Source organism: Halorhabdus sp. BNX81 (assembly GCF_029229925.1).
Taxonomy (GTDB): domain Archaea; phylum Halobacteriota; class Halobacteria; order Halobacteriales; family Haloarculaceae; genus Halorhabdus.
The window spans coordinates 227,876-281,904 of sequence record NZ_CP107254.1; the positions used below are offsets into that span (position 1 = coordinate 227,876).

A 54,029-nucleotide genomic window follows, 5' to 3' on the forward strand; every position below is an offset into this window, starting at 1 on the left:
GCTCGGTGGCTTCGAGTTCGTCGATCGGGCGCGTCAGGAAGCCCTGGCCCAGCGGCCCCCACGGGATGACGCCCATGTTCTCCTTCTCGGTGAGGGGGAGCATCTCGCGTTCTTCCTCGCGATAGGCCAGGTGGTAGTGGTTCTGCATCGTCTCGTAACTCACGAGGTCCTCGCGCTCGCTGGTCCGGAGTCGCTCGGAGAGCTGGTGGGCGAACATCGAGGAGGTGCCGACGTGGCGAACCTTGCCGGCGCGGACGGCATCGTCAAGCGCTCGCAAGGTCGTCTCCGGCGGGGTGTTCGGATCGACCCGGTGGGTCTGATACAGGTCGATCGTGTCCATGCCGAGCCGATCCAGGCTCGCGTCGAGTTCCTGCTGGATCGTCTTCCGGGAGAGCCCGGCGGCGTTGGGCGTGTCCTCGCCGACGGGGAAGCGAACCTTCGACGCGACGACCTGCTCGTCGCGGTCGTAGTCGGCGAGGACGTCCCCTAGGATCTCCTCGCTCTCGCCCGCTGAGTAGGCGTTTGCGGTATCGAAGAAGTTCACGCCCAGATCGATCGCCCGCTCGATGATCTCGCGACTCTCTTCTTCGTCGAGCATCCAGGGCTCCTCGCTGCCGAAGCTCATGGCCCCGAGACAGAGCTGACTGACCTCCATCCCCGTCGAGCCGAGTGTGGTGTATTCCATGCCCTCTGGAATATGAGCGGGCAGTTCAAATGATTTATGCCTGCTGAACTGTCTCTTCGCACGTTTCGGCGGGATCTGTTGTCATCTCCTGGCGCTGTCGAACATACGACACTCGAAGTGAACGTTAAGTCCGCCGGCGACGTACTGTCGGTGAGACGATGCCTTCGAAACCCAACCCCTTCGACGAGATCGAGCGGATGTTCGACCGGATGAGCGACCAGTTCGAAGCCCTGGATCCGACAGAGGTCGCCGGCGCGGTCACCGGTTCGGCCGGCGGGATCGCCGTCGATGTCGTCGACGAGGGCGACCGGTTCGTCCTCACGGCCGACGTGCCGGGTTACGACAGCGACGACATCGACGTGACGCTACCGGACGCGACGACGATGCGAATCAGTGCCGAGCGCACCGACGCGACCGAATCCGAGCACAGCGAGCCCGATGACGGCGTGTTTATCCGACGCGAGCGCCGCCGGACGGCGACGAGTCGAACGGTCTCGCTGCCGGAACCCGTCGACGAAGACGGCACGGCGGCGAGCTATCAACACGGCGTCCTCACGGTCGAACTCCCGAAGGAGCGACCCGACGCCGGTGACTCTCGGACGATCCCGATCGAGTGATCCCGGACCGTCGAAACCGTCTGGATCCGGTCTCTCCGCGTCAGGGAGCCGGTGGATCGCCGTCGTAGGCGTCCATGTCGGCGTAGAAATTGAGTAACCCGAACTTGAGCTTTCCCGGGTCGACGTCGATCATCTCGCCGCGCTCGACCGGCGGGAAGGTGCCCCGGACGGCGTACTCCGGGGACTCGATCTCGGCTTTTTCGGTGTAGCGCCGATCGACCAGCACCCGTGCGCCGAAGTCCTCGGGCGAGCGGACGACCCGCCCCATCGCCTGGCGCGTCTTGCGGATCGTCGGGATCTCGACGGCGTAGCGCCACCCGGCTTCGTCGGCGTCGAAGGTCGCGTCGTAGGCGTCCTGGACGGCGTCCATCCGGTCGTCGAGGTAGGGGTAGGGCACGCCAACGACCAGGACCGTCCGGGCGTCGTCACCGTCGTAACTCACGCCCTCGCCGAGGGTGCCCCACAGCGACGTAAAGAGGACGCCGTCGTCGCCGTCGGTGAAGGTCTCGCGTAATTCCTGGGCGCGGGTGCCCGGTTCGTCGAGGTATTTCGTCGCCTCGACGTCGACCCGATCGTGGTAGCGCTCGGCCTCCGCATAGCTGGGGAAAAACGCGAGCGTGTTCCCGGGCGTCAATCGGACGGCGTCCTCGACGACACTCGCGACGGTGTCCTGGAGGTCGGGGTCGTCCCGCTGGCTGGCGAACAGCGACGGGACATCGACGGTGTAAGTCCGACGGCGCTCCTCGGGAAACTGGGGGCCGTAGGCCATCGTCTCCGGGTCGTCCAGCCCCAGTACGTCCTCGGTCACGTCGAAGGGGCGTAGGGTTGCGCTCATCAGCACCGAGGCGTAGAGATCGTCGAACAGTGTCCGCGTCACCCGCTCGGGGATGGCCGTATACAGTTCCGCCCTGCCGTAAAGATCGCCGTCCCCGTCCTCCCGCCGGACACTGACGACTGGATACAGGCCGGTCTGCTCGCCGTCTTCGAACCACCCGTCGAAAAAGGTGGCTGCCTGGAGGGTGGGACACTCCTTGCGGACACTCGTTTCGCCGTCCTTGTAGGCCTCGTCGTACTGCTGGTCGAGTGCCTGCCCGAGCGCGACGGCCGCCTCCAGATCTTCGTGGACGCCTTGTCCGGTGTAATTTTGCAGGATCGAGAGCGTGAGGTCGTCCCGGCGGTCGTCGTTGTCGATCGCGAGGTCGGTCCAGTCTTCGTCGATCGTCTCGCGCTCGCCGAACCCGAGCGCGTCGTCGTAGGTCTCCCGGAGGGCGGTCAGAATCGTCTCGAGGACGTTTCCCGCCGGGCCGGCACGGGGATCATCGACATCTTCGAGTTCTTCGAGTGCGCGTGCGAGCGTCGGTTCGGCTAACGTCCGGCGGGCGTGTTCGCGGGCCGCATCCTCGACGTTGTGGGCCTCGTCGAAGACGGCGATCACGTCCTCGGGGTCGCGGCCGAGCCACCGGAAGAACTGCTCGCGGATGAACGGATCCAGCAGGTGATGGTAGTTACAGATGACCAGATCGACGCCGTCGATCCCCTCTTTCAGGAGCTCGTACCCACAGAGTCCCTGGCGTTCGGCGTACTCATAGACCTGATCGGGCGTGCGAACGTCGTCGTACAGCCACGCGTAGAACTCGTCGGTATCGGTCGTGAGATTCCGATAGTAGTGGTCGCAGGTCGCCTGCTCTTCTTTGAGCGTCTCGATCTCCTCGGCGACCGCGTCGAGTTCGTCCATGACAGCCGAGCGTGCCTCGGCAGCCTCGCTGTCCCCGTCCTGGCTCGCCTCCAGGAGCTCGCGCTGGCGACGCTCGAGGTCTGCCTGTTCGGCTTCGCTGTCGACGAGATCGCGAGTCGTCTCCCGCAACGCCTGACACTCCTCGTAGCCCACGTCGATGTGACACATCGAGCCTTTCCCGCGGAAGACGGCCGCGCGGATCGGCTCTTGTTCCGTGATCTGGCGCGCGTCCGCGACGAACTGGCGCATCTGCTGGTGGACGTTTGTCGTGATCACGACTGTCTTGTCCGTCCGACGGGCGAACTCCAGAGCCGGCGTCAGGGCCGCGAGGGTCTTGCCCGTCCCCGTCGCCCCCTCCAGCAAGACGTCCGATCCATCTTCGAGTGCGTCCCCGATTCCTTCGATGGCCTCACGCTGGTGGTCGTATGGCTCCTCGTAGGGGAAGAACCGCGCGTAGTCGGGATCGGACGCCACGGGCAGGGGTTGGTCGCTAAGGGCCAAAAGCGTTCGCTCGGGAGGGACACCCGACCCGCCGACAGCCTCCACACTTGTCTGGACTGTCACGGAATGCGGTCGTCGGTACGGACCACCCCTCGCGACCACAGTTTATATTATCGTGAGTATATTACGTACGCGTATGACCCGGCTATTCTCGGAGGCCTCGCGCTGGTGGTCATAGAATCCCTCCCCCGCCCAGTCAGATTATCAGCTACGATATTCTCGGGCGAACGCTTATTTTAGCACTCTGAGAACTGCCGACTATGGCAATGGAAGTGATCGAAGAGACGGACTGGTACCGGATCGAATACGACGACGACCTTGACGCGCTCATCCACACCTGGACGATGTTTTCGAACGGCGAGCAGTTCCGGGAGGGAGCGAACGCGCTGTACGAGGCCCTCAAAGAGTACGACGTCTCAAAGGAGATCATCGACACCCGGGAGGTCAAGGCACACGACGAGGAGGACAAGCAGTGGCTCCAGGAGGAGTGGATCCCGAAGATGGTTGATGCCGGCATGGAGTACTCCGCGAACGTCCACCGCGAGAGCGTCATCGCCGAGATGGACATGCAGGAGACCGTTGATCCGCTCTCCGATCTCCCGTTCGAGAACATGATGACCGACGACATGGCCGAAGCCCGCGAGTGGATCGCCGAGCAGTAGACTGGCCACCCTTTACTCCTCGGGGTCGCAAGCGATCCGCTCGTCGCAAAAGCTGGACCAAAAACTTCCTGCTCGCAAGCAAGGCGAGCGAGCAGCGAAACGGGGCTTCGCGCCGTACGATCACCGCCTTTCCCGCAACGCCGCCCGCAAGTCCTCCAGATCCATATCCTTCATCGCGAGCAGCACCAATAAGTGATAGACGATGTCGGCGCTCTCGTGGGCGATCTCCTCGCGATCGTCGTCCTTGGCCGCAAGCAATAACTCGGTCGACTCCTCGCCCAACTTCTCCAGAACGGCGTTCTCACCTTTCTCGTGGGTGAACAGCGATGCGGTGTAGGAGTCCTCGGGCAAATTCTCCTTGCGGTCCTCGATCACCGCGAACAGTTCGTCGAGTATCGCCTCGTCGTCGGTCATGCCCGAGTTCACGCGGGGCCGGCCCCTAAGCGCGTCGAAGCGGCCGTCGGGTCAGCACAACCACTCCACTCGTTCAACTCCGCCAGAACGACGGCGTGAAGATCACCAGCACCGAGAGCACCTCCAGGCGGCCGATCCACATCAGGAACGTCATGTAGAGCTTCCCGAGGTCGGAGAATCCCAGGAAACTGTCCATCGGCCCGACGTCGCCAAACCCGGGACCGACGTTGCCAAGCGTGGCGATGGAGACACTCATTGCGTCCAGCCCCGACAGCGTCACCGCGGGCGTCCGGAGGCTGTCCAGATACAGCAGGACCGTCGAGACGACGAAGATCCCCAAGAACAGCGCGATGAACGCGAAGACGTCCCTGACGGTCTCGTCGTCGATGATCTCACGACCCAGTCGGATCGGCCGGACTGCCTCGGGGTGGATCGACGTGAACAGCGACCGGTCGATCCCCTTCGTGACCAGCACCCACCGGACGATCTTGATCGAGCCGGCGGCCGAGCCCGCCGACCCGCCGAGGAAGTACGCGAACAGCAGGGTCGTTTGGGCGACAGGGTGCCAGGTGTTGACGTCCATGCTGGCGTAGCCGGTCGTCGTCACGACGGCGATCGCCTGGAAGAGGCCCTGACGGAGGGCATTCTCGACATTGCCGACGATCGTCCCGACGTTTTCGGGCGTCCCGCTGAGGCCGACGCCGGCGAACAACAGCGCCGAGATGAGGGCTCCCACCCCGGCGACGGCGAGCAGATACGACCGGAACTCGGTGTTGTCGATCAGTTCCCGGGGGTCGCCACGGAGGACGTACCAGAACAGCGCGAAGTTGGTCCCGGCGACGAGCATGAACACCATCACCGCCCACTGGACGGCGGGGACAAACGCCTCCATGCTCTTGGCTTCCGGCGAGAACCCGCCGGTCGGCAGCGTCGTCAGCGCGTGGGCGACGGCGTTGTAGAGGCCCATGTTCGGCGCGATTCCCGCGAGGTTAAGCCCGTAGTAGACCAGCGCCGCGAGCACGGTGAACCCGGCGTAAATCCCCCACAGCGCCCGGGCCGTTACCTGAATCCGTGGCGTCAGCTTCTCCAGGGACAGCCCCGGAGCCTCCTGATCGATGACCTGCGCGCCACCGACCGACAGTTCGGGGAGGATTGCGACCATCAGGACGAGGATACCCATGCCGCCGAGCCACTGGGTGAGCTGTCGCCAGAGCATCATGGCGTGGCCGTGGCGATCGACCGAGATCTTTTCGAGGACGGTCGCGCCGGTCGTGGTGAAGCCACTCATGCTCTCGAAGAGGGCGTTGACGGGGCCCGCAACCGATCCCGTCCCCGCGACGAGATAGGGGATCGTTCCCGCGAGCGGGACGACGAGCCAGGCGAGACTCACCAGCAGGAACGCCTCGCGATTGCCGAGGTCTCCCCCTGAGTCGACCGCTTCGAGTAGCCCGCCGCCCAGTACCATGACGACGCACGCGACGACGAACGGAAGGGGATCCTCGCCGTAGAACAGCGACAGGACGAACGGCAGCGCGGGCGCAACGCCGATGAACTTCAGAACGGTCCCGACGTAGGCGACGCTCACCCGGTAATCGACGTACGTTCGCACTGACGTGTGTCCCATCGGACGTTCGACATCCTCGGGCGGGGGATAAATGGCCGTTTCGAACCCGGCGGTTCGGCGACTGCTGTGTCCCGCCCTATGCGCCGTACCCCTCAGCCTCGATCGGCCCGCTGAACACGCCGTAGAGGAACTTGAAGTACCACAGCACGACGACGAGCACCGGGAACCCGAGGACGGTCGTGAGATTGAGCGCCAGCGGCGAGACCACGGCCGTCTCGACGGTCAGCTCCGCCCCCGACGCCGTCGCCGGATAGATCGCGGGGTACAGCAGGAGCGCGACCAGCGCGCTCAACAGTGTGGGGAGGGCAAGCGCGCTCACGAGCCACGCCCGGTAACTGTCACGGAGCGCGAGCACGATCCCGCCGAGGCCCGCGACCACGGAGAGGCCGACGATGGCGACGCCGGGGATCGAGAGGATCGTCCCGGCAGTCCCGCCGGCGTCGGTCACGATGACGACTGCGAGCAGGACGACCACGCCGGCGAGGTATGCGACTGTCGCAAGGATGCCGAGGTCGCGCATCTCGCCGGCGAGGGCGGGGCCGGTCTTGGCCGCTACGAACGCCGCGCCGGTGACCGCCGAGACGGCGACCAGGCCGACGCCCGTCAGGATGGCGGGCAGCGAGATCGCGCCCACGTCGAACACCCACGAGCCAGCCAGCACGCCGAAGAGGAACGGCGCGAGCGTGCTGCCGCCGACGAACGACCAGTCACAGGCCCGCTGCCAGGACTCGTCTTCACGCTGTTCGCGCAGTTCCGGGCCGACGCCGCGGAACAGGAGGGCGAGCACGAACCCGAGTGCGATCAGGTAGTTGTCGGCGAGCAGCCGCGAGTAGACGTCCGGGAACGCCGCAAGCAGCATCGTCCCGAACGCGATCAGCCACACTTCGTTGGCGTCCCAGATCGGCCCGAACGCCGCGAGTAACGTCTCCCGGTCGTGATCGTCATCGCGGGTCGCATACAGCATCCCGATCCCGAAGTCGAAACCGTCCAGGACGATGTACATCGTCAGCGCGAACATGACGACGCCGAACCAGACGTCCGGGAGCGAGTCGACGAGGTAGGTATCGACCGGCAACAGCAGCGGTTTAATCATCGCTGGTCACCCCCGGGATCGGCCCGTACCAGTGATCGTCCGGGGCCGGTTCGACACCCAATTCGTCGAGTTCCCCCTCGATCAGCCACCGGAGGGTGTACAGCGCGGCCACGACGAGGCCGATATAAATGACCACGAATGCCGCCAGACTCAGGGTCGCCTCCGTCGAGGACAGCGTCGAGGAGACGGCCTCGCCGGTCTTGAGCTCGCCCTGGACGACCCACGGTTGACGGCCGATCTCGGTGACGTACCACCCCGTGAGCAGGGCGGCGTACCCCAGCGGCGAGGCGGCGATCATCGCTCGCAGGTACAGGCTACTGTCGGACAATCGATCGCGATAGATGAGATAGCCACCCCAGAAGGCCAGCCCGATGAACAGGAACCCGAGTCCGACCATGATGCGGAACGACCAGAACACGAGCGGAACTGGCGGGTTCTGTTCGTACTCGTCGAGACCTTTCACGACCGCGTCGAAGTCACCCCCGCTTGCGAGAAACGACCCGACCCTGGGAAGACTGATCGCAAAGAGATTCTCCTCGCTGGGGTTCATGATCGCGTCTGGGCTCGTCGGGATCGCAAAGAGGTGCAGATCGGCGGTTCCCGTCTCGTAGTGGGCCTCCATCGCGGCGAACTTCTGTGGCTGGGTGTCCTCGACGTGACGGCCATACGCATCACCGTGGACTGCCTGCAGCGGCGCGGCGACGATCAGGAGGAGGACGGCAATCTTCAGTGCCGTGTGCCAGGCTTTGGCGTCGCGTTTCTTCCAGACGATGTACGCCGCGACGCCGGCGACCAACAGCGCCACGGCGATCACTGACGCGTTGATCATGTGGACGTACATCCAGGTCATCCGCGGCGTGAAAAAGGCGGCAATCGGGTCGGTCAGCTTGGCGACTTCCATGCCGTTTCGCGTGATCATCTCGTACCCCTGGGGGGTCTGCATCCAGGCGTTGACGACCAGAATCCAGAAGCCCGAAAGCCAGGCCCCGAAGCCGGTCAGCACCGACGAGAGGAAATACGTCCGATCGCTGACCTTCTCGCGGCCGAACAGCAACACGCCGAGGAAGACCGCCTCGAGGAAAAAGGCCATCTTCGCCTCGAAGGCCAGCGGCCCGCCGATCAACTCGCCGGCGAGTGCCGAAAAGCCCGGGAAGTTCGTCCCGAACTGGAAGCTCATGGGGATCCCCGTTACCGTCCCCATCACGAACCCGGCGGCGAAGACATTCAGCCAGAACGACCGTAGCCTGGCGTAGCGCTCACTGCCGGTCCGTACATCTTTCCACGTAAAGTAGATGATGAAGGGCGCGAGTCCGATCGAGAGGGCCGCAAAGAGGATGTGGACGCTGATCGTCCAGCCGAACTGCAATCGGCTTGCGAGTTCGGCTGGTAACAGGAAGAGCCATCCGTCGACGGGTATCCCGGCCCCGAACACGTTCTGGAGTAGCTGGGTAGCTGGCTGCATTCGTTGGCGCGCGGTTCGCTGCCCTCCAGTATAAGTACGGTCCTTCCTCCTGCCCGGTGGAAATAGCCGAACGTATTTTATGGGTCCACAAACAATTCTTGGAAAACCAGCAATTATTGGTGCCTTTCAGTCAGTTTCGAAAAACGCCAGATCGTGGATCCGGTGATCGCCCGTCAACTCCGGGTGGAAGGCGGTCCCGACGACGGGACCGTCCCGGACCGCGACAGGTCGATCCTCCCAGGTGGCCAGCACCTCGGCGTCGCCGACGTCACTGATGGCCGGCGCTCGGATGAACACGGCGTGAAACGGCTCCTCAAGGCCGTCCACGTCGAGCGGGGCTTCGAAGCTGTCCTTCTGTCGGCCGAAGGCATTCCGCTCTACGGTGACGTCGAGCAGACCGAGTGCCTCGACGCGGTCGTCGCCGGTGTCCCGCGCCGCGACGATCAACCCGGCACAGGTCGCGAGTACCGGTTTGCCGGCCCGGACGTGGGTTTTGATCTCCGGAGCAATCCCTTCCTCAGTCAGCAGGCGAGAGATCGTCGTCGACTCCCCACCGGGAACCAGTAGGACGTCACAGTCGGGGACGATTCCGGACTCGCGTATCTCGACGACGTCCGCGGGTTCGTCGTGTGCCGCTGCGGCCGCCCTGACGGCGGTCGCGTGTTCGCTGACGTCGCCCTGGACGGCGATCACGCCGGCGGTAAGCGTCATGGTCCAGCCTTGTGGATCGACGGCGAAAAGCGCTCTCTTCCGCGGCCACGTCACGGTGATGTCGTCGGCCGCGGTCGGCGACAAACCCTTGAGTCGAGCCGACACAGGTGAGAGCATGCCACAGCGCGATCCGGTCGAGAACGCCGCCGACGGCTCGATCGATCTGTATGGTATCGCCGACTGGGAGGTCCGTGGGTGGCTGGATCGACTCGCCGTCGCGCTTCACGCGGGCGCTCACACGTTCGCCCGGGTGACGATCGTCATGTTCGCAGTCTCGATTCTCGTCTCGCAATTCCTCCTGGGCGGACTCGGCGCGATCACGGATCCGGTCGTAGGGACGGTCACTGTGCTCTCGGTCGTCCCGGCCATCGGCCTGACCGGGTACGTCTGGAACGCCGACGTCACCGATCGCGAACCGCTGGGATTGCTCGTCACGACGTTTTTCCTCGGCGTTCTCTTCGCCGGGTTCGCCGCCGTGATCAACGCGATGTTCGCCCCGACAGCGTTCGTGCTCACTGACGCCTTCGGCGTCGAGGCGCTCGGACTGTTCGTCGTCTTTTACGTGATCGTCGGCCCGGTCGAGGAAGGGGTCAAACTCCTTGCAGTTCGACTGTACGCGTTCAATGATGCCCGATTCAGCGCTGTCGTCGACGGGGCCGTCTACGGCGCGGTTGCGGGGCTGGGCTTTGCGACCATCGAGAACGCGCTGTATATCACCCAGACTGCCGGCGACGTCGGGATGGGGGTGTTCGCCGCCGGCGGTAGTGTCGTGACGGTGCGCGCGCTGGCCGGTCCCGGTCACGTCATCTACTCGGCCTTTGCCGGCTACTACCTCGGCCTGGCGAAGTTTTCCCCGGATCGCGCCGGCCCGATCGTCGTGAAAGGGCTGGTGATCGCCGCCTTCGTCCACGCCACGTACAACGCGCTCGTCTCCGTGCTTCCGGCGTTCGCCGCGGAGGTTCTCGGCATCTCGCCGTTCTTTGCCTTCATCGGCTTCGTGATCCTCTACGATGGACTGTTCGGCTACGTGCTGGTTCGCAAACTCCGGGCCTATCGCCGGGCGTATCAGCAAGCCCTCGCCGGGACTGACCGTCTGCCCGATCCCGAAGTGACCGAATTTGATCCCTGACGGCCCGAAATGGCCGCGTTCGGGCTGACACGGTGGGCAGTATTTATGCGTGCCCACGCGTATTTTCACCCATGGCCGCTGGCATTCTCGAAACGGTCAGCCGAGTCGGGACGGCACTGGTGGTCGCACCGATCGCCGTGCTCGGGCTGGATTTCTTGGTCCAGGGACAAACCGCTGGCGGGCTCGCGTTCCTCGGGATCGTCGGGCTCATTCTCGCTCTCGAACGGTACGTTATCACGCCCCGTGAGATCCCCCAGCGCATCGTGAGCTACCTCGTCGGATCGCTGTTCACCGTCGAGGACGCTGCGGATAGCTGATCGTGGCTCCCGTGGAAAACGGTCCGGCGGCCCATCGGGGCCGCCGGCGAGCGCGAACGGCCAGCAGACCGGCCGAGCGCGCCGAAACAAAGTGGGGGAATGGGGGGTGGGGTGGCACCCTTACGGGTGCGGTCGATCGTAGCCGATGGGTTCCTATGAATCTTGTGTCCTCGGGTGATCTCGCGTCGTCACGTGTATGTATCAGGGGCTCGTAGAATCGGTAGTGACGACCGTCGCATCCGAACGGGCGGCCGGACCGCTAGTTCGCCCTGCGACTGACGCGGATCTCTACGCTGTCGCGGAGATCGAACGCCGCTCGTTCTCCCAGCCCTGGCCGATCGGGGCGTTCGAACGATTTCTCGACGCGCCGGCCTTTCTCGTCGCCGTCGATCGAGCCCCCGGGACGGCGGGCTCCGTGATCGGCTACGTCGTTGCCGATATGGTCCCGAACCACAGCCAGCCACTCGGTCACGTCAAGGACCTCGCCGTCCATCCCGACCGGCGAAACAGCGGCGTGGGTCGCCAGTTGCTCCAGCGCGCGATCATCGCCCTCGGGGCAGGCGGCATCACCACCGTCAAACTCGAAGTCCGCGAGAGTAACGACACCGCCAGACACCTTTACCGGAGTGAAGGGTTCGTCCACCGGCGGACGATCCCCGGGTACTACGACGACGGCGAGCACGCCTTGGTCATGTTCCGGTCGCCGTGAGCGCTCGGGGTGATCGCCCGGGTTCGCCACGCCCCCGGCGAACACCTTTCACTCACGAGTCCGTGGATCACCGTATGGGATACGCGTGTCCAGTGTGCGAACAGCCCCAGGTCGACGCCAGACACCTGGCGAATCACCTGGCCTTTACCGCGCTGCTTGGTGACGACGATCACGAGCGCTGGCTCGCCGAGCACGCACCGGGGTGGGACCAGGAAGACGACGAAGGGCTTGCCGACCGGGTCCGCAAGCACGCCGAGGAAGTCGACGTCCCCGGAGCTGATACCGTCGAACACGACCACGGAACCGGCGACCCTGAAATCCACGAACATGCGGCTGACGTCGAGCGAACCGACAGCGTCGACCGCCCTGGCGATCTAGCTGGGGGAACCGAATCCATCATTGACGAGCACGATCCGGGAGTGACCTTCGATGACATCGGCGGCGGTCCGACGGCGGGGGCTGATCCGACCCTGGACGCCGACGCCATGGCGGTCCTCCGGGAGGCCTACGAGATGACCCGCACGCGCCGGGAGCAGGCTACCGGTGTGGAAGACGACGGTGAATCCCACAGCGACGATTCGGACGACCATCGAGCGACCGGCGAACGAACCGGGGCGGAGCCGGCGGACACTGACGCTGGCGAAACGGAATAGTGGACGGAACCCGAAAGCCCGGGCATGCACACCGAGGGGCTGCTCGCACCTGAGACGCCCGCGGACGCCCGCGACCACTACGACGCCCTCGCGTCGACTGCGGGGGTCGTCGTCCGTGAAGTCGCGCGGGCGATGGATCTCGACGGCGACGAATACGACCGTCGCGTCACCGACGACGTGATCGAGACCGCCCACGATGCGGTCTTTGCGTCGCTTCTTGCCGTCCGCGTCGGCACCCACGAGGAGTTCGATTCGTTCTGTGACGACCACGGTGGCGAGGTTCTCCAGACCGGCAGCGAACACGTCGAAGGCGTGGTCTGGCACGCGCCGCCGTTCGCCGAAACGATCGTCGCCACGACGTTCCAGGACGCCGAGGCGGCGGCGATCGGGACCCTTCGCCGTCAGGCGTACGGCCGGCTCTATCGGGACATTCTCGAAACGGACGAAACAGAGCCACAGACGGACGAACATGGCGATCACTCGGGGGCGACCTGAATGCGCAGACGGACGAAACTGGTCTCCGTCGCCATCCTCGCCATCGTGGTGCTCCTGCTCGCACTGGGCGCACTGCCGGGATTCATCAAGGCGGGCGACCCCTACTACATGACCGCGACGCCGGTCGAGGAACACGCGGCGGTCAACGCGACCGATCTGGACGAGCGGCGGTTTCCGTACACCACGGCGGCGATCGATTCGGCCACAACGGCCCAACCGGGCGAGTCCGGCCCGTACTGGAAGGGCTACGTCGGCTTCAAGGAGGCGTTCACCCACTCGCCGTTCGACGAACTCACCGCACTTCAGCAGCGCTCGACCGCGGCGGTCGACGGACCGGAGGCGGTCTACGTCCGGGTTGGGGACACACACTATCGACTGACCATCGAGCAGTAGTCCGGACCGACCGGTGGGGCTCGGCCGACTACAGGGCAGGGCGAGCCAATGCACGTTTTACGATCGGCCCGAAAGTGCCTGCCATGACTGAAGAACACGCGGAGCACGACTGGCCGATTCTCGAATCACGCATCGAGTACGAGACGGGGTGGTACGAGGGGGGCTACGATCTGGTCGAACAGCCCGACGGGTCCGAGAAGCGCTACTACTGGGCCGCACTGCCGGACGCGGTCGTCGTCGTTCCGGTCGTCGACGATGCACTCGTGATGGTCGAGCAGTATCGGCCGGCGATCCGCGAGCACTGCCTCGAATTTCCGGCCGGGATCGTCGAGGACGGCGAGTCCTACACCGAGGCGGGCGCGCGGGAACTCCGCGAGGAGACGGGCTTTGATCCTGCCGGCGTCTCGCTGCTGGAGGATTTCTGGGTCGCGACGGGGGCGATGCGCCACCAGCGCGGGATCGTCTTCGCCGAGGGCCTCGAACCCGTCGGGACGAACCTCGATGACAACGAGTTCCTCGAAGTCACGACGGTCCCGGTCGAGGAGGCACTCGACCGTGCCCGAGCCGACCCGGCCAACGACGCGACGATCGAGGGGATCCTGCTCGCCCGGGAAGACGGTCTGCTCTGATCGTCTGTGAGCGACTGTCTCAGCCGCTCGGCTGCCCTCGGACCACCAGGATAGATCGTGTGATACAGGCTCGACCGGTGCGGTTATGAGGGTGGATATGTGACGGACTCCCATGGACGGCGAGTGCTCGGCGGCGGATCTCAAGTCGCTACTCGACACAGACCAGGACGTACGCATCGTCGACGTTCGACCACCGGCCGCCTTCGAACGCGGTCACATTCCCGACAGCGAGAACGTTCCGCTGGCGACGCTCACGAACGAAGTCGACCGCCTCGATGGGGCCGATCGGGTCGTCACTGTCTGTGCTCATGGGGAGGCGAGTATACGGGCGGCCCGACTCGTTGCTGCCTACGAAGGTATTGATTGCCCAGTCGAAAGTCTCTCGTGTGGCGTCGACGGGTGGGACGGCGACTTAGAGATGGGCGACGGTCACTGAAGCGGGGGCTGTCGGCACGGGGGACGCGTCGATCACTCCGCTGGTTCGTATGCGAAGCGCTGGATGCGTGCCGGCGTCGCCGTCTCTGTGTCGGTGCCGAGTGCGTACGGACCGATATAGACGCCGGTGAACCCGCCCGCGACTTCCGTCGACAGGTACCGTGTGGCCGCCGTGGCGAGTTCGGTCGGCTCGCCGTCGCCGTCGTCGTAGCGGAACGTGTATTCCTCAGTCGTCGCGTCGACGACCAGCCGGTGGTCCTCGCCCGCGGCGGGGATGGACGCGACCGTCTCGGCAACCTCGCCGATCCGGAGTCGGACGCGAGCGACCGTCTCGGCACCCTCACGACCCACGCCGATCTCGTAGTGGTGGGACTCGTTCATCACGAGCGCGAGACCGGCCTCCTCACCGTCGTCGGGATCGAACCCGAGTTCGATCTCGGCTCGGCAATCGAAGTGGGACTGCGGGCGGCCGACGAACGTCGCATCCAACTCGTCGAGGCTGTCGGTTTTGCCCGCAAGCGTCAGCCCCTCGCCCGAGACCGAGTAGGTCGCCGGGTCCGGGTTCCGTCGGAACTGCCAGCTGTCGTCGAGTTCGCCGTCGAAGGTCGTTTCGAACGGTCGGGCCGGACTCGACAGCCCGCCGGGTGAATCCCCCGGCAACGACTCGACGGTCATCTCGGGGTCGATCGGTTCGCCGTCGTTGACGATCGGCCAGCCGTCTTCCCAGGTGACGGGCGCGAGGAACGTCTCCCGACCGAGGTGGTGGACACCGGGGTTGGGGCCGTACTGGCGGATCCCGAGGAACACCATCCACCACGATCCGTCCGGGGCCTGGACCATGTCGGCGTGGCCCATCGCGCTGAGCGGGTGCATCGGCCGACCGCGATGGGAGAGCACGGGGTTGTCGGGATGGGGTTCGAACGGGCCGGTCGGGTCGTCGCTCCGGCCGACGGTGACCATGTGATCCGTGTGGGTCCCGCCCTCGGCGGTGATGAGGTAGTAGGTCCCGTCGCGTTCGTAGATGTGCGGTGCTTCGGCGAACCCGCCTTCGATGCCCCGCCAGAGCTGGCGGACGTCGCCGAGTTCGCCGGTGTCGAGGTCGATCTCGGCCTGTCGGACCCGGTACTCCGGCAAGGACTCGCCGTCGGTGTACTGGAAGTAGGCCGTCCCATCGTCGTCGAAGAAGAGGTCGGGATCGATCCCGCCCGCGTCGACGTACAGCGGATCGGACCACTCGCCGGCGGGATCGTCGGCGGTCACGATGAAGTGGCCACCGTTGACGCCGCCGACGTCGGTCGTGACCATGTAGAAGGTGCCGTCGTGGTGGCGCAGGGTCGGGGCGTAGATCCCGTCGGAAGCCTCGCGACCGCGGAGGTCAAGCTGGCTGTCGCGGGTGAGACAGTGGCCGACCCGCTCCCAGGAGACCAGGTCCGTGCTGTGAAACAGCGGGACGCCCGGGAAGTACTCGAACGAGGAGATGGCGAGGTAGAAGTCCTCGCCGGCGCGAGCGATCGTCGGATCGGGATGCATGCCCGGAAGTACTGGATTCGAATACTGCATACCGGAGGGCTCGCGGCCGTCGCTCATAAGTCCTTGCGGTCCAAGCCCGGCAGGTTCGACAGATAACCATGGGCGCATACCTGCTCGGGACACTCGTCAGTCAGCGAGTTGCGATGTGGTGGCTCGGGTAAACCTCTCATCAGAAGGGACTCAGTGGGGGTAACTGCTCGTCATCGCCACCGTCGGAACCTTACGCGCCTGTCCTCAAAAGTACACGTGTTTCGTGTGCTACTGTGAGGAGAGCAATCTGATTTCGCGAAACACTCTTAGCTATTCTAGAGGACGTAAGTTTAAATGAGAGGGTGACCAACGTGGAGGTAGAGGATTCCAAAATGGCGGACGATTCACGCGGGCACAACCAGTCTTGGTCGGATGCGACCAGCGCTCGCGAGCGGGTTCAGTCGGTCGCGGAAACGTTGCGTGAACCTCGCTCGATCAACTGGATCAGCGAGCAGGCGGACGTCGCCTGGAGTACCGCAAACGAGACACTCGAAGACCTCCGTGAGCAGGGTCGCCTCCAGCGGATCGACAGTGACGATGCAACCCGATATCAGCCGGATCGGACGCAGTTGTTCTTCGACGAGATCCGGACGCTGATCGAGGAGAACACGCGTGAGGAACTCCGGAGCGAACTGGCGGCCATCACCGCGGAAATCGAAGGGTGGCAGGAGACGTACGGCGTGGACTCCTGGGAAGCCCTCGAACAGACGCTCGCCGACGAGGGGCTGTCGAGTGCCGAGAGCAGCGAACGCCGCGACGTCGTCACCTTCTGGCGGGAGAACGAGGCGGACCGGCAACTCCTCAAACACGCCCTGGCGCTGTATACCGACGTCGAAGCCGCACGCGAAGGGATGCGAACCATGGCCGAGCGGGCGAGGAGTTAGCGCTCGATGCTGTTTCTCGCTGGCCGAGATCGCCACACTCAACGGACGCTCCTCAGGAAGGTCCACGACCGACTTTCGAAACACGCCGGGTGCGAGAACGTTCGGTATCGCCCATCACGTCGACGCCCACGCCACGTCCTCGCCGACGTCGAAACCACGGTCTTTCTGCACGACATCGACGAGACTGAGACCGCACGCCTGGAAGTCCGGTTCTGGTATCCAAGCGATGTCGACTACGAATACTACCGCCTCAATTGGATCGAACCCGATCGGGACTTCATGCTCGGATTCCACCGTGACGCTGACCATTCCGACCTCGGACCGTGTCACGTCCAGGTTGACCACGAAGGGACGACGGTTGATCGTCACGCGGCTGATTTTCTCGACGCGCATCCGCTTTCGGTCCTCGAACGACGACTCAGGAAGCTCCCGGCGGTACTTGAGGCTGTTCGCTGGCAGGATGAGCGGCCTTCGCTCCCGGAGTGGTCTCCCTGAACCCCTTCCAGCAAATTCGAACAGGTTGCGTTTCGGCGGTCAGCCCGTCCAGCCGGCGTTCGCCCGGTGCTCGGCAGCGATCGCACCGATGTCCTCTGGTTCAACCGCTCCTCGATCCGTACAGATCGCGTCGATCAGCCCCGGCGGCGTCACGTCGAACAGCGGTGATCGAACGGTCAGATCGGCCGGCCCGTCGTAGATCGTCTCCGGATCGACGGATTCGATCTCGGCCTCTGCATCGACACGCACCTTGTCGGCTGCCGCTGCGACGAGGACGGGCACGCCCTCGTGGGCGGCGGACAGCGCCGCGCCGCGGGTGCCCACCTTGTTCAGCACTGCGCCGTCCGGTCGGATCGCGTCGGCCCCGACGATGACCGCCGCCGGCTCCCATTCGTGGATCGCCCACGCCAGATCGGCGTCGCCGGCGAGGGTCACGTCTCGCTCCTCGGCCACTCTCTCGGCCACACCGACCCCTTCACCGCCCGGTCGCGATTTGGCGACCAACACTGCGTCGGGATCGGCTCGTTCGATCGCCTCGCGGACGGTCCCCGACCGTGAGAGCGTGGCGATCCGATCCGGGAGTCGCTCGGCAGCGGTTTCGGCCGCCTCGTCGTCGGCCGAGACCGCGGCTTCGATCTCCTTGCGAGCCATCTCCTCGACTCCCTCCGGCGATCGGTCCGCGCGGGCCAGCACCCGGTTCACCCGGTTTGCGACGACGGGCATCGAGGGGCGGGCGTCCCGGAGATCACGGGCGACGACGGCGAGGTCATCCCACCCGCCACTTTCCCCACCCCACGCCCGGATGCCCGCCTCGTCGCGAAGCACTTCCAGTGCCCGGAGCGACAGCCACGCCGAGCCGTGGTCGCGATCTTCGCGGATGGTCTTGACGGTTGGCCGAACGCGGTCGTAGGACGCCCAGAGATCGGGGACGGTCTCCCGGCGGCGGATCGCCGTCGGGTGGACCCATGCGTACTCGTCGGTTTCGTAATTGGCTTCGACCGCTCGGTCGTCCGCCTTGAAGAGGAAAGGGTGGACGACCCACCGCGTTCCGCGCTCGGCGTCGACGACATCGAAGGGATCGCCCTGCCGTCGGAGCGTCACGGCGTCGCCGAGTCCGGTCTCCTCGGCGATTTCTTCTCGCGCCATGGCGTCGGGGTCGCCCTCGGCGTGTCCGGAGACGGCCGCCCATCGCCCCGCGTACGAGCCGACGGCGTCGCTCCGGCGCAGGAGCAACACCTCGCCGCGGTTCCGGAGGAAGCAGGTGACGATGTCGACCTCGTTCATGTCCGGACGTATGCACCCTCACCCAATGAAGCGTGGGGGCGGCGAGCCGACAATGCAAAACCGATCGAGTCCCTGTCACCTTGCATGGACGTCGCGATCATCAGCGACTCACACGTGCCGTCACGCGAACCGGCGATCCCCGACTGGGCGCTCGACCGCATCCGCGCGGCCGATCACGTCATTCACGCCGGTGACTTCGACGCATCGGCGGCGCTGGCGGACGTTCGCGGCGCGGCGAGTCGACTCACCGCCGTCGCCGGGAACATGGATCCACGGGCGCTGGGTCTGCCCGAGATCGAACGCGTCACACTCGGCGGTGTCGAGTTCGTCGTGACTCACGGCACGGGATCGCGCCACGATTACGAACAGCGTGTCGCGAGCATCGTCGCCGAGGAGGGGAGCGAGGGGCCGACCGTCGGCGTCGCGGGTCACACTCACGAGTGCCTGGATACGACCGTCGACGGCGTTCGGCTGCTCAATCCCGGCAGCGTCACCGGGGCATCACCGGCCAGCGAGGCCACGATGCTGACGGCGACGGTCAACGACGGCGACCTCTCGGTGACTGTCCACCGCGAGTCCGAGGTTTAGGGGGCCGTCCTCGATGGTCGTGTTTAGTTTAGCGGGAATCGCTTGCAACAGCCAGAAAGCCCCCGCGCTCTCAGCTGCCGCGACTCGCTGCGCTCCGGCAGGTGCTTGCGTCGTCGGGGCTTGCTGAGAACGCGGCCCCTTTCAGTCCCACCCGAGGCCGGTTGGTCAGCCGGCATGGGCGGGACTGAAAGGGGCGAGTGGCTCCGGGAAGACGGCCGAAGTAAGGCGCGAGGCGCTATGCGCCTCGGCACGCGCGAACGGGCCCACGGCCCGTGAGCGGACACCGCAACGGAGTGAGGAGCGCAGCGAGGTCGTCGGACGGCGTCGCCGTCCGACTGTCCGAGGGACCAGCGGTCCCTCGCTACCCTCAACCGGAGCCACTCGGGGCTTTCTGGCTATCTCACCCAGGAATCGCTTAACTAAACACCGCCTCCTCGATTGCTTTCGACGCCGGACGAACGCGACGCTACCGGGCGACTTTTGGCGGTTCCGGGCCGACTCGGGGTATGGAGGTCTTCGCGGTCCCGGATATCCCGGAAATCGAGCCGGGTGACGACCTGGCGACGCTGATCGACGAGCGCGTCGACCTGCGGGAGGGCGATGTCCTCACGGTCGCCAGTACGGTCGTCTCGAAGGCCGAAGGCAGGGGGGCGGATCTGTCGGACTTCGACCCCGGGACGCGCGCCCACGACATCGCCGAGCGGATCGGCGAGATCGCCGGCGAACGGAAGGATCCGCGGTTCGCCCAGGCCGTCCTCGAGGAGAGCGAGGAACTCGTCATGGCGGCCCCGTTCATCCTGGCGGTGACTCACTTTGGCCACATCACCGTCAACGCGGGTATCGACCGCTCGAACGTCCCCGGCGCGGACCTGCTCCTGTTGCCCGAGGACCCCTCGGCGAGCGCGCAACGACTGTCCGACGCGCTCGGGGTCCCCGTCGTCGTGACAGACACGTCGGGACGCCCCTTTCGGCAGGGCCAGCGCGGCGTCGCACTTGGCTGGGCCGGAATTTCGGCAATGCGGGACTGGCGGGGCGAACACGACCGCGAAGGACGCGAACTCACGGCGACCGTCGAGGCCGTCGTCGACGAACTCGCCGCGGCGACCAACCTCGTCACGGGCGAGGGTGACGACGGCCGGCCCGTGGCGGTCGTCCGTGACTGGGACTTCGGCGACCACGACAGCCACGACGATCTGTTCCGGGACCGTGATGGCGATCTCGTCCGGCAGGCACTCGCCGACTTCGAGTACGACCCCGCGTGATCGAAGACGAGAAACGGGACGACACCGATTGACGACGGACTCACAGCACGGCACTCACAGCACACAGACCAATGAAAGCGATCGAACTCACCCCCGAACATCCGGTCGAAGAGGTACGACGACTGGCCGAGCGCGCCGAGCGCGCCGGCTTCGACACTATCTTCGCGAGCAATCACTACAACAACCGCGATCCGTTCCAAACACTCTCGTCGATCGCGGCGGCGACGGATTCGGTTCAACTTGGCCCCGGCGTGGTCAATCCTTACGAGACACATCCAGTCCGGCTGGCCTCGCGGATGGCGACCCTCGACGAGCTCAGCGACGGCCGCGGCGTCTTCGGGATCGGGGCCGGTGACGCCTCGACGCTCGCCAACCTCGGCGTCGAGCGCGACTCGCCCCTCCGGCGCGTCCTCGAGACGTTCAAGGTCGCCCAGCAGCTCTGGACGGGCGACACCGTCGATCACGACGGCACTTTCCGGGCGACGGACGCGAGCCTGAACTACGAGGTGGGGGAGATTCCGGTCTACGTTGGCGCACAGGGCCCACACATGCTTCGGATGAGCGGGAAACACGCCGACGGCGTGCTCGTCAACGCCGCCCACCCGGCGGACCTGTCGTGGTCGGCCGACCGGATCGAAGAGGGCCGATCCGAGCGACCGGACGACCGTGGCGATCTCGACGTTGCCGCCTACGCGAGTGTCAGCGTCGCCGAGAGCGAGGACCGCGCCCGGGAGGCCGCTCGACCGCCGGTGGCGTTCATCGTCGGGAGCACCGCGCCGCCGGTACTGGATCGACATGGGTTGGATCACGACCGCGCGGAACGGATCGGCGACGCCATCGAGCGGGGGGACTTCGAGACGGCTTTCGGCGCGGTCACGCCCGAGATGATCGACGCCTTCGCGATCGCCGGGACGAAAGCGACAGTCGCCGATCGGATCGAGGAGGCGATGAACCATGTCGACAGCTTCGTCGCCGCGTCGCCGCTCGGCCCCGATCTGGAGACGGCGATCGAGCTCGCGGCCGAGGCGCTCGAAACGGCTGCGGCGGAGTAAGTCTCGGCGGTGGTGGGACTCGGCGTTATGCCGGTGAGACGAGATCCACGACTGCGCCGAGCGTCAGGTACGCACTGGCCCCGACGGTCAGTCCGATCACCAGCGCGCCCATCCCGACCAGCACGGCGCTGATCGGGTCGTGCGTCACGACCTCGGCGAATCGAAACGGCATCTCACCGATACTGCCGACGAGCCGGTTCAGAAACGAGACGAGTGACAGGACGATCATGGTGGCAGTTCACACGCCCGGTACTTGGGTGCTTGGACGGCGGCGATCCATCGGGGCCTCCCAGTCCCGGCCGCGATCAGTCTCGACTCGGCGTCAGGGCTAAGAGCGTCGGCGAACTCGCTTCGGTATGGGCGACGATGCGTCCTTAGACGAGTTTCTGGGCGACGAGGGGGAGTCGGCGACCGCGACCGAATCCGCCGACGACGAGGCGGCGAGTGGGTCCGAGCTTCCCGACGAGGCGGCGGCCCAGACTGAACGTGCCGAGGAACCGTCCGAGGAGTCCGTCGAGCCGGCGACGACGACCTACGAGTTCGCCCCCGGCGGGGTCGAGTGTGCCTCCTGTGGGGCCACTGTCGACCGCCGGTGGCACCAGCACGGCGAGCTTGTCTGTGTGGCGTGCAAGGACTGGTAACGGCTGGACCGCGACGGCTGCCGGGACCGTGGGATTCACGCGGCTGGCGGTCGAAATGGGGTCACTCGAATGGAACGTCGACTCACCTTCATGGCCATTCTGGTCAGCGGCGTCATCGGCTTCGGGCTGGCGGATTACGCGCTCGCCAGTGCGGGCTATGACAGGCTGGGGATGTTCGTCTGGGGCGGTGGGTATCTCGCGACGATGTTCGTCCTCTGGTATGGGTGGGTTCGGCCACTCGACATGACCGGTATCTAAGCCGGCGCACTCGACGTGGAGGCGGCCAAAACGAATGGTAGCGGAACGTTCAAGCCCGCGTCGGGGCGAACATATGACAATGAACGGGTCACTGGTGCCGTTGCAACTCGTCGACAACTTCCTGCTGAACTACAACGTGGGGGACATCCTGCTGTTGGTGCTTGGCCTGTCGATCCTGGCCGCAGTAGCGTTGCGCTCCCGGAAGGCGCTCGCGACCCAGGCCATCGGGTTTGGCCTCATTCTGGTGGTGACGCCGGGAAGTGCCCTCCAGCCGGGAGATGGGAGTCTCCTCGGCTCGGTCATGCAGTACAAGTTCTTTGGCCTGGTTCTCCTGCTTGCCGGCCCCGTGCTCTATACGACGGCACGGCGGTCGGCGACACCGAGTTGAGTGTCGCACGGCGATCGTCCGCCCGGGCTTCTCGGCGTCTCATCGCCTTCTCGATGCCACTTCAGCCTTCTCGGCGTCCTATTCGAGCTTCCCGAGTGCAGTGAAAAATTCCAGGGGTGGTCCGGCCACGTGGACCGGCTGGTCGGCCTGCTCGACCGTGATCTGGGCGGGCGGTTCGATCTCGTGGGTGGTCCGGCCGTCGCTGACAACTGAGGCCGTCTCGGCATCCTCGACGCGGACGGTGATCGTGGTGTCCTCGTCGACCACCAGCGGCGGCATCGGGCGCTCGGCGGCCATCTCCGTGACGACGAACACCGGGACGTCGGGGTGGACCAGCGGGCCGTCCTCGCTTAAGTTGTAGGCCGTGGAGCCGGTCGGCGTCGCGATCAGGACGCCGTCGGCGTGGCCGCTGGTGTACAGCGCGTCGTCGATCCGGACGGTCGTGCCGACGCCGTTGCCGTGGCCGCGCTGGGGCCCCTGAATCACGACTTCGTTCAACGCCGGCGGGAGTTCCCACCCGTCGCCGCTCACCTGGAGTCGGGGGAGCGCTCGCGTCGGTGTCTCGCCGTCCTCGCGGATGTCAGTTACCACGTCCCGGATGACGTCGATGGCGTCGTTCGGCGAGACGGCGTTCAGGAAGCCGACCTCACCGAGGTTGACGCCCATGATCGGCGTCCCGTTGGCCCCGCGTGCGGCGTACAGAAACGTGCCGTCGCCGCCGATCGAGACGATCAGGTCGGTGTCGTCGATCTCCTCGATCGAGACGCTCGCCGGGGCGTCGAGTTCCGGCGTGGCGACGCCACCGTAGGTGTCGTGGCGGTCGTCGGCGAGCGCCGCGGCCGTCACCTCGTCGACGACGATCGAGACGGCTTCGTCCGCCAGATCCATCCGGATCGCCTCGATGAGCGAGCGGGCACGTGGATTGTCCTTCTGTCCGACGAGTCCGAGTTCCATAACTCGACCTTGCTCACCGCCCCTGATAAAATCGTCTCATCTCGTGCGGACGGACAGAGTTATTGAGGTGTGAATCCAATCTCTGGACATGACTGGTTGCCCCAGTCGAGGAGTCAGCACATGAGCGACGACGACTCGGATGATGACTGGTTCGAGCAGGCGATCAGCGAGGATCCGGACGGTGGTGACGGCCCATCCACGCAGACTGACGAGACGTCCTCGACTGGCGCGGAAGACGACCAGCAAACGCCCGACAGTGACGTCGCTGCAGAGACAAGCGAATTCGAGGCAGCCCTCGACTCAGTCTCCGAGTCGACTTCGACAACCGAGGACGGTGGGGCGGATTCGATCACCGAGACAGGAGCGGTGGACGCTTCGACTGACGAAGACGGCGGGGATGTGACCGCCCAGGAGGGCGAAGGCGCGCTGTTCGACGAGGATTTCGCCAGTGCGCTTGATTCGGCTGGCGGTCCCGGCGGCGATAGCGGCGGAGCCGCGGCCGAGAATCCGTTCGAAGACGACGAGTCCTTCGAGTCGGAGATCCCACGTATCGACCTCGGGATCGAGGGGCTCGACGGGATGATACAGGGTGGGATCCCACAGCGTCACCTGATGGTCGTCATCGGGTCGCCCGGGACCGGCAAGACCACCTTCGGCCTCCAGTTTCTTCACCATGGTCTCCAACAGGGCGAGGACGTCGTCTTCATCACGCTCGAACAGAGTCGCGAGAGCATCCTCGACACCGCCGACGAGCGTGGTTGGGAGTTCGACCGCTACGAACGTGAGGACCGACTCGCAATCGTCGATCTCGACCCCGTCGAGATGGCCAACAGCTTAGAGAACATCCGGGGGGAGTTCCCCGAGCTCGTTCGGGAGTTCGGTGCCGACCGACTGGTGCTTGACTCGGTCTCGTTGCTGGAGATGATGTACGACGACCAGGCCCGCCGCCGGACGGAGGTGTTCGACTTTACCCGCTCGTTGAAAGAGGCCGGCGTCACGACGATGTTCACCAGCGAGGCCAACGAGGACAACCCCTACGCCTCCAGACACGGCATCATCGAGTACCTGACCGACGCCGTCTTCGTCCTCCAGTACGTCCGTGGGGACACCCAGGAGACCCGCCTCGCCGTCGAGATCCAGAAGATACGCAACGCCAACCACTCCCGTGCCACGAAACCCTACGCGATCACGCTGGACGGCATCGACGTCTACCAGCAGGCAAGCATCTTCTAGACGCGTGATCGGCGGCCGGACTACCGGACGACCGTGATCGGGACGGGCGAGCGCCGGACGACCGTCTCGGCGACGCTCCCCAGCAGGATGCGTGAGACGCCCGAGCGACCGTGACTGCCCATCACGATCTGGTCGACGTCGTGCTCTTCGGCGTGCTGGACGATCGTGTGGGTGGGCTTGCCGACCTCGATGAACTCCTCAAAAGTGCCCGCGAAGCCGGTCGCCCCGGATTCAACCTCGCTGAAGAGGTTCTCGGCCTGTTCTTTCTGGCGGTCGTACCACTCCTCGGAGAACGTCGGCATCGACGCCTGGACGCTGTAGCCCGCGTCGGCCGGGTTGATGACGTGCAGCAGGTGCATCTCGGCGTCCGGGAACTCCGCGACGGCGAACTCGATTGCCTCCCTCGATTGTTCGCTGCCGTCGACCGGCACCAGAATGCGCTTGCTCATGTTTACTGTTACCACACATGTGGACTTGAGTCTTCTCCTGTCTTCGGTTCCACTGGATCTACCGGTCAGTACCGAGACGGTCGATTCAAAATTTTTAACTTATCTACGTATCAACTAATCCGTATGAGCAATATGGGAAATACGTATCGGTCACTCCTCGATAGACTCCGTCAACCGGCGTATACGGGCCCAAACCGCTGTAGTCGGTGTACCGCAGTTAACACCGTTCTGGCAGTAGCTGTTGCCAGTGCGCTGGCTACCATCTCCCTCCCCGTTGGGGCTTTCGCGTTCCTGGTCAGTATTGCGATGATATACTTCCGCGGGTATCTCATTCCCGGAACACCCACGCTGACCAAGCGATACTTTCCGGACTCGCTTTTGGCACTCTTCGGGAAAGCTGGTGTCGATGGTGTCTCCGTTCTCACGGAACTGGATGTCGTTGCGAAGAAATCTGGTGAGAACGACATGTCGCTTACCGATACGGCCATCGATGAGTTCCAGTCGGAGTTCGATTCACTGACCGATACCACGGAGAAAGAACGGCTTCGGAACGTGTTCCAGGTCGACTCGATCGAGATCGACGAGGCACTCGGGGCGTGTATCGTCCTCGGCGATGGCGAGCCACTCCTCCGTCGGGAATCACGCCTGGCGCTCCAGATTGAGCTGGCCGCACTCCCTATTTTGGAGCGCCGGGCCGATGACTTTTACGCCGCAGATGTCTCAGCGCAGTTTGCCATCCTCGCTTCGTTCCGATCATTCATTGAAACCTGTCCCGCCTGTGAGACTCCGATATCAGTGACCCAGGAGTCGGTTGAGTCCTGTTGTTCGACGGCGACAGTGACCGTCCTCGGCTGCGAGGAGTGTCAGACGGACATTCTCGAAGTCGCATCGTAGGAACGAACGATGCTGTCTGACAGTTCTCCCACCGACCACGCAGGTGCACTTCATCGCGCCTGTCCGTTCCGGAACGTGGGACGGCCGATTCACTTCTGATACACTGTCCCACAACGTGATCGATAACTGTGGGGTGGGGCGGTCATTTTCGTCGGCTTCGCTCACACGTTCATGATTGATCGCCTAGTCGTACCTTTTAGAGAACATTTATAATAATGTAATTAGATATGTTTATGTGGGAGTGGCATATATGTCCGACCGCAATGTCCACCGATTCCGACAATTCGGTGAGTCGTACAGAGATCGCAAATGATGTGAGTGCGTCAGCACACGAAACGGTGGCCGGCCAATCCGATCGTCGTGGGTTCCTGAAGGGGGTGGCCGCGGCGGCCGCCGCAACGCTCGGGCTGGGGAGCGTTGCTGGCAGTGTGAGTGCCTCTAGCGCCTGGGACCAAGCGTACAAGATCGCGAAAACGTACGAAGACCCAGAAACGGTCAGTGAGGTATTAGAGAATCAGGACGGACTAGTAGCTGACATCGCGGAAAAGACTACTCTTCCCAAGCATAAGGTCAGCGATCTCGATTATGCAAAGGTCTCTGCCGGGTCAGTGAAAGCCGCCAACGGTCACGTGGCGGCGGTAACTGCGCACAAAGATCTCGATGATGGGTCGCTCTTGATACAGACTTATCCCGAAGAAAACGAGGCATTTGCGCTGGTCCAGTCGGCTGATGGGGAGTCCGAGTCGGTTGGGGTTGCCGACTTAAATCCTGTTGGCTGTGGATCAGATTGTGATGACTGTAGATGTCATGAAGAAACTGTTTGTAGTTGTAATCATAAAGCGAGCTGTTGTTATGAGATGATAAAGTGTAAATGCTACGATGGTTGTTGGGTTGATTGGCTCTGTTAGACACATTTGCAGCAGCCCCTGTGAAACGAATTTCAGATCCTTAAAATTATCGGTGGGGGATCTGATTAATATTTCATTATTTCAATTCAAAGAGCGAGTTAGGATATAATATTTCAATCCTGGCCGTGTCTCGTCACGCACTCCGGCAAGCCGATCAGCTCGACGGGCTCGGAGTTGTCCGGCGAGTAGACGACCAGCTGGCCCTGCTCCATGTAGGGCACTTTCGCCTCTAGATGGCTCGGAATATTCACCGCCGAGATGGCGTCCTCGTCGCCGAGATTCAGGACGACCGTGGTGTTGATCTGCTTGAAGACGGGGTCGGCGATGTCCTGGGGATCCTGGGTGATGAGAAAGAGCCCCAGCCGCTCCTTGCGGCCCTGCTTGGCGGCGTCGGTGAACTTCCCGATGACCTTGCGGGCCTGGACGCTGTCGGCGTCGGTCAGGAAGTTGTGGGCCTCGTCCATGCCGACGACCAGCGGTGTCTCCCCGATGCGCTCGAAGGTCGGATCGTTCGAGAGTTTTTCGTCGACGAGCAGCGACGACAGCGCGAGCACGACCGTCTCGGTCGCCCGTGAGTCGTTGATGTGGTAGGTCGGGACGACGGTCAGCCCGCCCGGGCGGACGAACTCGTGGATCAGATCGGTGATCGGCCGGGCGTCCTGGTCGAAGATGTTCCCGAACCCGCGCGCCCGCCGGCGGACGGCGTCGTAGGTCGCCTCGTGGACCCGGCCGGTCTCGTCGAGTTCCTCCTTCAGCGCGGGATCGTCGAGGAAGGCGGTGAACTGGTCGTAGGTGCCCTCGCGGCCGTACTGGTCACGGAACAGCGGAAGGAGGACGTTCACCAGTGCCCCGTACTGGTTGTCGTTGAGGCCGCTGCCGGCGATCAGCCAGGGGTTGTCGTGGACCATCGAGAACGGGATGGTGAAGGCGACCTGCTCGGCGCGATGGTGCTCGGCTGAGTACGTCGCCCCGCCGATTTCGGGGACGAAGGCAACCGTATTGTCGTGGCCGCCGCAGGCGATGCCCTCGCGTTCACACCGCCGCCGGAAGTCGTCGGAGAGATCGCCGTCGTCGTGCATCTGGGCGTACTCGTCCTGGGGGTCGAACTGGACGACGGCGGGGCCAACCGTCCGGTCGCTGCCGGTCTCGACGGGGTAGGCTCGCTCCGCCGCGAGGAACTGCCGGAGGACGTTCTTCGCGAGATGAGTCTTGCCCGACCCCGTCCCGCCGGCGACGAGCGTGTGTCGGAAGACCAGGGGATCGCCGGCGTCGTAGGCGTCCTTCAGCCGGTAGTCGATGGTGGGGGGTTGAGCCGCCGTCCGGACCTTTTCGCCCCCGACCGAGAGGTGACCGAGGAAGACACCGTCCTCGGGGATCTTCAGCCCGGTCTTGATCGCACTGCGCTCGTCGGCGTGGCTGACGGGCGTCTCGGGCTTGGGGACGCGGTCGGTCATCCGACGCTGGAGCTCGCCATCATCATTATACAAGATGGCGACGGGTTCGAGCGTCGCCATGAACTTGAAGTCCTGTTCGTCGATGCCCTCGGCGCGCATCGCCCGCCGGGCGTGGATCTCGGTCGCGTCGTCGGCCCGGAACTCCCGGACGTACTCCAGGGCGGTGATCCGGCAGAACAGTCGCTCCTCGGTCGCGCTGTCGGGATAGGGGGCGAGGAGATAGGTTCCGATCCGGACGTCGGCGCGGTTGCCGACGGTGACGTACGCCCGGAGGCGTGTATCTTCGCCGTCCTCGCTGATGGTCAGGCCCTCCGCCGCCGAGAGGACGCCGATGCCGCGTTCCTCGCCCGTCGGCGTGGTTTCGACCGGCTCGAAGTCGTCGGTCGACGCTCGTTCGGGGGCGTCACTCCCCTCGGACGCCTGCTCGCCGGCGTCGTCGTTATCGAACTCCGTGAAATCCCCGAGGTCGGACATATCACGTCAGTGTGGGCCGACGGACAAACCGGTTTCCCCCGAGCATCAGCTCATCTGAGTTCGACCCCAAACGTCCTTACCCTGGCATTCGAACACACACCCGATGACCGCGTGGCTTCGCGCCATGACGTACAACGTGCGCTACGACAACCCCGAGGACGGCGAGCACCGCTGGGCGAACCGTCGTGAGGCTGTCGCGAGCACGATCCGGTTTCACGTGCCCGACGTGGTCGGCCTTCAGGAACCACTCGATCACCAGCTCGCAGACGTCGCCGATCGCCTCCCCAGTTTCGAGTGGATCGGTAGGGGCCGCGTCGATGGCGAGAGCGAGGGCGAACATACCCCGATCGGCTACCGGACCGACCGGATCGAATACGTCGATGGCGACACCTTCTGGCTCTCGGAGACACCCGACGAGGCGGGCAGCGTCGGCTGGGACGCCCGCCATCCCCGGATCGTGACCTGGGCGCGCCTGCGTGACCGGCGGACCGGTGATTCCCTCCTTTTCGCGAACACACACTTCTCCCACGACGGCCCGCGCGCCCGCCGGAAGAGCGCCAAGCTCTTGCTCGACCGACTCGCGGACTTGCGGAAGGACGAACCCGTGATCCTCACGGGCGATTTCAACTGCGTGGCGGACGAGGAGCCTTACGAGATCTTGATTGACGACGACCACACCCTCGACCTCGCAGGCGAACAAGACCGATCAGCCGAGCCCGCTCACGGCCCGCCGACATCCGTGACGGACTTCGAGAACCTGGTGCCGAATCGCAAGATCGACCACGTCTTCTCGACGCCCGACGTGGCCGTCGGAACCCACGGCGTCTGCAGCGACGTCTACGACGACGGTCGGTACCCATCGGATCACCTGCCGGTGTTGGTCGAACTCGGTCCGGGTGAGGGGTAGCGGATCGCATCCCATCACGCTGTGACGCTCTGGAGATCGCGGCGTTCGTATCGGGGTCGCCACCAGCAGACCGAGGAGCGGGGTTCAGCCGTGGGCGGCTGTCAATGGCGGGACCCAGCCTTATACGCGCTGAACCAGTAACACCAGTCTGTCCGAGTACGTGGCTGTCTGCCAGGACTGCGAGTGGGAACGACCGATGCCCAAGCGCGACATGGCCGAACACGCAAAGCGCGTTCACGAGGACGAGCATGGTCACCTCGTGTTCCTTGAGCACTGACGAGCGCGCTACCCGATCGCGCTGGACCACAGAGACTGCCTTTCTGCGACGGTGTCGTTTCTCCATTCTCGCCGGCCGACTCGTTTTTACTCGCTGATCACCTACGATCGGTATGCGACTCATCCGTGGACGGGCCGGCGGGACGGCACTGACCGGGACGCTGTACGAACCCGGCGAGGAGCCCCCGAGCTACGAGGGCGCGCCCGACGCCGACGCGCCGTTCGTCTGGGTGTGTGACGCCTTCTACGCGGTCGAGAGCGGCGGAACCGCCCAGCAGGTCGACGGCGAGGAGATCAACGTGGCCTTCGAGTCGCCCGCACCCCGTGGGTTCGCCGATCGCGACCGCGCCATCGCGGCCGCCGAGGACCACGTCCGAACCCAGTTCGGCCGTCTCGGTCTCGATGAATCGGCGGTCGAGATCGAACACGAGCACGTCGCGCCCGAATCGGCCTGAGTCCTCCCCAGGGGGTCAGTCGTCGTCGCCGGTCCCCGCCCGCTCGCGCTCGGCGGTGCGCTCGATGAACTCCTCGGGGAGTGCCTCCATCTCGCCGACCTGGACGCTCCAGAGGTTCGCGTAGAGCCCATCGGCGGCCAGCAACTCCTCGTGAGTCCCGCGCTCGACGACCCGCCCCTCGTCCATCACGAGGATGGTGTCGGCGTCCCGGACCGTCGAGAGGCGGTGGGCGATCGCGAAGGTCGTCCGGTCGGCCGTCAGCGTCTCGAGGGAGCGCTGGATCAGGACCTCGGTCTCGTTGTCGACGTGGGAGGTCGCCTCGTCGAGGATCAGGATCTCGGGATCCTCGAGGATCGCCCGGGCGATGGCGACGCGCTGGCGCTGGCCGCCCGAGAGCTTCACGCCGCGCTCGCCCACCATCGTGTCGATGCCCTCTGGCAACTCGGAAACGAACTCCATCGCGCCGGCCATCGAGAGCGCCTCGCGGATCTCGTCGTCGGTGGCCTTGATGCCGTAGGCGACGTTCTCGGCGACGGTGCCGTGGAAGAGATACGGCTCCTGGCTGACGTAGCCCACGTGCTCGCGGAGACTTGCGAGTGAGACGTTCCGGATGTCGTGGCCGTCGACACGGATCTGCCCGTCCGCGGGATCGTACAGTCGCACCAGCAGTTTGAGCAGCGTCGTCTTGCCAGCGCCGGTCGGCCCGACGAGGCCGACGAAGTCCCCTGCCTCGGCATTGAAACTCACGTTGTCGACCGAAGGCTCGTCGGCTCCAGTATACCGGAAGGTCACGTCCTCGTACGAAACTCCACCATCGACGCCGCCCAGATCGATCGCGTCGTCCGGATCGTCGACGGTGCCCGGGTACTCCATGAGGCCGACGATCCGTTCCGCGGCCGCGAAGGCGTAGCGGTAGTTGTTGACCACGTTGCCGAACTGGCGCATCGGCCAGAGGAACCGGCGGGCGTACAACAACATCGGGGTGAGCACGCCCAGCGTGATCGTCCCCGTGAAAAACGGCGGCGGCCCGGCGAAGACGCCGCGACTCGCGAGCAGCCAGTAGCCCCCGACCAGGAACGTGATCATGTAGCCCATCCCGGTGATGATCCGCAGCGTCGGGAAGAACTTGATCCGGGTCGTAATCGCGTCCCAGTTGGCCTCGAGGTACTCCTCGGAGGCCTCCTCGACGCGGTCGCGCTCGAAGGACTCCCGGCCGTAGGATTTGACGACTTCGATGCCGCCGATGTTGTTCTCGAGTCTGGAGTTGAGCGCCCCGACCGAGCCACGTACGCGGCCGTACTTGGGGCCGATCCGCTGGACGAAGAGGTAACTCGCCAGCGCGAGCACTGGCACCGACAGCAGCGCGACGATCGCGAGTTGCCAGTTGAGCCAGACCATCACGCTCGCGACGCCGACCACGAGCACGGAGATCCGGATGCCCGCGTTGAGGTCGTTCGTCAGGAAACTCTCGAGTTGGTTGACGTCGTTGTTGAGGATCGACATGACCTCGCCGGTCTGTTTGTCGTCGAAGAAACCCATCCGCATTCGCTGGACGACGTCGTAGGTGTCAACCCGGACCGCGTGTTGGAGGTGCTGGGCGAAGCGGTTCCACGCCCAGCCGTTGACCCAGTTCAGCCCGGCGCTGAGCAGATAAACCGCCCCGACCAGCCCCACGGCGAACCAGAACTGCCCCGGCTCGTCCCCCGGAATGACCGATTGCGGGACGAGCGGGAGCGTGAAATCCTGGCCCCCGACGAACAGCGCGTCGATGGCGACCCCGAGCACCAGCGCCGGAATGAGTTCGAGAAACCGCGCGACGACACTCGCGACCCCACCCAGGACGAACTCCGGGACGTACCCCCGGCCGTAGTTCCCGAGTAGCCGCCACATCGGGCGGTCGACACCTTCCCGGAGGTGCTCGAAGGTGTCCGCGTCGTCGTTGCCACCCGAAAAGCCCCAGGACATGGCCCCCGCTAACGTGGCCCCCTACTAAAGGCTGACTGCCGCGCCAGTCCGGGCTGGCGACGGTCGTCTTCACGCCGGCCCGAATCGCAGTTGGTAAATCCGCCACCGTCCGAGAGCCACCCAGCAAATGGTTCACGTCAGCGTTATCGGCTGTGGGCACATGGGCGGGGCGCTCGTCCGTGGGCTGTCCGCCGCCGGCCACCGGGTGACGGCCTGTGACGTCGACGAATCGGTACTCGAAGACCTATCGGGAGTCGCCGACGAGACGACCACTGACCTCGAAGCGGCAGCCTCAGCGCCGATCGTCGTGCTGGCGGTCGGCCCTGACGCCGCCGGCGAGGTCCTCGCCGACCTGGAACTCGACCCTGACCAGACGGTCGTCTCGGTCGCCGCGGGCGTCTCGACGTCGATGCTCGAATCGACGACCGACGCCGCCGTCATCCGGATGATGCCGAACCTCGCCGCCGAGTACGGCGAGATGGCCGCCGCAGTCACGCCAGAACCGACGGGCGACGTCGCGACAGTACTCGACGATCTCGGGACCGTCGTCACGATCGACGAGGACCGGATGGATCTGGCGACGGCGATCAACGGCAGCGGGCCGGCGTTCGTCTTCTACCTGATCGGGGCGATGCAGCAGGCTGGCATTGAGGGCGGCCTTGACTCGGATGACGCTGCGGCGCTCGCCGCCCAGACGTTCAAGGGCGCGGCCGAGATCGTCCTGCAGAGTGACGAGAGCGTCGAAGAACTGGTCGACGCCGTCGCCACGGAGGGCGGGACCACGATCGAGGGCATGGAGGTCCTGTGGGACAGCGACGTTGAGGACGTCCTCGGCGAGACAGTGGCTGTCACCGAAGAACGGTCGGCGGAGATCACCGCAGAAATCGGTGATGAGTGAGTCGGATCCATTCACAGACTGATTCGATTGCGAAGGCGTCGCTTTCCACCGCTTCGTTTCTGATCACCGTTGTTTCCCTTCCACAGAAAAATATATTTGACTGTCATAATAGATCAACATATGACCGAAACGGAGTCCGCGGAGCGGATTGGCCTGTCGATCGGTCCTGGCGCGGTCGGAGTCGTTGCGGTCCTCGTCGGGATGGGGTCCTCATTCCTCTATCCACTGGTTGTCGCCGGCCTTCTGCCGGGGATCGAACAGATCGCATCGACCGTCCCACGTTCCAGCCATCCGTTCGTCGTGTATCTCAGCGTCATCCCCGGCCCGATCTTGCTGACCTGGGGGGCCTTCGCATACGTGGACGACGAGTATACGCCGCTAACGCCGCGACGTGCCCTTGCGGCGCTCGTCCCTGCGCTCGTGAGCGTTTGCCTGGGGGTCTCGGTGTTCGCCGCCAGGTGGACGGGAGTGGCACCGACGGACATCGAGGGGCAGGCGAGGGCACCTCTCTCACTCGTTGAGGCGTTGCAGCTCGAACTGACGGCGGTCCAGTTCGTCGCGCTGGCGGCCGTTTCCGCGACTTTCGTCGGCACCGTCGCGGCTACCCGGGATCGGTGGACCGCACTTGCGACGGGAGTCGTCCCCGTCGGGCTCGTCGCAGCCGGACTCGCCTGGGGGCCACAACAGATCTCCCTCTCTACACTCACGCTCGTCGCAGCCACCATGGCGATCCCCTTTGCAGCCGGATACGCGGCTACGCGCTCGGGAAGCAGGCATCGGACCGTTTAGCTACTCTTCATACTGTCCACGCGATGTAGCCAACTGCTGCTATGACGACTGATCCGGCGATGAATAGTAGATTGGCTGTCCAAGCGGCGATCGCAATCAAACTCCAGAGGGCTAAGAGCAACCCTGCCTCTCCGGGCTTTTCGTGTCGCCATGTGGTAAATGACGTCGTCAAACCGGCGACGACTGCCATTCCGAATATTGGTTGCTGAAGCCACAAGAGGGTCCACCCCAGAATTGCCGCAGAGAGCCCAATGACAACTCCATTTGATACTCCATCGTCCATATCATATATCCGCTCTTCCGTTCTCTTAATTTCTGTGCTATATCTACGCGAGAGCGGTAAACGATACCCAACGCTGGAGGGTGTTGTAGCGTACTGACTGGCAACTCGTTGCGAACCGTAGTAGGTTTGTCCGTCGCCCATTTCTCCCATTACAATGAGATCCGGTACTCCCATCGGTCGCCACCGTACGCGGACATCCAACACACGGGATGGCACTGACCACCGCAACCATCGAGCGTCATTCCGCGGAAATCACCAGCGAGGTCGACGATGAGTGACGCCGTCGACCCCGAAGAGATCGAGCGGACGCGCGAACTCGCCGCCGACGCCGACCGGGTCGTCGTCAAGGCGGGAACGAACTCGCTGACGGACGCCGAGTCGAACCTCGACGACGACAAACTCGACAAACTCGTCGACGACGTGGCCGACCTGCTCGACCACGGCAAGGAGGTTCTACTCGTTTCCTCGGCGGCGATCGGGGCCGGCCGGGGACGCGTCGACGCCGAGACTGACACCGTCGAAGCGTCCCAGGCGCTGTCGACCGTCGGCCAGAGCCATCTGATGCGGCGCTACACCGAAAGCTTCGAGCGCTACGATCGGAAGGTCGCCCAGATTCTGGTCACGCAGGCCGACCTGGACGATCCCGAGCGGTTCACTAACTTCCACAACACCGTCGAGACGCTGCTGGATTGGGGGATCGTCCCGATCGTCAACGAGAACGACGCCGTCGCGATCGCGGAGATCCAGATCGGCGACAACGACATGCTTTCCTCGTCGATCGCGGTCGGGATCGAGGCCGACCTGCTGGTGACGCTGACCGACGTCGACGGCGTCTACACCGGCAACCCGAAGGACGACCCTGACGCGACCAAGATCGAGGCCGTCGGGAGCAACTACGGGGCCGTCCAGGAGATCGTCGCCCAGAGCACGACCGAGGAATTCGGCGGGATCACGACGAAGGTCGAGGGCGCGCGAACGGCCAACGAGCACGGGATCCCGGCGGTGATCGCGGGCTCAGCCGAACCGGACGTGCTTGCCCGCATCGCCGCCGGCGAATCGGTGGGCACAATATTCTTGCCTGTCAACGGAGCATACGATGACTGATACGGACACTGAATCCAAGGTCGAGGCCGCCGAAGCTGCGGCGCTCGAACTGGCCAACGTCAGCGACGCCGATCGTCGCGCCGCCCTGGAAGCGATCGCAACGGCCATCGACGATCACCGCGAGGACGTCATCGCGGTCAACGACAGGGACGTCGAGGCCGGCGAGGAGTTGCTCGAAGCCGGCGAGTACACCCAGGCGCTGGTCGACCGGCTGAAGCTGGACGACGCCAAGATGGACTCGATCGTCGAGATGGTCGAGAGCGTCGCCGATCAGGCGGATCCCCTCGGGAAAACCCTCCAGGCCCGCCACCTTGACGACGATCTCGACCTCTATCGAGTGGCGGTCCCCATCGGCGTGATCGGGACCGTCTTCGAGTCCCGGCCCGATGCCTTAGTCCAGATCGCTGCCCTCGCGCTGAAGTCCGGGAACGCGGTCATCCTCAAGGGCGGCAGCGAGGCCAGCCACTCCAACCGCGAACTGTTTGAGATCATCCGCGAGGCAGCCCAGGACGTCGAGGCTATCCCCGAGGGCTGGGTCCAGTTGATCGAGGCCCGGGAGGCCGTCGACACCGTCCTCGGGATGGACGAGCACATCGACCTGCTGATGCCCCGCGGGTCCTCGGAATTCGTCAGCTACGTCCAGGACAACACCCAGATCCCTGTGCTGGGCCACACCGAGGGTGTCTGTCACGTCTTCGTCGACAGCGAGGCCGACCTCGACGAAGCGGTCGAAGTGGCATACGACGCGAAAGTCCAGTACACCGCTGTCTGTAACGCCATCGAGACGCTGCTCGTCCACGAGGACGTCGCCGAGGCGTTCCTGCCCACCATGGCCGACCGGTACGCCGAGGCCGATGTCGAACTGCGCGGCGACGAACGAACCCGGGAGATCCTCGAAGAGTTCGACGTCCGTGAAGCCACTGAAGAGGACTGGCGCACGGAATACGGCGACCTCATCCTCTCGATCAAGGTCGTCGACTCGCTCGTGGACGCCATCGACCACGTCAACACGAACGGCTCGAAACACACCGAGTCGATCCTGACCGAGGACGACGAGACGGCCCGGAAATTCATGACGGGCGTCGACGCCGCCAGCGTCTTCCACAACGCCTCGACGCGCTTCTCGGATGGCTATCGCTACGGCCTCGGTGCCGAGGTCGGTATTTCGACGGGCAAGATCCACGCCCGCGGGCCCGTCGGGCTGGAGGGGCTGACGACCTACAAGTACTACCTCGAGGGTGATGGTCACCTCGTGGCATCCTACGCCGGCGAGGACGCTTTGCCCTTCTCCCACGAGGATTTCGACGGCGAGTGGTGAGACGGCCCCGGCGTCGATTCGCGATTCACCCGTGAAAACCGGTTGCCCTTGCAGGGAGACGTACCATTAACATCAGGTCGCCGGATCGCCGTCCCGTATGGCAACGACGATACGTAGGACCATCGCAGGCATGGCGCAACGAGCAAACCCGGCGTTTGCGGTCGCGGTCGTCGCGATCCCGCTTGCGGCGCTCGGATACGCGCTCACGGTCGCATCGATTCAACAGCACACCTACGTTCACGTGATGGCGGGCGTCCTCTGGACGGGGATCGACGTGTTCATCGGCGCGGTGCTCGGGCCGGTCATCGGTGGCCTCGACGAGGAGGAGAGTGCGGCGGTGTTCCAGCGACTCACGCCCAAGACCGCCTTTCTCCTGCCCTCACTGGCGACGGTGACCATCGCCTCGGGGATCGCCCTGGCGTTGCGCCTGGGCTATCTGGCGAACGGCGAGGGCTGGCTCGCGCTGTTCACGGCCGCCAACGCCGTCCCGATACTCCTGTTGCTCGGGTGGCGACTCGACGCCTGGCGGGACTGGCGCTGGCAACTGCCCTTCGGCGTCGCGACGGTCGGCTCGGTGGCCTGGGTCGCGCTGACGCTCGATGCCCTGCCGGCGATCGAGCCCGCGATCGCGGTCGCGCTGGCGATCGTCACGATCCTCTCGGTGCAGGGTTTCGGGTTCCTGATGCCCGGCGAGTTGCGGATCTACCGGGAGATGACGTCGGCGAATCCCGACTCCGGCGTCATCGCCGCCATCGGCAAGCAGAACGCGATGCTCGGGGGCGTCCAGGGTGCGTTCCAGTTACTGTTGATCCTCGACATGGTCTACCTGCGATACGGCGGCTTCCCGTTCTGACCTGCTGGCGGTGGCCCGGTACACTCGTTGGGACAAACGGTTCGTCGATCCGTTTGATCTGTGACGTTCTCGGACCGGCGTAACACCTATTCACTCTCGTACACACCGTATACACATGAGTACGATTCGCGTTTCCGAGGAGGTCAAGGAACGCCTGCGTGCCCTGAAGCGCGACGACGAGTCCTTCGACGAGCTACTGGATCGGTTGAGCCGCCGGGAGAAAGACATCGAGGAGATGGCCGGCAGTCTCGCCTTCCTCGACGAGGACGGGACATTGGAAGCGGAGATGCGGGCGGCCCACGACGAACTGAACGAGTCGCTGTCCCGCCGGCGATGATCGTTCTCGATCGTGACGTCCTCGCGAAGATCGCCGGCCGTGATCCGAACGAGGCGATCCTGTCACACCTCGGGCAGTACCGCAGAGAGGAGTGGACGATCCCCGCCGTCGTCGCCTGGGAGTCCTACAAGGCCGGGTCGGGCCGGACGGAGATGCTCAGGACCCAGCGCGTCCTCGACGAGCAGTTCGATCGCGTGCTGGATTTCACCGACGATTGTGCCCTCGAAGCCGGGTATCTCGACGAACAGCTTCGCGCACAGGGGATCCGGCTGGATCCCGCCGATCTGCTCAATCTCGCGACCGCCCACGCTGCGGGTGGCACGTTCGTCACGCACAATGCCACGGACTTCGACAAGCCACCGCTGTACGATCTTGTCGACCTCGACGTGGTGGTGACGGATTCCTGATCCGGAGACGAAACTCGCGGCTTCAACCCATTTCGACCCGAACCTCGTGGGCCTCGCCGTCCTCGAACGCGGGCACCACATTACCCTCGACCTTCTCGCCGTCGACTTCGACTGTCTCGACCCCACTTTCCACGCCGTCGGGATTCTCGACGCTGATCTCGTAGGTCGCCCCGCGGAACTCTCGGGTCATCTCGAAGCCGTCCCACTCGGCCGGGATCGTCGGGTCGATCACGAGGCCGTCGAAGGTCGGTCGAACGCCAAGCAGGTACTGGGTCGCACCGACGTACGCCCAGGAGGCAGTCCCGGTGAGCCAGGAGTTCTTCGCGACGCCGAACTCCTCGTGGGCGGGCCCGAGGACGTTCTGGCAGTAGACGTAGGGCTCGACGCGGCGCAGATCGGCGACGTCGTCGTGAGCCAGCGGGAGGAGCTGCCGGTAGTACTGGTGGGCGCGCTCGCCGTCGCCCAGCAGGCCGGCGGCGACGACCGACCACGTGTGGGCGTGACAGAAGATGCCGCCGTTCTCCTTGGCTCCTGGTGGATATGTCGTCGTCCCGCCGATTCGGTCGATCGTGCCCTCGCCCTCCCACGGTGGATCGAGCAGCGCGAAGCCGTACTCGGTGTTCAGGCGCTCGTGGGCCGATTCCATCGCCTGCTCGGCGCGCTCGTCGCTGAGGCCACCGAGTGCGGCCCAGGTCTGGGTGTTGAGCGAGATCTGCTGGTAGTCCTCGCTGGCCGATCCGATGACGCGCCCCTCGTCGTCGTAGGCGCGGGTGTACCACTCGCCGTCCCAGGCGTGCTCGTCGATCCGCTCGATCTCTGCCTCGCGTTTGGCGCGGAGTTCGGCGGCACGGTCGTCCTCGCCCAGGAACTCGTAGAGGCCGGCGACTTCATCGAGGACGCGACAGTACATCATCGCGACCATGACGCTGGCGGCCTCGCCGCTGCCGTCGTCGGGGTTTAGTGAGTCGTTCCAGTCGGCGTAACCCATCCGCGGGAGGCCGTGCTTACCGCGGTGGTCGTCGGTGAACGCGATGGCGCGCTCGATGTGCTCCCGGACGGTGCCCGTCGAGCCGTCCTCGAAGGGAATCTCGGCTTCCAGGAAGTCGTAGTCGCCGGTCTCCTTGAGATACTGGACGGTTCCCAGCACGAGAAAGAGATGGTCGTCGGAGAACCACTGCGGCTTGGACGGGTCCTCTTTTGCGAGGCCGGCGTCGCCCTCGCCGCTGAGTGGGTAGAACTGGTGCCAGGCGTGGCCGTCGGGGAACTGGATCGCCCAGAGGGCTTCCAGGGTCTCCCGGACCTGTTCCGGGACGGCGTGGACAATCGAGAGCGTGTCCTGGCTGGAATCCCGGGTTCCCATCCCGCGGCCCAGGCCAGCCTGGTAGCGGGAGGCCGTCCTGGACCAGTACAGCGTCGAGCGACACTGGATGGGGTTCCAGACGTTGAGCATGGTGTCCATCTCCGGGTCCGGAGTCTCGACCTGCAGCGTCGAGAGATAGTCGTCCCACTCCGCCTGCAGGGCGTCGAGTTCCGCCTCGACGACCGACGGATCGTCGTACTTCTCGATGAGAGCATCGTCGCGCTCGGGGGCCGTCAGGAAGACGATCCGCTCGTGCTCGCCCGGCTCGAGGGTGAGGTCGTGCTCGAACGACCCGATGACGTTGTCGTGGGTGGCTCGTGAGTTGCCGGCTGCTCCCGCTTTCAGGACGGCTGGTTCCTCCAGGCTGCCGTACTGGCCGACGAACTCCCGCCGCTGCGTGTCAAAGCCGACGACCTCGGCACTGGTCGCGTGGGTGTAGCTGAGTTCCTGGGCGGAAGAGTACATCTCGATGACGCCCTCTGTTTCGTCGACGCGGGCGCGCATGATCTGGCCCGTCCAGTCGAGGTTGGTCTGGTCGGCCAGCGCGTCCGGAAACGAGAATTCGACGTAGGAGAACGCGCCGAGCTGGCGGTTCTCCTCGCCGACGTTCTCCAGGTCCAGCACCCACAGCTCGCAGTCCTCACCGAGCGGCACGAAGTACGTCATCTCGGCGGCGATCCCGTCGTAGACGCTTTCGATCGTGGTGTAGCCCGGCCCGTGACGACACTCGTAGTCGTCGAGGTCCGTCTTCACGGGTTGCCAGGTCGGCGACCAGTACTCGCCGCTTTCCCGATCCTGCAGGTAGACGTACCGACCGGGCTGGTCGTCCGGGACGGCGTTGTATCGGTAGCGCGTTACGCGCTGATTCTTCGGATCCTTGTAGAAGCTGTACCCGCCGCCGGTGTTCGAGACGATCCCGCCGTAGACGCCCTCGCCGAGGTAGTTGATCCACGGCGTCGGCGTGTCGGGTTGTTCGATGACGTATTCGCCCGTTTCCTGATCGACGTGTCCGTATGTCATTGTCTGTCGTGGGTTGCTGGTGTCGGTTCGGTTACGGTACGATACAAAGCGGGGGAGCAGCCGCCTCAGCCCATCACGACGCGCACGTCGTGTGTCTCGCCGTCGCCGAGGTCGGGGATGGTCTGGCCGTCGATTTCCTCGCCGTCGACTTCGACCCGATCGACGCCCGATTCGACGTTGTCGGGGTTCTCGACGGTGATTTCGTAGGTCGCGCCGCGGAACTCGCGGTGGACCTCGTATTCGTCCCAGTCGGCCGGGATCGCCGGGTCGACGACGAGGCCGTCGTGGTCCGGGCGCACGCCGAGGATGTGCTGGGTGATCGCGACGTAGTTCCAGGCTGCTGTGCCCGTGAGCCAGGAGTTCTTGGCTTCGCCGGTGGTGGGGGCATCCGGGCCGGCGATGGTCTGGGCGTAGACGTACGGCTCGGTGGTGTGGACGTCGCTGATGTCCTCGCGGGCGGCCGGGCAAATACGCTTGTAGTAATCGAAGGCGCGCTCGCCGTTGCCGAGTTTGGCCTCGGTGATCATGATCCAGGGGTTGGTGTGACAGAAGACACTGCCGTTCTCCTTGTAGCCCGGCGGGTAGGAGGTGATCTCGCCGTAGCGCTCGTCGTATTCGGTGAAAGCGGGCTGGTGGAGCACGATCCCGTGCTCGGTCGCGAGACGCTCGCGGACCGAATCCATCGCGTCCTGAACTTTGCCGTCCTCGCGGCCGATTTCGGCCATCCCGCACATGCCGTTGGACTCGACGAAGATCTGGCCCTCGTCGTTCTCGCTCGAGCCGATGGGATCCTCGAAGTGGTCGTAGGCGCGGCGGAACCACTTGCCGTCCCAACCCGCATCGGCGACGGCTTCGGCCATCTCGTCGGCATATCGCTGGTAGTCCTCGGCCGCTTCGGGGAGGACGTCGGTCTGCTCGGCGAGTTCGGCCAACTCTTCGACGGCGTAGACGAACTGCCCGCCGATGAACACCGACTCCGCCCGTTCCTCGTCGACGTCGTGTTCGGCCGTCTGGAAGGACTCGTCGGGGTTCTCGGAGAAGCAGTTGAGGTTGAGACAGTCGTTCCAGTCGGCGTGGCCGATCAGCGGCAGGTCGTGGGGACCGCGGCGTTCCCACACGTACTCGACGGCGCGCTGGAGGTGCTCCGCGAGAGGGGCCTCCGTGCCGGGTTCGTTCTCGTAGACGACTTCTTCCTCCAGAATTGAGGTATCGCCGGTCTCCTTGACGTACGCGGCGGTGGACATGACCAGCCACATCGGGTCGTCGTTGAACCCGCCACCGATGTCGGCGTTGCCCTCGCCCGTGAGTGGCGTGTACTGGTGGTACGCGCCGCCGTCTTTCAGCTGGATCTTCGCGAGGTTCAGGATCCGCTGTCGAGCGCGATCCGGGAACTGATGGAGGACCGCGAGTTGATCCTGCAGGGAGTCACGGAAGCCGATCCCGCGCGTCAGGCCGGTCTCGTACAGCGAGGCCGACCGCGCGAGGTTCATCGTGACCGTGTTCTGGTAGGCGTTCCAGGTGTTGACCATCCGGTCGGTCTCCTCGTCCGGGGTTTCGACCTGCAGCGCCGAGAGCTGATCGTCCCAGAACTCGTTCAGTTCTTCGAAGGCCGCATCGAGCGCGTCGGGATCGCAGTACTCCTCGATGGTCCCCTCGACGTACTCCTTGTTGAGGACCTCCGGCGCTTCGAACTTTTCGTCCTCCGGGTTCTCGTGGTACCCCAGCAGGAAGACGACGTCCTCACTCTCGCCGGGTTCGAGTTCGAGATCGACCTGGTGGGAGCCGATCGGCGACCAGCCGTGGGCGATGGAGTCGGTGGCTTGGCCGTCTTCGAGCACCTGCGGCTCGTCGAAACCGTCGTACTGCCCGACGAAGGCGTCCCGCTGGGTGTCGAACCCGTCGATGTCGGCCGAGCAGGCGAAGTAGGCGAAGTGGTTGCGGCGTTCGCGATACTCGGTCTTCTGGTAGATGACCGAGTCCTCGACTTCGACCTCGCCGGTGTTGTAGTTGCGCTGGTAGTTCGAGATGTCGTCCATGGCGTCCCACAGGCAGAACTCCACGAGCGAGAAAAGCTGGAGACTGCGGGGTTCGTCGCTGTCGTTCTCGACGGTGACGCGCCAGGCTTCCAGATCCTCGCCCGGCGGAACGAAGTAGGTGACCTCGCCGGCGACCCCGTCCTTCTCGCCGCGGATCGTCGTGTATCCCAGTCCGTGGCGACACTCGTAGTCGTCGAGGTCGACGCGGGCGGGCTGCCAGGTCGGTGAGAAGTATTCCCCACTCTCGGCGTCACGCACATACAGGCCCCGGCCACCGACGTTTCGGGGCGCGTTGTTGTAGCGATAGCGGACCAGTCGACGATAGCGTGGATCCTGATAGAAACTGTATCCCCCACCAGTATTGGAAATCATCCCGACGTAATCCTGCCGACCGATGTAGTTGATCCAGGGTCGGGGCGTTTCCGGTTCAGTGATCACATATTCGCGTGCGTTGTCGTCGAAATTCCCATACTTCATATCTCAGTATAGCATCAAGTAGTGCCCTAAAGAATGTTGCGACATCCGGCACGTGCCGCGCCAGGGAGTGACGGAACGTCACGATTTTGGCCGTGCCACGCGATGGTTGTCCATGGACCATACTGTCGGCCCACGCCGTCTCCGAACCGACGGGATCAGGCCCCTGGTCAGCGAAACCAGCCTGGAGGCGACCGACCTGATCGCGCCCGTTTTCGTCGACGCGACGACTGACGAACGGGTCCCCATCGAGACGATGCCCGGCCACGAACGGGTCCCCGTTGGGGACGCCGTCGACCGTGTCGAGGAAATTAGGGACACCGGCGTCGAAGCCATCATCGTCTTCGGCGTGCCCGAATCCAAGGACTCGAAGGGATCGCGGGCCTGGTCCGACGATGGCGTCGTCCAGAAAGCAGTCCGACGGATCACCGCTGAGACCGACGCGTACGTCATCACCGACGTCTGTCTGTGTGAGTACACCGACCACGGCCACTGTGGTCTCCTCGAAGACGACGCCCGAGACGATTCGACGCTGACCGTCCGCAACGACAAGACGCTCTCGGCGCTGTCGCGGATCGCCGTCTCCCACGCCGAGGCGGGGGCGGACATGGTCGCCCCCTCAGCGATGATGGACGGCATGGTCGGGGCTATCCGCGAGGGTCTCGACGCCGCCGGCCACACCGAGGTGCCGATCATGAGCTACGCAGCGAAGTACGAGTCGGCGTTTTACGGTCCGTTTCGGGACGCCGCCGACGGCGCGCCGGCCTTCGGTGATCGGCGGCACTACCAGATGGATCCCGCCAACGCCCGCGAGGCGATGCGCGAAGTCGGATTGGACATCGAGGAAGGGGCCGACGTACTCATGGTCAAACCCGCACTCCCGTATCTGGATATCGTCCGTGATGTGCGCGAGCGCTTCGACCATCCCGTCGCCGCCTACAACGTCAGCGGCGAGTATGCCATGCTGCACGCCGCCGCGGAGAAGGGGTGGCTCGACCTCGAGGCCACGGCCTACGAGTCGCTCCTTTCGATCAAGCGCGCGGGCGCGGACCTGATTGTGACGTACTTCGCCGAGGAACTGGCCGAGCGGTTGTAGCAGCGCACACCTGCCGCTTTGGCGGGGATTTATCCTCGCCCCGGCCGGAGGTCGGTCGTATGTCGCCAGCCACTGACGACACCGACCTCGAACTCGTGATGGCAATCGTTCGCCCGGAGAAACTCAGCGACGTCAAGGCTTCTCTCGCCGAGGCCGGCGCGCCGTCGCTGACGGTGACGCAGGTCTCGGGGCGTGGCTCACAGCCGGCCAAGACCGGCCAGTGGCGCGGCGAGGAGTACGTCATCGATCTCCACCAGAAGATCAAAGTCGAGTGCGTCGTCGAGAGCGGGGAGACCGAAAATGTCGTTGAGGCATTCCGTGAGGGTGCAAACACAGGCGAAAAAGGGGATGGCAAGATCTTCGTCCTCCCCGTCGCCGATGCCGTCCAGGTCCGGACCGGTGACCGCGGTACCGACGCGATCTGAACTGACTGAAGGCTGTATTTTTCGGCTCAGTCCCGATGCGCGCGACGCTTGGCCAGTCTCTCACCGCTGAGGACCGTTCAGTGCCGTTGATGATCGTCCAATTCTCCCCTCGACAGCACGTGCAATGGTGACCGTCCGATGACCTTATATTGGTTATATTCTACCCAAGTTTAGACGTTTGTCCTATTATAGACTGGAAATAAGCACACGATCAACCAAGGAATTATATACTATCCTATCTTGGCCTCGAACCGAGATGGCAACCACGAACGTTGCTGAATGCGGTGGAAAAGCACACGGATTATCAGAAATGAGCGGAACAGCTGGAACGGAGGTGTCGTAGTATGGCACTGGATCCAACCGCGGTCGCCAACAGCGTCAACAACATCTGGATCCTGCTGGTCTCGTTCCTGATCTTCTTCATGCAGCCTGGATTCGCGCTGCTGGAGGCGGGTCAGGTACGAGCGAAGAACGCGGCAAACGTCGTCATGAAGAACCTGATGGACTGGTCGCTGGGGCTGCTCTCGTACTTCCTGCTTGGCAGCGCCGTTGCAGTCATCGCCGGGCTCGTGACGACCGGCGGTGCGGGCCTGGATCTCAGCACTGCCTTCGCCTTCCAGGGAGAGGCCAGTAGCTGGATCGGCTGGCTGTTCGGGGCCGTCTTCGCGATGACGGCGGCGACGATCGTCTCCGGCGCTGTCGCCGGCCGGATGAAGTTCTCCGCGTACGTCATCTTCGCCGTGGTCCTGACGGCGTTCATCTACCCCGTCATCCAGGGCTTCGCCTGGGGTGGCAACGGATTGCTGTCCAGCGCGGGGTTCCTGGGTGAAGCGATCGGTGCGGGGTACAAGGACTTCGCCGGGGCGACGGTCGTCCACGCGCTCGGCGGGACGGCAGGGCTCACCGCGGCGTACATGGTCGGTGCGCGGTCCGGGCGGTTTGATTCCGACGGTAACTCCCAACCGATCCCCGGTCACTCGCTGATCTTCGCCGTGCTCGGAACGCTGATCCTGGCCTTCGGCTGGTACGGGTTCAACGTCGGTACGCAGGCGACGGTCCTGAGCGTCGCCGAGGACGGGACCGTCAGCTACATGGGCGGGGCATTGGGTCGCGTCGCGCTGACGACGACGCTGGCGATGGGTGCCGGTGCTGTCGCCTCGACGATCGTGACGGCGATCCAGGACAAACCCGATCCGCTGTTCGCCGCCAACGGCCTGCTGGCGGGTCTGGTCGCCATCACCGGCGCCTGTGCGCACGTCACCTGGTGGGGCGGTCTCATCATCGGCGCCATCGGTGGCCTGCAGGCTCCGTTCGTCTACAGATGGGTCGTCGACTCACTGGGGATCGACGACGTCTGTGGCGTCTTCGCCGTCCACGGGAGCGCGGGCTTCATCGGGACGGCACTGATCCCGTTCTTCTGGACCGAGTACTGGCTCGGCGATGCAGTCATCAACGACGTTATTACCCAGTTCGCCATGCAGATGACGGGCATCGTCGTGATCGGTGTCTGGGCCGTGCTGGCGACGATGGTCACGCTGACCATCGTCCGCGCTATCGTAGGCTCCCTCAAGGTCACTCCGGAAGAAGAGGCTGAAGGACTCGACCTCGGCGAACACGGCATTTCGGCCTACCCCGAATTCGGCGAGGGATCCGGCTCACCGGGTGCCGAAGCTGTCGCCGACGGCGGCGAAGTACGGACTGACGGCGGTGAAGTCCGAACCGACGGCGGTCGCTCGCTCAACGGAGGTGACAACGAATGAGTGAATCCGAAGCTGACGACGAGATCAAGCTCGTCATGGCCATGATCCGCCCCGATCGGCTGGGCGCGGTCAAGCAAGCCCTCGCTGAGGTCGGCGCTCCGTCGCTGACGGTCACGCAGGTCTCGGGCCGCGGCTCACAGGCCGCAAAGAAGGGCCAGTGGCGCGGCGAGGAGTACGTCGTCGACCTGCTCCAGAAGGTCAAAATCGAGTGTGTGGTGGCCGAGATCCCCGCGGAGGACGTCGTCGAGGCGATCCGCGAGGCGGCTCACACCGGCGAGAAGGGCGACGGCAAGATCTTCGTCCTGCCCGTCGATGACGCCGTCCAGGTCCGCACCGGCGAGAGTGGCCCGGGAGCAGTCTGAATACACAGGGAACGACATGGACCCCGACGACATCGACCACGCGCTCGTTGACGCCCTCCTCGAAGACGGCCGTGCGTCGATTCAGGACCTCGCCACCGAGGCTGGCGTCGCTGTCGAGACTGCCGAACGACGGATCGAGGCCCTGGAGGACGCCGGCGTCATCCAGGGGTACACCGCGACGATCGACTACGACGAACTCGGCTACGACGTGACGGCCGTCGTGCGCCTCCGCGTCGGCGGTTCGATCGAGGCCCTCAGCGAGACCCTGGAGGCGTATTCCTGGGCCCGGTCGGCGTACGAGGTGACCGGGGAGGACGACTTCCTGCTGGTCGGGCGGTTCCTCGACACCGACGACATGCACGAGAAAGTCGCCGAACTCCTGACCGAGCCATCCGTTCGATCGGTCACTGTCGACGTGGCTGTCGACGAACTCCGGCGGTTCGAACCCATGTGGCTCGGGGACGCCGACGCCTGAGCAACTCGCGCGCGCTCTCCCCGCGGCTTCCGATTTTCCGCCCACATCTCCCACACGAACGTCCAGTTCTGGCCGGCGAAACCGGACTGACATCGGACAATGAATGGCCTTATATCCATAATACTCTTCCCCATTTTGAACAAACATCCACCTATACGTACCAATACTTCACGTATTCAACCAAAAGTATATATCTTCGAATGCCCCATCCGTCAAACCGTGATGAATACGATAGACGTTGCAGTTTCGTCGGAAAAGGTGGACGATCACACATCTCTCAACTTCGACTGCGAACGGGGGTGTCGCTGACGTGGCGGTGGATCCGTCAGTGGTCATGGAGGGGGTCAACAACCTCTGGATCCTCGTCGTGACCTTCCTGATTTTCTTCATGCACGCCGGCTTCGCCATGCTTGAGGCCGGCCAGGTCAGGGCGAAGAACGTCGCCAACCAGCTCACCAAGAACCTCCTGACCTGGAGCGTCGGGGTGTCGCTGTTTTTCCTCGTCGGGTACGGCATCTCCCAGTTCGTCGCCGGCCTCGGGTTCACGCCCGCGTTCGAACTCGCTGCCGCCGACTGGATCGACTGGCTGTTCGGGGCCGTCTTCGCGATGACGGCCGCCACGATCGTCTCCGGGGCCGTCGCCGGTCGGGCGAAGCTCCGGGCGTACGTCATCTACACGATCGCGCTCGCGGCGATCATCTATCCCGTCGTGATCGGGTTCACCTGGACGCCCGAGACTGGCTTGATCCCCTGGCTCACCGGGACGCTCCTGGGCACCGAGGTCGCATTCCAGGACTTCGCCGGCGGGATGATCGTCCACGGCATGGGTGGCCTCGCCGGGTTGACCGCCGCCTGGATCTTGGGCGCTCGCATCGGTCGGTTCGACGACGACTCGGTCAACGTCATCCCGGGCCACTCGGTCACCTTTGCCGTCCTGGGGACGCTCATGCTCGCGTTCGGGTGGTACGGGTTCAACGTCGGCACCCAGTTCCAGATCCTCGTCGTCGAGGACGGGGGCCTGACATTCATGGGCGGCGCGCTCGGGCGCGTCGCGATGACGACCACGCTCTCGATGGCCGCCGGCGCGATGGGGGCCGCGTTCGTCGCCTGGCTCAAGACCGGCAAAGTCGACACCCTGTACGTCGCCAACGGGCTGTTGGCCGGCCTCGTCGGGATCACGGCGATCCCGAATACGACTGCCTGGTGGGGTGCCTTCCTCGTCGGTGGCCTCGCCGGCGCGCAGTTGCCGGTCGTGTTCACCTTCGTCGAGAAGCGACTCAACATCGACGACGTCTGTGCGGTCTTCCCCGTCCACGGCAGCGCCGGGATGCTCGGTGCCCTGGCGTTCCCCTTCGTCGCCGCACCGGGCGTGCTCGCCGACCGGGGCGTCACTGTGTTTGAAGCCTTCGCCGCCCAGGTGCTCGGCGTCGGAATCATCGCCGCCTGGACGATCCTTGCGACCGGTGTCGTCTGGGGCGGTCTCCGCGCTATCGGGCAGGCACGCGTGTCCCCCGAACACGAACGCGACGGGCTGGACGCCTCCGAGCACGGCGTCGAAACCTACCCCGAGTTCGGCATGGGCGAGGAACCGACGGTGATGACCGACGGTGCACCCCAGCTTCGGACGGACGGCGGTGATTACGATGAGTGACGACGGATCACCGTCGGATTCCTCACCCGGAGACGGGGTGTCGGCGGATTCGACGGCTGACGCCCGCAACATCGAACTCGTGATGGCGGTCGTCCGCCCGGAGAAACTCGGGGCGATCAAGACCGCGCTGGCGGAGGTCGGCGCGCCCTCGTTGACGGTCACGCAGGTGTCCGGCCGGGGTTCACAGGCCGCCAAGACCGGCCAGTGGCGCGGCGAGGAGTACGTCGTCGACCTCCACCAGAAAGTCAAAATCGAGTGCATTGTCGCCGACGTGCCGAGTGAGGACGTCGTCGAGGCGATCCGCGAGGCGGCTCACACCGGCGAGAAGGGCGATGGTAAGATCTTTGTCCTGCCCGTCGAGGACGCCGTCCAGGTTCGAACCGGCGATAGCGGGCCCGACGCCGTCTGAGTCACTTACGGTCGTCTTGCCACGCCGCCCGTGTCCGATATTCCAAGACAGCACGATCGCGATTTTTGCCCGCCATCGCAAGACAGTAGGGCTCCAACCCACAATTCCTGGCGATGAGTAGCTACCAGCCGGGCACTTGTAACATCGGACCGACTCAACGTCGTCGTCGCCTCGCTATCGCGGCCGTGGCGTTCACACTCGCGACAGCCCAGATCGTCGCGACGGTTCTCGGCTGGCTGCCTGAACCCGTCCTCGTCGGTGTGTTCGTGCCACTTTCGATCGGCTTCGAGTGGGGGCTCCAGGCACACACCGGCTTTTGCGTGCGGCTTGCGTTGCTGGGCCGCTATGATTTCCGTGGGGCCGGCGGGACCGCTGATTCGGTTCGGGATTCGGATTACCGGCGGGCTGACGGCGTCCAGGCCGCCAAGCTCTCGATCGCGGGGGTCACGCTGAGTGTGTTGATGACTGCCGCCGTCGCTCTGGCGGTCTGATCGAACCCCCCACTGGCCGGCCCGCCACTCACACGCCGATCGCTCGGACCGGTGCCCCGTCGCCATCTATTCTGACCGGGTATGCCCGGAGTTCGAACCGCTCGTCGACCGCCCCGAGATTTCGCAGGTTCTCGAAGATCACCAGCCCCGCCCCCAAAATCGCGTGATGAGCAGGGAACCCGCTCGGTTCCGCTGGGCCGGCCCGCTCGCTCGGCGTCGGATCGGGGTTGAGCGTATCGACGCCGACGGCCAGCCCCTGTTCGGCACAGCGTTCGGCGGCCGCCGGCGAGAGATAGGGGTGATCGAGATACCGCTCGGTCCCCCAGTGTTCGTCCCAGCCGGTCCAGAAGACCAGACAGTCCACGTCGGGGTCGACCGCCGGGACGCGGCCGGCCGGGATCGACTCGCGGGCGTCGAGATCCTGGCAGTCCACACGACGAGCGCTGCGGTTGAAGGCCGCAACGTCGAACCTGTCGAGCGTTTTCCCATCCGGTTCGGTGTGTGCCGGGGCGTCGACGTGCGTCCCGGTATGGGTCCCGCAGGTGAGCCTGGATTCCCGATAGCCCACGGAGTCATGTTCGGCGACGGACTCGATGTTGACGGCCGGATCGCCGGGATAGGTTTGCATCCCGGTCTCGATCGGCTGCGTGAGATCGTGCATGAAGGTGGGAGGAAGTCACCAGTGGTAAATCCGCGGGGACAACAGGGCCCATTCCGTGTGTAGTCCTTCCTGAAGACGGATCCTGCGTTAGAACGACTGGCCGGAATTTGAACCGGAGGAAGACGGTCGCCCTCCCCATGGTCGGCCGCTGCGTCTTCCAGGGATTCAAATTCCGGTTTGGCATTTCACTCGCTCAGGACCCCATCGCTGACGCTCCGGGGTCAATCGCTCGGAAAAAGCCTAGGCCGGAATTTGAATCCGGGGTCTCGTCCTTACCAAGGACGCGCTTTACCGCTAAGCTACCCAGGCACGCATCACGTGCTTACTCCGAGTTGACTTTAGGCGTTTCGATTTTCAGTGGTCAGCCGAGGTCCGAACCCCATCGCTGGCAGTCGAATCGACGGCGACGAGTCTCGCCAGTTGCTCGGATTCCGGCTCTGCCGTGTCGCCGTTGGTTCGGGCCTTCCGAGCGAGCGAACCCGCGTATTCACGCAACGAGGGCGACGGCTGACCGCCGACCGCGGTCGTCCCGGCGACGGTCGCCAGTTCGTAGACGTCGGCTTCGAGGTTGTGATCCAGCGAGGGATCGTCGGTTTCACGCCTGACGGTCTGATCTCGACCAAAGGACTGCACGGTGCCGACAGCCTCGTCGGCGGCTTCCGTCCGTGCCAGGAGATGAAAGCCCCTGGCGACCAGAATGTCGGCGATTAGCACGTCCAGATCACCGTCCTCTTTTCGACCCGAGAGCCACGGGGGGTCCTGGGACAGCGTTCGGGTCAGTGCCAGCCCCTCGTAGATCAACTGGACGCCGACGGCGCGCCGGGCGATCGCATCCGCCAGCGGATCGTCGGGTCGCTCGAACACCGGACGAGCCGCACTGGTCCCACGCCGTTCGAGAACGGCCCGCGCACACCGTACTGTAAGAACGCCGGCCGTCATCGAACTTCGGTCGAGGCGTGACACGATTCGATCGTGCAGCCGCTCGGGCTCGACGCCCTCGAGGACTTCCTTCGCGGCCCGGCGAACCACCGCGACTTCCTGCATTAAGCAAACCTAGTGGAGGGAAAGTCAAAGACCTTTGGAAAGCCCCCCTTAATAAACCCAATCGGAACGCTTGGATGTCCGCTTGCACCCAGACAGTAGTCTCTACAACGACTCGGGGGCCGGTGGCACCGACCGTTTGTGACCGCTCTGTTCGTAGAGCGTGCGGACGCGCTCGACGATTTCTTCGTCGACGCCAATGATCCGGGCCGTTGCACTTGTCCCGACTTCGCCCTCGATTGCCAGTGCGAGAATCGAATCGAGCGTGTCGTACTCGACGCCGAGTTCCGCTTCATCGGTCTGGTCGACCCACATGCCGGCGGTCGGCGTGCGCTCGGCTATCTCCTCGGGGACGCCGACGTGGCGGGCCAGCTGGCGGACCTGCTGTTTGTAGAGGTTCGCGATCGGATGGCAGTCGACGGCCCCGTCGCCGTACTTCGTGAAGTAGCCCGTCAACGACTCGGTGCGGTTGCCCGTCCCCAGCACCAGTGCGTTCTCGGTGTTGGCGACGAGGTAATTTAGTACTGCACGCGCACGGACGCGAACGTTCCCGACTGCCATCTTCTCGCCTTCGGCTTCCGGATAGGCGTCGAGGAACGTGTCGACGATCGGGTTGATCTCGATGACGTCGTATTCGATACCCAGGTCCATCGCCACGCGCTCGGCGTCGCTCATCGTCGCCTCGTCGTTGACCGAACTCGGCATGACCAGCCCGTGGAGGTTCTCGGCCCCGATAGCCTCGACAGCGAGATGGGCGACAAGCGAACTATCGACGCCACCGGAGAGGCCTAGCACTGCCCGATCGACCCCAGCGGCATCGAGTTGGTCCGCGATGAAGTCCGTGATGTGCTCGCGATGTGCGTCGAGCTCATCGATCGACAGCGACAGATCGAGTGGCGAGTCTCCTCGCGTGATCGACTCCATTTCTGACATATACGAAGCTATTGGGATTCCAGGAACTAATAGTCACTCTTCGACGCGATATTGCTGGACGAGCGTGGCGTCTTCGACGCCGAGTCGGCACACGACGACGAAGCGCTATGTTCAAGTGTGATCACGGGGATATGGAAACCGAAGGCAGCAATCGAGCGCCGGTGTCTTGCCGAGCGGAGCGAGGCAAGGCTCGGAACGCGAGGCGACGAGCGTTCCGGTGGTGAGCAAATCCTTCGGATTTGCGAGCCTCGGCGCGCGAGGAACGCAGTGCACAAGCGCCGGTGTCCTGTCGAGCGAAGCGAGACAGGGCTCGGCGCACGAGCGAACGAAGTGAGCGACGTGCGCCGGTGGTCTAGTGGTAGGACATGAGCTTCCCAAGCTCATAGCCCGGGTTCAATTCCCGGCCGGCGCACTTTTGCGGCGAACAACCCGTGAGCCGCAAGTGCGTTTTGAGGGAATTGAATCACGCAAATCCGAGCGGTAGCGAGGATTTGCCATCGGGTTCAATTCCCGGCCGGCGCATCTCATTCCTCCTTTCAGTCGTCATTCGATGCGCCGGGAGCACAGCTCCCGAGTCCCGCCTCGTGTACTCGGCGGGACGCCGCCCGTAGATCGCGAAGCCGAAGGCTTCGCTCACTTCCGATAGACTCACTTTGTTCGTCTATCGACGTTCGCCTCGCCATGCTCGGCGAACTCCCGGCCGGCGCATTTCATCTGCGAACGACAGTGAGCAGTGAAATCGCAAAAGAGGGAATTGAATCTGTGGGGCTCCACTCACTCTTCGAGACGCTCGTAGGCGGTCCGGACCCGCTTGAACGCTTGCGTATCGCCGTCGGCAGCGTCAGGGTGGACGTCTTTGACGCGCTCGCGGTACGCTCGCTTGATCGTCTCCTGATCGGCCCCTGCTTCGACACCGAGGACGCGGGAAGCTTCCCGTCGAGACATCTCCTCCGGTTCCGAGCGATCCGAGCGCGTCGCGCTCGTGCCTCGCCGGCGGTCAGTCGTCCGCCAGCTCTCGGTGCGTCGATCTCGTCGTTCTCGACCGGCCGACTCCCGTTTCCGAGCCCCTGCTGCGCCCGATGGGCCTGACGGGCCGCCATTGGCCGCCGCTTGTCGTTCAACTCGGCGGTAGACGCGGGCGGCCAGTCGGCCGGTTCCGTGCATCCAGAGGAGGTACGTCACCGCGCCGAACACCGCAGCG

59 protein-coding genes and 2 tRNA genes (2 of these 61 running past the window's edge) are annotated in these 54,029 nt (G+C 64.6%); 39 read left to right on the forward strand and 22 right to left on the reverse strand.

The window, feature by feature from the left end:
• Positions 1-685, reverse strand: the 5' portion of a protein-coding gene (locus HBNXHr_RS01035) for an aldo/keto reductase (protein ID WP_275882810.1). It extends 290 nt beyond the left edge of the window; only the first 685 of its 975 coding nucleotides appear in the window; it begins with the start codon at positions 683-685; the stop codon falls past the left edge of the window.
• A gap of 158 nt (positions 686-843) precedes the next feature.
• Here HBNXHr_RS01035 and HBNXHr_RS01040 point away from each other — a divergent pair, with 158 nt between their 5' ends.
• Positions 844-1,302 (forward strand): Hsp20/alpha crystallin family protein, encoded by a 459-nt coding sequence (locus HBNXHr_RS01040; RefSeq protein WP_275882811.1) that lies wholly within the window; start codon positions 844-846, stop codon positions 1,300-1,302.
• Positions 1,303-1,342: 40 nt separating this feature from the next.
• On the opposite strand, the gene HBNXHr_RS01045 is transcribed toward HBNXHr_RS01040, so the two are convergent.
• Positions 1,343-3,511 carry an ATP-dependent DNA helicase gene (locus tag HBNXHr_RS01045; RefSeq protein WP_275882812.1) on the reverse strand — a complete coding sequence of 723 codons (2,169 nt, stop codon included), beginning with the start codon at positions 3,509-3,511 and terminating at the stop codon, positions 1,343-1,345.
• A 287-nt stretch (positions 3,512-3,798) separates the two neighbouring features.
• On the opposite strand from HBNXHr_RS01045, the gene HBNXHr_RS01050 reads away from it, so the two are divergent.
• Positions 3,799-4,200: a hypothetical protein gene (locus HBNXHr_RS01050; protein WP_275882813.1), complete on the forward strand. Its 402-nt coding sequence runs from the start codon at positions 3,799-3,801 to the stop codon at positions 4,198-4,200.
• A 120-nt stretch (positions 4,201-4,320) separates the two neighbouring features.
• On the opposite strand, the gene hisE is transcribed toward HBNXHr_RS01050, so the two are convergent.
• The 5 genes from hisE to pdxT all read right to left on the reverse strand — a co-directional run bounded on the left by hisE (position 4,321) and on the right by pdxT (position 9,504).
• On the reverse strand, positions 4,321-4,614 hold the full coding sequence (gene hisE, locus HBNXHr_RS01055) for a phosphoribosyl-ATP diphosphatase (RefSeq protein ID WP_015789163.1): 294 nt from the start codon (positions 4,612-4,614) through the stop codon (positions 4,321-4,323).
• Between the two features lie 73 nt (positions 4,615-4,687).
• A complete protein-coding gene (locus HBNXHr_RS01060; protein WP_275882814.1) occupies positions 4,688-6,238 on the reverse strand; it encodes a TrkH family potassium uptake protein in 1,551 nt (516 codons plus the stop codon).
• Positions 6,239-6,314: 76 nt separating this feature from the next.
• Complete coding sequence (locus tag HBNXHr_RS01065) at positions 6,315-7,331, reverse strand: cytochrome d ubiquinol oxidase subunit II (protein WP_275882815.1); 1,017 nt, start codon at positions 7,329-7,331, stop codon at positions 6,315-6,317.
• A complete protein-coding gene (locus HBNXHr_RS01070; protein WP_275882816.1) occupies positions 7,324-8,793 on the reverse strand; it encodes a cytochrome ubiquinol oxidase subunit I in 1,470 nt (489 codons plus the stop codon). The genes HBNXHr_RS01065 and HBNXHr_RS01070 overlap by 8 nt, the downstream gene beginning before the upstream one ends.
• Positions 8,794-8,919: 126 nt before the next feature.
• Positions 8,920-9,504: a pyridoxal 5'-phosphate synthase glutaminase subunit PdxT gene (pdxT, locus tag HBNXHr_RS01075; protein ID WP_275882817.1), complete on the reverse strand. Its 585-nt coding sequence runs from the start codon at positions 9,502-9,504 to the stop codon at positions 8,920-8,922.
• A gap of 115 nt (positions 9,505-9,619) precedes the next feature.
• Here pdxT and HBNXHr_RS01080 point away from each other — a divergent pair, with 115 nt between their 5' ends.
• The 8 genes from HBNXHr_RS01080 (at position 9,620) to HBNXHr_RS01115 (ending at position 14,265) form a co-directional block, all read left to right on the forward strand.
• Positions 9,620-10,633: a PrsW family intramembrane metalloprotease gene (locus HBNXHr_RS01080; protein ID WP_275882818.1), complete on the forward strand. Its 1,014-nt coding sequence runs from the start codon at positions 9,620-9,622 to the stop codon at positions 10,631-10,633.
• Between the two features lie 71 nt (positions 10,634-10,704).
• Positions 10,705-10,950 (forward strand): hypothetical protein, encoded by a 246-nt coding sequence (locus tag HBNXHr_RS01085; protein ID WP_275882819.1) that lies wholly within the window; start codon positions 10,705-10,707, stop codon positions 10,948-10,950.
• Positions 10,951-11,146: 196 nt separating this feature from the next.
• Positions 11,147-11,659 (forward strand): ribosomal protein S18-alanine N-acetyltransferase, encoded by a 513-nt coding sequence (gene rimI, locus HBNXHr_RS01090; RefSeq protein WP_275882820.1) that lies wholly within the window; start codon positions 11,147-11,149, stop codon positions 11,657-11,659.
• 74 nt (positions 11,660-11,733) lie between these two features.
• Entirely contained in the window at positions 11,734-12,312 is a 579-nt protein-coding gene (locus HBNXHr_RS01095; RefSeq protein ID WP_275738728.1) for a DUF5810 domain-containing protein, read from the forward strand.
• Positions 12,313-12,336: 24 nt separating this feature from the next.
• Entirely contained in the window at positions 12,337-12,807 is a 471-nt protein-coding gene (locus HBNXHr_RS01100; RefSeq protein WP_275882821.1) for a DUF5809 family protein, read from the forward strand.
• Positions 12,808-13,200 carry a hypothetical protein gene (locus HBNXHr_RS01105; protein ID WP_275882822.1) on the forward strand — a complete coding sequence of 131 codons (393 nt, stop codon included), beginning with the start codon at positions 12,808-12,810 and terminating at the stop codon, positions 13,198-13,200.
• Positions 13,201-13,283: 83 nt separating this feature from the next.
• The gene (locus HBNXHr_RS01110; RefSeq protein WP_275882823.1) at positions 13,284-13,829 is read left to right on the forward strand and encodes an NUDIX hydrolase; all 546 of its coding nucleotides are present in this window, start codon (positions 13,284-13,286) and stop codon (positions 13,827-13,829) included.
• A gap of 112 nt (positions 13,830-13,941) precedes the next feature.
• Positions 13,942-14,265, forward strand: a complete 324-nt coding sequence (locus HBNXHr_RS01115) for a rhodanese-like domain-containing protein (protein ID WP_275882824.1) — start codon at positions 13,942-13,944, stop codon at positions 14,263-14,265.
• Positions 14,266-14,297: 32 nt separating this feature from the next.
• On the opposite strand, the gene HBNXHr_RS01120 is transcribed toward HBNXHr_RS01115, so the two are convergent.
• On the reverse strand, positions 14,298-15,824 hold the full coding sequence (locus HBNXHr_RS01120) for a glycoside hydrolase family 43 protein (protein WP_275882825.1): 1,527 nt from the start codon (positions 15,822-15,824) through the stop codon (positions 14,298-14,300).
• A 332-nt stretch (positions 15,825-16,156) separates the two neighbouring features.
• Between HBNXHr_RS01120 and HBNXHr_RS01125 the strand changes: the two genes are divergently transcribed.
• Together HBNXHr_RS01125 and HBNXHr_RS01130 are read left to right on the forward strand one after the other, a co-directional pair.
• Positions 16,157-16,708 carry a hypothetical protein gene (locus HBNXHr_RS01125; protein WP_275882826.1) on the forward strand — a complete coding sequence of 184 codons (552 nt, stop codon included), beginning with the start codon at positions 16,157-16,159 and terminating at the stop codon, positions 16,706-16,708.
• A 6-nt stretch (positions 16,709-16,714) separates the two neighbouring features.
• A complete protein-coding gene (locus HBNXHr_RS01130) occupies positions 16,715-17,203 on the forward strand; it encodes a hypothetical protein (RefSeq protein WP_275738741.1) in 489 nt (162 codons plus the stop codon).
• A 39-nt stretch (positions 17,204-17,242) separates the two neighbouring features.
• Here HBNXHr_RS01130 and HBNXHr_RS01135 read toward each other — a convergent pair whose 3' ends face one another.
• Positions 17,243-18,487 carry an NUDIX domain-containing protein gene (locus tag HBNXHr_RS01135; protein ID WP_275882827.1) on the reverse strand — a complete coding sequence of 415 codons (1,245 nt, stop codon included), beginning with the start codon at positions 18,485-18,487 and terminating at the stop codon, positions 17,243-17,245.
• An 84-nt stretch (positions 18,488-18,571) separates the two neighbouring features.
• Between HBNXHr_RS01135 and HBNXHr_RS01140 the strand changes: the two genes are divergently transcribed.
• The 3 genes from HBNXHr_RS01140 to HBNXHr_RS01150 all read left to right on the forward strand — a co-directional run bounded on the left by HBNXHr_RS01140 (position 18,572) and on the right by HBNXHr_RS01150 (position 21,389).
• A complete protein-coding gene (locus HBNXHr_RS01140) occupies positions 18,572-19,075 on the forward strand; it encodes a metallophosphoesterase family protein (protein ID WP_275882828.1) in 504 nt (167 codons plus the stop codon).
• Between the two features lie 506 nt (positions 19,076-19,581).
• A complete protein-coding gene (locus HBNXHr_RS01145; RefSeq protein ID WP_275882829.1) occupies positions 19,582-20,337 on the forward strand; it encodes a coenzyme F420-0:L-glutamate ligase in 756 nt (251 codons plus the stop codon).
• 71 nt (positions 20,338-20,408) lie between these two features.
• Positions 20,409-21,389: a 5,10-methylenetetrahydromethanopterin reductase gene (locus HBNXHr_RS01150; protein ID WP_275882830.1), complete on the forward strand. Its 981-nt coding sequence runs from the start codon at positions 20,409-20,411 to the stop codon at positions 21,387-21,389.
• A gap of 25 nt (positions 21,390-21,414) precedes the next feature.
• On the opposite strand, the gene HBNXHr_RS01155 is transcribed toward HBNXHr_RS01150, so the two are convergent.
• On the reverse strand, positions 21,415-21,618 hold the full coding sequence (locus HBNXHr_RS01155; protein WP_275738751.1) for a hypothetical protein: 204 nt from the start codon (positions 21,616-21,618) through the stop codon (positions 21,415-21,417).
• Positions 21,619-21,745: 127 nt separating this feature from the next.
• Here HBNXHr_RS01155 and HBNXHr_RS01160 point away from each other — a divergent pair, with 127 nt between their 5' ends.
• From HBNXHr_RS01160 to HBNXHr_RS01170, 3 genes are all read left to right on the forward strand, one after another.
• Positions 21,746-22,030 (forward strand): hypothetical protein, encoded by a 285-nt coding sequence (locus HBNXHr_RS01160; RefSeq protein ID WP_275882831.1) that lies wholly within the window; start codon positions 21,746-21,748, stop codon positions 22,028-22,030.
• Between the two features lie 69 nt (positions 22,031-22,099).
• Positions 22,100-22,288: a hypothetical protein gene (locus HBNXHr_RS01165; protein WP_275738755.1), complete on the forward strand. Its 189-nt coding sequence runs from the start codon at positions 22,100-22,102 to the stop codon at positions 22,286-22,288.
• A gap of 79 nt (positions 22,289-22,367) precedes the next feature.
• Positions 22,368-22,676 (forward strand): hypothetical protein, encoded by a 309-nt coding sequence (locus HBNXHr_RS01170; protein ID WP_275738756.1) that lies wholly within the window; start codon positions 22,368-22,370, stop codon positions 22,674-22,676.
• A gap of 78 nt (positions 22,677-22,754) precedes the next feature.
• Here HBNXHr_RS01170 and HBNXHr_RS01175 read toward each other — a convergent pair whose 3' ends face one another.
• Positions 22,755-23,630 (reverse strand): NAD(+)/NADH kinase, encoded by an 876-nt coding sequence (locus tag HBNXHr_RS01175; protein ID WP_275738758.1) that lies wholly within the window; start codon positions 23,628-23,630, stop codon positions 22,755-22,757.
• Positions 23,631-23,750: 120 nt separating this feature from the next.
• On the opposite strand from HBNXHr_RS01175, the gene HBNXHr_RS01180 reads away from it, so the two are divergent.
• Positions 23,751-24,863: a KaiC domain-containing protein gene (locus HBNXHr_RS01180; RefSeq protein WP_275882832.1), complete on the forward strand. Its 1,113-nt coding sequence runs from the start codon at positions 23,751-23,753 to the stop codon at positions 24,861-24,863.
• Between the two features lie 20 nt (positions 24,864-24,883).
• Here the strand turns inward: HBNXHr_RS01180 and HBNXHr_RS01185 are convergent, their stop codons facing one another.
• A complete protein-coding gene (locus HBNXHr_RS01185) occupies positions 24,884-25,312 on the reverse strand; it encodes a universal stress protein (RefSeq protein ID WP_275882833.1) in 429 nt (142 codons plus the stop codon).
• Positions 25,313-25,618: 306 nt separating this feature from the next.
• Here HBNXHr_RS01185 and HBNXHr_RS01190 point away from each other — a divergent pair, with 306 nt between their 5' ends.
• Both HBNXHr_RS01190 and HBNXHr_RS01195 read left to right on the forward strand, forming a co-directional pair.
• A complete protein-coding gene (locus HBNXHr_RS01190) occupies positions 25,619-26,206 on the forward strand; it encodes a hypothetical protein (RefSeq protein WP_275882834.1) in 588 nt (195 codons plus the stop codon).
• Between the two features lie 263 nt (positions 26,207-26,469).
• The gene (locus tag HBNXHr_RS01195) at positions 26,470-27,114 is read left to right on the forward strand and encodes a twin-arginine translocation signal domain-containing protein (RefSeq protein ID WP_275882835.1); all 645 of its coding nucleotides are present in this window, start codon (positions 26,470-26,472) and stop codon (positions 27,112-27,114) included.
• 113 nt (positions 27,115-27,227) lie between these two features.
• On the opposite strand, the gene HBNXHr_RS01200 is transcribed toward HBNXHr_RS01195, so the two are convergent.
• Positions 27,228-29,042 (reverse strand): ATP-binding protein, encoded by a 1,815-nt coding sequence (locus HBNXHr_RS01200; RefSeq protein WP_275882836.1) that lies wholly within the window; start codon positions 29,040-29,042, stop codon positions 27,228-27,230.
• Positions 29,043-29,145: 103 nt separating this feature from the next.
• On the opposite strand from HBNXHr_RS01200, the gene HBNXHr_RS01205 reads away from it, so the two are divergent.
• Positions 29,146-29,949, forward strand: a complete 804-nt coding sequence (locus tag HBNXHr_RS01205; RefSeq protein WP_275882837.1) for an endonuclease/exonuclease/phosphatase family protein — start codon at positions 29,146-29,148, stop codon at positions 29,947-29,949.
• A 389-nt stretch (positions 29,950-30,338) separates the two neighbouring features.
• Positions 30,339-30,680 carry a hypothetical protein gene (locus HBNXHr_RS01210; RefSeq protein ID WP_275882838.1) on the forward strand — a complete coding sequence of 114 codons (342 nt, stop codon included), beginning with the start codon at positions 30,339-30,341 and terminating at the stop codon, positions 30,678-30,680.
• A gap of 15 nt (positions 30,681-30,695) precedes the next feature.
• Here HBNXHr_RS01210 and HBNXHr_RS01215 read toward each other — a convergent pair whose 3' ends face one another.
• The gene (locus HBNXHr_RS01215) at positions 30,696-32,645 is read right to left on the reverse strand and encodes an ABC transporter ATP-binding protein (protein ID WP_275882839.1); all 1,950 of its coding nucleotides are present in this window, start codon (positions 32,643-32,645) and stop codon (positions 30,696-30,698) included.
• A 127-nt stretch (positions 32,646-32,772) separates the two neighbouring features.
• Between HBNXHr_RS01215 and HBNXHr_RS01220 the strand changes: the two genes are divergently transcribed.
• Positions 32,773-33,543 carry a pyrroline-5-carboxylate reductase dimerization domain-containing protein gene (locus HBNXHr_RS01220; protein WP_275882840.1) on the forward strand — a complete coding sequence of 257 codons (771 nt, stop codon included), beginning with the start codon at positions 32,773-32,775 and terminating at the stop codon, positions 33,541-33,543.
• 120 nt (positions 33,544-33,663) lie between these two features.
• On the forward strand, positions 33,664-34,332 hold the full coding sequence (locus tag HBNXHr_RS01225; protein WP_275882841.1) for a hypothetical protein: 669 nt from the start codon (positions 33,664-33,666) through the stop codon (positions 34,330-34,332).
• Between the two features lie 7 nt (positions 34,333-34,339).
• Here HBNXHr_RS01225 and HBNXHr_RS01230 read toward each other — a convergent pair whose 3' ends face one another.
• Positions 34,340-34,615 carry a hypothetical protein gene (locus HBNXHr_RS01230; protein WP_275882842.1) on the reverse strand — a complete coding sequence of 92 codons (276 nt, stop codon included), beginning with the start codon at positions 34,613-34,615 and terminating at the stop codon, positions 34,340-34,342.
• Between the two features lie 270 nt (positions 34,616-34,885).
• Here HBNXHr_RS01230 and proB point away from each other — a divergent pair, with 270 nt between their 5' ends.
• The 5 genes from proB (at position 34,886) to HBNXHr_RS01255 (ending at position 38,634) form a co-directional block, all read left to right on the forward strand.
• Complete coding sequence (gene proB, locus HBNXHr_RS01235; protein WP_275882843.1) at positions 34,886-35,719, forward strand: glutamate 5-kinase; 834 nt, start codon at positions 34,886-34,888, stop codon at positions 35,717-35,719.
• Entirely contained in the window at positions 35,712-37,037 is a 1,326-nt protein-coding gene (locus HBNXHr_RS01240; protein WP_275882844.1) for a glutamate-5-semialdehyde dehydrogenase, read from the forward strand. Before proB ends, HBNXHr_RS01240 begins: the two co-directional genes overlap by 8 nt.
• 130 nt (positions 37,038-37,167) lie before the next feature.
• The gene (locus HBNXHr_RS01245) at positions 37,168-37,890 is read left to right on the forward strand and encodes a hypothetical protein (protein ID WP_275882845.1); all 723 of its coding nucleotides are present in this window, start codon (positions 37,168-37,170) and stop codon (positions 37,888-37,890) included.
• A 115-nt stretch (positions 37,891-38,005) separates the two neighbouring features.
• A complete protein-coding gene (locus tag HBNXHr_RS01250; protein ID WP_275882846.1) occupies positions 38,006-38,227 on the forward strand; it encodes an antitoxin VapB family protein in 222 nt (73 codons plus the stop codon).
• Complete coding sequence (locus HBNXHr_RS01255) at positions 38,224-38,634, forward strand: type II toxin-antitoxin system VapC family toxin (protein ID WP_275882847.1); 411 nt, start codon at positions 38,224-38,226, stop codon at positions 38,632-38,634. Before HBNXHr_RS01250 ends, HBNXHr_RS01255 begins: the two co-directional genes overlap by 4 nt.
• Positions 38,635-38,656: 22 nt before the next feature.
• On the opposite strand, the gene HBNXHr_RS01260 is transcribed toward HBNXHr_RS01255, so the two are convergent.
• Both HBNXHr_RS01260 and HBNXHr_RS01265 read right to left on the reverse strand, forming a co-directional pair.
• Positions 38,657-41,014, reverse strand: coding sequence for a glycosyl transferase family 36 (locus tag HBNXHr_RS01260; protein ID WP_275882848.1), 2,358 nt, complete (start codon positions 41,012-41,014; stop codon positions 38,657-38,659).
• Between the two features lie 65 nt (positions 41,015-41,079).
• Positions 41,080-43,527, reverse strand: coding sequence for a glycosyl hydrolase family 65 protein (locus HBNXHr_RS01265; RefSeq protein WP_275882849.1), 2,448 nt, complete (start codon positions 43,525-43,527; stop codon positions 41,080-41,082).
• 112 nt (positions 43,528-43,639) lie between these two features.
• Here HBNXHr_RS01265 and hemB point away from each other — a divergent pair, with 112 nt between their 5' ends.
• The 8 genes from hemB (at position 43,640) to HBNXHr_RS01305 (ending at position 50,193) form a co-directional block, all read left to right on the forward strand.
• Positions 43,640-44,620: a porphobilinogen synthase gene (gene hemB / locus HBNXHr_RS01270; protein WP_275882850.1), complete on the forward strand. Its 981-nt coding sequence runs from the start codon at positions 43,640-43,642 to the stop codon at positions 44,618-44,620.
• Between the two features lie 59 nt (positions 44,621-44,679).
• Positions 44,680-45,045 (forward strand): P-II family nitrogen regulator, encoded by a 366-nt coding sequence (locus HBNXHr_RS01275; RefSeq protein ID WP_275882851.1) that lies wholly within the window; start codon positions 44,680-44,682, stop codon positions 45,043-45,045.
• A 344-nt stretch (positions 45,046-45,389) separates the two neighbouring features.
• Entirely contained in the window at positions 45,390-46,805 is a 1,416-nt protein-coding gene (locus HBNXHr_RS01280; protein WP_275882852.1) for an ammonium transporter, read from the forward strand.
• Complete coding sequence (locus HBNXHr_RS01285; protein ID WP_275738809.1) at positions 46,802-47,167, forward strand: P-II family nitrogen regulator; 366 nt, start codon at positions 46,802-46,804, stop codon at positions 47,165-47,167. The genes HBNXHr_RS01280 and HBNXHr_RS01285 overlap by 4 nt, the downstream gene beginning before the upstream one ends.
• A gap of 16 nt (positions 47,168-47,183) precedes the next feature.
• Positions 47,184-47,642: an Lrp/AsnC family transcriptional regulator gene (locus HBNXHr_RS01290; protein WP_275738811.1), complete on the forward strand. Its 459-nt coding sequence runs from the start codon at positions 47,184-47,186 to the stop codon at positions 47,640-47,642.
• Positions 47,643-47,952: 310 nt separating this feature from the next.
• The gene (locus tag HBNXHr_RS01295) at positions 47,953-49,293 is read left to right on the forward strand and encodes an ammonium transporter (protein WP_345799498.1); all 1,341 of its coding nucleotides are present in this window, start codon (positions 47,953-47,955) and stop codon (positions 49,291-49,293) included.
• A gap of 82 nt (positions 49,294-49,375) precedes the next feature.
• Entirely contained in the window at positions 49,376-49,702 is a 327-nt protein-coding gene (locus HBNXHr_RS01300; RefSeq protein ID WP_275740847.1) for a P-II family nitrogen regulator, read from the forward strand.
• A 113-nt stretch (positions 49,703-49,815) separates the two neighbouring features.
• Complete coding sequence (locus HBNXHr_RS01305; RefSeq protein ID WP_275882853.1) at positions 49,816-50,193, forward strand: hypothetical protein; 378 nt, start codon at positions 49,816-49,818, stop codon at positions 50,191-50,193.
• Positions 50,194-50,221: 28 nt separating this feature from the next.
• Here the strand turns inward: HBNXHr_RS01305 and HBNXHr_RS01310 are convergent, their stop codons facing one another.
• The 4 genes from HBNXHr_RS01310 to HBNXHr_RS01325 all read right to left on the reverse strand — a co-directional run bounded on the left by HBNXHr_RS01310 (position 50,222) and on the right by HBNXHr_RS01325 (position 52,828).
• Positions 50,222-50,854 carry a cyclase family protein gene (locus tag HBNXHr_RS01310; RefSeq protein WP_275882854.1) on the reverse strand — a complete coding sequence of 211 codons (633 nt, stop codon included), beginning with the start codon at positions 50,852-50,854 and terminating at the stop codon, positions 50,222-50,224.
• Positions 50,855-51,091: 237 nt separating this feature from the next.
• Positions 51,092-51,163 (reverse strand) — tRNA-Thr (locus tag HBNXHr_RS01315).
• Between the two features lie 45 nt (positions 51,164-51,208).
• Positions 51,209-51,898 (reverse strand): hypothetical protein, encoded by a 690-nt coding sequence (locus HBNXHr_RS01320; RefSeq protein ID WP_275882855.1) that lies wholly within the window; start codon positions 51,896-51,898, stop codon positions 51,209-51,211.
• Positions 51,899-52,000: 102 nt separating this feature from the next.
• Positions 52,001-52,828 (reverse strand): NAD+ synthase, encoded by an 828-nt coding sequence (locus HBNXHr_RS01325; protein WP_275882856.1) that lies wholly within the window; start codon positions 52,826-52,828, stop codon positions 52,001-52,003.
• Between the two features lie 341 nt (positions 52,829-53,169).
• On the opposite strand from HBNXHr_RS01325, the gene HBNXHr_RS01330 reads away from it, so the two are divergent.
• Positions 53,170-53,240: transfer RNA gene (locus HBNXHr_RS01330), tRNA-Gly, on the forward strand.
• Between the two features lie 362 nt (positions 53,241-53,602).
• Here HBNXHr_RS01330 and HBNXHr_RS01335 read toward each other — a convergent pair.
• Positions 53,603-54,029, reverse strand: the 3' portion of a protein-coding gene (locus tag HBNXHr_RS01335) for a DnaJ domain-containing protein (RefSeq protein ID WP_275882857.1). 104 nt of this gene lie beyond the right edge of the window; only the last 427 of its 531 coding nucleotides appear in the window; its start codon lies beyond the right edge, outside the window; its stop codon occupies positions 53,603-53,605.

Coding starts and splice junctions, on each gene's coding strand:
- HBNXHr_RS01300 (WP_275740847.1), top strand. CDS start 49,376: ATGGCGGTCGTCCGCCCGGAGAAACTCGGGGCGATCAAGACCGCGCTG.
- HBNXHr_RS01130 (WP_275738741.1), top strand. CDS start 16,715: ATGCTGTTTCTCGCTGGCCGAGATCGCCACACTCAACGGACGCTCCTC.
- pdxT (WP_275882817.1), bottom strand. CDS start 9,504: ATGACGCTTACCGCCGGCGTGATCGCCGTCCAGGGCGACGTCAGCGAA.
- HBNXHr_RS01305 (WP_275882853.1), top strand. CDS start 49,816: ATGAGTAGCTACCAGCCGGGCACTTGTAACATCGGACCGACTCAACGT.
- HBNXHr_RS01285 (WP_275738809.1), top strand. CDS start 46,802: ATGAGTGAATCCGAAGCTGACGACGAGATCAAGCTCGTCATGGCCATG.
- HBNXHr_RS01105 (WP_275882822.1), top strand. CDS start 12,808: ATGCGCAGACGGACGAAACTGGTCTCCGTCGCCATCCTCGCCATCGTG.
- HBNXHr_RS01320 (WP_275882855.1), bottom strand. CDS start 51,898: ATGCAGGAAGTCGCGGTGGTTCGCCGGGCCGCGAAGGAAGTCCTCGAG.
- HBNXHr_RS01265 (WP_275882849.1), bottom strand. CDS start 43,527: ATGAAGTATGGGAATTTCGACGACAACGCACGCGAATATGTGATCACT.
- HBNXHr_RS01325 (WP_275882856.1), bottom strand. CDS start 52,828: ATGTCAGAAATGGAGTCGATCACGCGAGGAGACTCGCCACTCGATCTG.
- hemB (WP_275882850.1), top strand. CDS start 43,640: ATGGACCATACTGTCGGCCCACGCCGTCTCCGAACCGACGGGATCAGG.
- HBNXHr_RS01310 (WP_275882854.1), bottom strand. CDS start 50,854: ATGCACGATCTCACGCAGCCGATCGAGACCGGGATGCAAACCTATCCC.
- HBNXHr_RS01050 (WP_275882813.1), top strand. CDS start 3,799: ATGGCAATGGAAGTGATCGAAGAGACGGACTGGTACCGGATCGAATAC.
- proB (WP_275882843.1), top strand. CDS start 34,886: ATGAGTGACGCCGTCGACCCCGAAGAGATCGAGCGGACGCGCGAACTC.
- HBNXHr_RS01290 (WP_275738811.1), top strand. CDS start 47,184: ATGGACCCCGACGACATCGACCACGCGCTCGTTGACGCCCTCCTCGAA.
- HBNXHr_RS01165 (WP_275738755.1), top strand. CDS start 22,100: ATGGAACGTCGACTCACCTTCATGGCCATTCTGGTCAGCGGCGTCATC.
- HBNXHr_RS01135 (WP_275882827.1), bottom strand. CDS start 18,487: ATGAACGAGGTCGACATCGTCACCTGCTTCCTCCGGAACCGCGGCGAG.
- HBNXHr_RS01150 (WP_275882830.1), top strand. CDS start 20,409: ATGAAAGCGATCGAACTCACCCCCGAACATCCGGTCGAAGAGGTACGA.
- HBNXHr_RS01065 (WP_275882815.1), bottom strand. CDS start 7,331: ATGATTAAACCGCTGCTGTTGCCGGTCGATACCTACCTCGTCGACTCG.
- HBNXHr_RS01170 (WP_275738756.1), top strand. CDS start 22,368: ATGAACGGGTCACTGGTGCCGTTGCAACTCGTCGACAACTTCCTGCTG.
- HBNXHr_RS01205 (WP_275882837.1), top strand. CDS start 29,146: ATGACCGCGTGGCTTCGCGCCATGACGTACAACGTGCGCTACGACAAC.
- HBNXHr_RS01245 (WP_275882845.1), top strand. CDS start 37,168: ATGGCGCAACGAGCAAACCCGGCGTTTGCGGTCGCGGTCGTCGCGATC.
- HBNXHr_RS01080 (WP_275882818.1), top strand. CDS start 9,620: ATGCCACAGCGCGATCCGGTCGAGAACGCCGCCGACGGCTCGATCGAT.
- HBNXHr_RS01185 (WP_275882833.1), bottom strand. CDS start 25,312: ATGAGCAAGCGCATTCTGGTGCCGGTCGACGGCAGCGAACAATCGAGG.
- HBNXHr_RS01225 (WP_275882841.1), top strand. CDS start 33,664: ATGACCGAAACGGAGTCCGCGGAGCGGATTGGCCTGTCGATCGGTCCT.
- HBNXHr_RS01155 (WP_275738751.1), bottom strand. CDS start 21,618: ATGATCGTCCTGTCACTCGTCTCGTTTCTGAACCGGCTCGTCGGCAGT.
- HBNXHr_RS01195 (WP_275882835.1), top strand. CDS start 26,470: ATGTCCACCGATTCCGACAATTCGGTGAGTCGTACAGAGATCGCAAAT.
- rimI (WP_275882820.1), top strand. CDS start 11,147: ATGTATCAGGGGCTCGTAGAATCGGTAGTGACGACCGTCGCATCCGAA.
- HBNXHr_RS01070 (WP_275882816.1), bottom strand. CDS start 8,793: ATGCAGCCAGCTACCCAGCTACTCCAGAACGTGTTCGGGGCCGGGATA.
- HBNXHr_RS01220 (WP_275882840.1), top strand. CDS start 32,773: ATGGTTCACGTCAGCGTTATCGGCTGTGGGCACATGGGCGGGGCGCTC.
- HBNXHr_RS01275 (WP_275882851.1), top strand. CDS start 44,680: ATGTCGCCAGCCACTGACGACACCGACCTCGAACTCGTGATGGCAATC.
- HBNXHr_RS01215 (WP_275882839.1), bottom strand. CDS start 32,645: ATGTCCTGGGGCTTTTCGGGTGGCAACGACGACGCGGACACCTTCGAG.
- HBNXHr_RS01095 (WP_275738728.1), top strand. CDS start 11,734: ATGGGATACGCGTGTCCAGTGTGCGAACAGCCCCAGGTCGACGCCAGA.
- HBNXHr_RS01240 (WP_275882844.1), top strand. CDS start 35,712: ATGACTGATACGGACACTGAATCCAAGGTCGAGGCCGCCGAAGCTGCG.
- HBNXHr_RS01180 (WP_275882832.1), top strand. CDS start 23,751: ATGAGCGACGACGACTCGGATGATGACTGGTTCGAGCAGGCGATCAGC.
- HBNXHr_RS01210 (WP_275882838.1), top strand. CDS start 30,339: ATGCGACTCATCCGTGGACGGGCCGGCGGGACGGCACTGACCGGGACG.
- HBNXHr_RS01255 (WP_275882847.1), top strand. CDS start 38,224: ATGATCGTTCTCGATCGTGACGTCCTCGCGAAGATCGCCGGCCGTGAT.
- HBNXHr_RS01175 (WP_275738758.1), bottom strand. CDS start 23,630: ATGGAACTCGGACTCGTCGGACAGAAGGACAATCCACGTGCCCGCTCG.
- HBNXHr_RS01125 (WP_275882826.1), top strand. CDS start 16,157: ATGGCGGACGATTCACGCGGGCACAACCAGTCTTGGTCGGATGCGACC.
- HBNXHr_RS01060 (WP_275882814.1), bottom strand. CDS start 6,238: ATGGGACACACGTCAGTGCGAACGTACGTCGATTACCGGGTGAGCGTC.
- HBNXHr_RS01120 (WP_275882825.1), bottom strand. CDS start 15,824: ATGCAGTATTCGAATCCAGTACTTCCGGGCATGCATCCCGATCCGACG.
- HBNXHr_RS01280 (WP_275882852.1), top strand. CDS start 45,390: ATGGCACTGGATCCAACCGCGGTCGCCAACAGCGTCAACAACATCTGG.
- HBNXHr_RS01040 (WP_275882811.1), top strand. CDS start 844: ATGCCTTCGAAACCCAACCCCTTCGACGAGATCGAGCGGATGTTCGAC.
- hisE (WP_015789163.1), bottom strand. CDS start 4,614: ATGACCGACGACGAGGCGATACTCGACGAACTGTTCGCGGTGATCGAG.
- HBNXHr_RS01190 (WP_275882834.1), top strand. CDS start 25,619: ATGATATACTTCCGCGGGTATCTCATTCCCGGAACACCCACGCTGACC.
- HBNXHr_RS01145 (WP_275882829.1), top strand. CDS start 19,582: ATGGAGGTCTTCGCGGTCCCGGATATCCCGGAAATCGAGCCGGGTGAC.
- HBNXHr_RS01085 (WP_275882819.1), top strand. CDS start 10,705: ATGGCCGCTGGCATTCTCGAAACGGTCAGCCGAGTCGGGACGGCACTG.
- HBNXHr_RS01230 (WP_275882842.1), bottom strand. CDS start 34,615: ATGGACGATGGAGTATCAAATGGAGTTGTCATTGGGCTCTCTGCGGCA.
- HBNXHr_RS01110 (WP_275882823.1), top strand. CDS start 13,284: ATGACTGAAGAACACGCGGAGCACGACTGGCCGATTCTCGAATCACGC.
- HBNXHr_RS01260 (WP_275882848.1), bottom strand. CDS start 41,014: ATGACATACGGACACGTCGATCAGGAAACGGGCGAATACGTCATCGAA.
- HBNXHr_RS01115 (WP_275882824.1), top strand. CDS start 13,942: ATGGACGGCGAGTGCTCGGCGGCGGATCTCAAGTCGCTACTCGACACA.
- HBNXHr_RS01200 (WP_275882836.1), bottom strand. CDS start 29,042: ATGTCCGACCTCGGGGATTTCACGGAGTTCGATAACGACGACGCCGGC.
- HBNXHr_RS01250 (WP_275882846.1), top strand. CDS start 38,006: ATGAGTACGATTCGCGTTTCCGAGGAGGTCAAGGAACGCCTGCGTGCC.
- HBNXHr_RS01100 (WP_275882821.1), top strand. CDS start 12,337: ATGCACACCGAGGGGCTGCTCGCACCTGAGACGCCCGCGGACGCCCGC.
- HBNXHr_RS01160 (WP_275882831.1), top strand. CDS start 21,746: ATGGGCGACGATGCGTCCTTAGACGAGTTTCTGGGCGACGAGGGGGAG.
- HBNXHr_RS01140 (WP_275882828.1), top strand. CDS start 18,572: ATGGACGTCGCGATCATCAGCGACTCACACGTGCCGTCACGCGAACCG.